49 protein-coding genes (1 of these 49 running past the window's edge) are annotated in these 56,531 nt (G+C 71.7%); 25 read left to right on the forward strand and 24 right to left on the reverse strand.

Annotated features, from left to right (window positions below; translation table 11 throughout):
* Positions 1-172: 172 nt before the first annotated feature.
* Positions 173-2,482, reverse strand: coding sequence for an ABC transporter family substrate-binding protein (locus ABZT74_RS22870; protein ID WP_356437843.1), 2,310 nt, complete (start codon positions 2,480-2,482; stop codon positions 173-175).
* Between the two features lie 422 nt (positions 2,483-2,904).
* Here ABZT74_RS22870 and ABZT74_RS22875 point away from each other — a divergent pair, with 422 nt between their 5' ends.
* Genes ABZT74_RS22875 through ABZT74_RS22890 form a run of 4 tightly spaced genes read left to right on the forward strand, consistent with a single transcriptional unit; the run spans position 2,905 to position 6,825 of the window.
* Complete coding sequence (locus tag ABZT74_RS22875) at positions 2,905-3,228, forward strand: hypothetical protein (protein WP_356166217.1); 324 nt, start codon at positions 2,905-2,907, stop codon at positions 3,226-3,228.
* A 46-nt stretch (positions 3,229-3,274) separates the two neighbouring features.
* Entirely contained in the window at positions 3,275-4,096 is an 822-nt protein-coding gene (locus ABZT74_RS22880) for a hypothetical protein (protein ID WP_355865157.1), read from the forward strand.
* An 18-nt stretch (positions 4,097-4,114) separates the two neighbouring features.
* Positions 4,115-6,058, forward strand: coding sequence for a fumarate reductase/succinate dehydrogenase flavoprotein subunit (locus ABZT74_RS22885; RefSeq protein WP_355865160.1), 1,944 nt, complete (start codon positions 4,115-4,117; stop codon positions 6,056-6,058).
* Positions 6,055-6,825, forward strand: a complete 771-nt coding sequence (locus tag ABZT74_RS22890; protein ID WP_355865163.1) for a succinate dehydrogenase/fumarate reductase iron-sulfur subunit — start codon at positions 6,055-6,057, stop codon at positions 6,823-6,825. The genes ABZT74_RS22885 and ABZT74_RS22890 overlap by 4 nt, the downstream gene beginning before the upstream one ends.
* A 122-nt stretch (positions 6,826-6,947) precedes the next feature.
* Here the strand turns inward: ABZT74_RS22890 and ABZT74_RS22895 are convergent, their stop codons facing one another.
* Both ABZT74_RS22895 and ABZT74_RS22900 read right to left on the reverse strand, forming a co-directional pair.
* A complete protein-coding gene (locus tag ABZT74_RS22895) occupies positions 6,948-7,268 on the reverse strand; it encodes a hypothetical protein (protein WP_356437635.1) in 321 nt (106 codons plus the stop codon).
* A 78-nt stretch (positions 7,269-7,346) separates the two neighbouring features.
* Entirely contained in the window at positions 7,347-8,564 is a 1,218-nt protein-coding gene (locus ABZT74_RS22900) for a hypothetical protein (RefSeq protein WP_356437638.1), read from the reverse strand.
* A 273-nt stretch (positions 8,565-8,837) separates the two neighbouring features.
* Here ABZT74_RS22900 and ABZT74_RS22905 point away from each other — a divergent pair, with 273 nt between their 5' ends.
* Positions 8,838-10,286 carry a hypothetical protein gene (locus ABZT74_RS22905; RefSeq protein WP_356437641.1) on the forward strand — a complete coding sequence of 483 codons (1,449 nt, stop codon included), beginning with the start codon at positions 8,838-8,840 and terminating at the stop codon, positions 10,284-10,286.
* Between the two features lie 48 nt (positions 10,287-10,334).
* Here ABZT74_RS22905 and ABZT74_RS22910 read toward each other — a convergent pair whose 3' ends face one another.
* From ABZT74_RS22910 to ABZT74_RS22935, 6 genes are all read right to left on the reverse strand, one after another.
* A complete protein-coding gene (locus ABZT74_RS22910; RefSeq protein ID WP_356166228.1) occupies positions 10,335-13,013 on the reverse strand; it encodes a SpoIIE family protein phosphatase in 2,679 nt (892 codons plus the stop codon).
* 561 nt (positions 13,014-13,574) lie between these two features.
* Positions 13,575-14,006, reverse strand: coding sequence for an ATP-binding protein (locus tag ABZT74_RS22915; protein ID WP_355865178.1), 432 nt, complete (start codon positions 14,004-14,006; stop codon positions 13,575-13,577).
* A 352-nt stretch (positions 14,007-14,358) separates the two neighbouring features.
* Positions 14,359-14,769: a (deoxy)nucleoside triphosphate pyrophosphohydrolase gene (locus tag ABZT74_RS22920; protein WP_356437644.1), complete on the reverse strand. Its 411-nt coding sequence runs from the start codon at positions 14,767-14,769 to the stop codon at positions 14,359-14,361.
* A 45-nt stretch (positions 14,770-14,814) separates the two neighbouring features.
* A complete protein-coding gene (locus ABZT74_RS22925) occupies positions 14,815-14,997 on the reverse strand; it encodes an SPOR domain-containing protein (RefSeq protein ID WP_355865185.1) in 183 nt (60 codons plus the stop codon).
* Positions 14,998-15,441: 444 nt separating this feature from the next.
* A complete protein-coding gene (locus tag ABZT74_RS22930; protein ID WP_355865188.1) occupies positions 15,442-16,194 on the reverse strand; it encodes a GntR family transcriptional regulator in 753 nt (250 codons plus the stop codon).
* A 148-nt stretch (positions 16,195-16,342) separates the two neighbouring features.
* Positions 16,343-17,644 carry a DUF4190 domain-containing protein gene (locus ABZT74_RS22935; protein WP_356437647.1) on the reverse strand — a complete coding sequence of 434 codons (1,302 nt, stop codon included), beginning with the start codon at positions 17,642-17,644 and terminating at the stop codon, positions 16,343-16,345.
* 248 nt (positions 17,645-17,892) lie between these two features.
* Between ABZT74_RS22935 and ABZT74_RS22940 the strand changes: the two genes are divergently transcribed.
* Positions 17,893-18,999, forward strand: a complete 1,107-nt coding sequence (locus tag ABZT74_RS22940) for a threonine synthase (protein ID WP_356437650.1) — start codon at positions 17,893-17,895, stop codon at positions 18,997-18,999.
* Between the two features lie 130 nt (positions 19,000-19,129).
* Here ABZT74_RS22940 and ABZT74_RS22945 read toward each other — a convergent pair whose 3' ends face one another.
* A complete protein-coding gene (locus ABZT74_RS22945) occupies positions 19,130-21,484 on the reverse strand; it encodes a DEAD/DEAH box helicase (RefSeq protein ID WP_356437653.1) in 2,355 nt (784 codons plus the stop codon).
* A 524-nt stretch (positions 21,485-22,008) separates the two neighbouring features.
* Between ABZT74_RS22945 and ABZT74_RS22950 the strand changes: the two genes are divergently transcribed.
* Entirely contained in the window at positions 22,009-22,269 is a 261-nt protein-coding gene (locus ABZT74_RS22950) for a hypothetical protein (protein ID WP_356437656.1), read from the forward strand.
* A 17-nt stretch (positions 22,270-22,286) separates the two neighbouring features.
* Here the strand turns inward: ABZT74_RS22950 and ABZT74_RS22955 are convergent, their stop codons facing one another.
* Both ABZT74_RS22955 and ABZT74_RS22960 read right to left on the reverse strand, forming a co-directional pair.
* Positions 22,287-23,234, reverse strand: a complete 948-nt coding sequence (locus tag ABZT74_RS22955) for a class I SAM-dependent methyltransferase (RefSeq protein ID WP_356437659.1) — start codon at positions 23,232-23,234, stop codon at positions 22,287-22,289.
* A 109-nt stretch (positions 23,235-23,343) separates the two neighbouring features.
* A complete protein-coding gene (locus ABZT74_RS22960; RefSeq protein ID WP_355865203.1) occupies positions 23,344-23,949 on the reverse strand; it encodes a helix-turn-helix transcriptional regulator in 606 nt (201 codons plus the stop codon).
* 275 nt (positions 23,950-24,224) lie between these two features.
* Here ABZT74_RS22960 and ABZT74_RS22965 point away from each other — a divergent pair, with 275 nt between their 5' ends.
* A complete protein-coding gene (locus ABZT74_RS22965; protein ID WP_356437846.1) occupies positions 24,225-25,781 on the forward strand; it encodes an MFS transporter in 1,557 nt (518 codons plus the stop codon).
* A 28-nt stretch (positions 25,782-25,809) separates the two neighbouring features.
* Here the strand turns inward: ABZT74_RS22965 and ABZT74_RS22970 are convergent, their stop codons facing one another.
* Positions 25,810-26,202 carry a hypothetical protein gene (locus tag ABZT74_RS22970; RefSeq protein WP_356437662.1) on the reverse strand — a complete coding sequence of 131 codons (393 nt, stop codon included), beginning with the start codon at positions 26,200-26,202 and terminating at the stop codon, positions 25,810-25,812.
* 488 nt (positions 26,203-26,690) lie between these two features.
* Between ABZT74_RS22970 and ABZT74_RS22975 the strand changes: the two genes are divergently transcribed.
* Positions 26,691-27,272 (forward strand): Uma2 family endonuclease, encoded by a 582-nt coding sequence (locus ABZT74_RS22975; protein ID WP_356437665.1) that lies wholly within the window; start codon positions 26,691-26,693, stop codon positions 27,270-27,272.
* A gap of 98 nt (positions 27,273-27,370) precedes the next feature.
* Here ABZT74_RS22975 and ychF read toward each other — a convergent pair whose 3' ends face one another.
* A complete protein-coding gene (ychF, locus tag ABZT74_RS22980; RefSeq protein ID WP_356166253.1) occupies positions 27,371-28,459 on the reverse strand; it encodes a redox-regulated ATPase YchF in 1,089 nt (362 codons plus the stop codon).
* A 197-nt stretch (positions 28,460-28,656) separates the two neighbouring features.
* Here ychF and ABZT74_RS22985 point away from each other — a divergent pair, with 197 nt between their 5' ends.
* Positions 28,657-29,271 carry a DUF6542 domain-containing protein gene (locus ABZT74_RS22985; RefSeq protein WP_356437668.1) on the forward strand — a complete coding sequence of 205 codons (615 nt, stop codon included), beginning with the start codon at positions 28,657-28,659 and terminating at the stop codon, positions 29,269-29,271.
* A 1-nt stretch (position 29,272) separates the two neighbouring features.
* Here the strand turns inward: ABZT74_RS22985 and ppgK are convergent, their stop codons facing one another.
* A complete protein-coding gene (ppgK, locus tag ABZT74_RS22990) occupies positions 29,273-30,022 on the reverse strand; it encodes a polyphosphate--glucose phosphotransferase (protein ID WP_356437671.1) in 750 nt (249 codons plus the stop codon).
* Between the two features lie 29 nt (positions 30,023-30,051).
* On the reverse strand, positions 30,052-31,065 hold the full coding sequence (locus ABZT74_RS22995; RefSeq protein WP_356166263.1) for a 4-hydroxy-3-methylbut-2-enyl diphosphate reductase: 1,014 nt from the start codon (positions 31,063-31,065) through the stop codon (positions 30,052-30,054).
* Between the two features lie 94 nt (positions 31,066-31,159).
* On the opposite strand from ABZT74_RS22995, the gene ABZT74_RS23000 reads away from it, so the two are divergent.
* The 4 genes from ABZT74_RS23000 to ABZT74_RS23015 all read left to right on the forward strand — a co-directional run bounded on the left by ABZT74_RS23000 (position 31,160) and on the right by ABZT74_RS23015 (position 34,944).
* Positions 31,160-32,557, forward strand: coding sequence for an APC family permease (locus ABZT74_RS23000; protein ID WP_356437675.1), 1,398 nt, complete (start codon positions 31,160-31,162; stop codon positions 32,555-32,557).
* Positions 32,558-32,701: 144 nt separating this feature from the next.
* Positions 32,702-33,910 (forward strand): exodeoxyribonuclease VII large subunit, encoded by a 1,209-nt coding sequence (gene xseA, locus ABZT74_RS23005; RefSeq protein WP_355865234.1) that lies wholly within the window; start codon positions 32,702-32,704, stop codon positions 33,908-33,910.
* A 9-nt stretch (positions 33,911-33,919) separates the two neighbouring features.
* Complete coding sequence (locus ABZT74_RS23010) at positions 33,920-34,177, forward strand: exodeoxyribonuclease VII small subunit (RefSeq protein WP_356166270.1); 258 nt, start codon at positions 33,920-33,922, stop codon at positions 34,175-34,177.
* A 176-nt stretch (positions 34,178-34,353) separates the two neighbouring features.
* Positions 34,354-34,944 (forward strand): malonic semialdehyde reductase, encoded by a 591-nt coding sequence (locus tag ABZT74_RS23015; protein WP_355865240.1) that lies wholly within the window; start codon positions 34,354-34,356, stop codon positions 34,942-34,944.
* Positions 34,945-35,070: 126 nt separating this feature from the next.
* Here ABZT74_RS23015 and ABZT74_RS23020 read toward each other — a convergent pair whose 3' ends face one another.
* A complete protein-coding gene (locus tag ABZT74_RS23020) occupies positions 35,071-35,589 on the reverse strand; it encodes a DUF4245 domain-containing protein (protein WP_356166272.1) in 519 nt (172 codons plus the stop codon).
* 126 nt (positions 35,590-35,715) lie between these two features.
* On the opposite strand from ABZT74_RS23020, the gene glpX reads away from it, so the two are divergent.
* Complete coding sequence (gene glpX, locus ABZT74_RS23025) at positions 35,716-36,747, forward strand: class II fructose-bisphosphatase (RefSeq protein WP_355865246.1); 1,032 nt, start codon at positions 35,716-35,718, stop codon at positions 36,745-36,747.
* A 152-nt stretch (positions 36,748-36,899) separates the two neighbouring features.
* Here glpX and ABZT74_RS23030 read toward each other — a convergent pair whose 3' ends face one another.
* On the reverse strand, positions 36,900-37,271 hold the full coding sequence (locus ABZT74_RS23030) for a WhiB family transcriptional regulator (protein WP_355865249.1): 372 nt from the start codon (positions 37,269-37,271) through the stop codon (positions 36,900-36,902).
* A 199-nt stretch (positions 37,272-37,470) separates the two neighbouring features.
* Complete coding sequence (locus ABZT74_RS23035; protein WP_356437678.1) at positions 37,471-38,199, reverse strand: DUF1707 domain-containing protein; 729 nt, start codon at positions 38,197-38,199, stop codon at positions 37,471-37,473.
* Between the two features lie 186 nt (positions 38,200-38,385).
* Here ABZT74_RS23035 and ABZT74_RS23040 point away from each other — a divergent pair, with 186 nt between their 5' ends.
* The 4 genes from ABZT74_RS23040 (at position 38,386) to ABZT74_RS23055 (ending at position 45,044) form a co-directional block, all read left to right on the forward strand.
* Positions 38,386-40,053: a fumarate hydratase gene (locus ABZT74_RS23040; protein WP_356166274.1), complete on the forward strand. Its 1,668-nt coding sequence runs from the start codon at positions 38,386-38,388 to the stop codon at positions 40,051-40,053.
* A 201-nt stretch (positions 40,054-40,254) separates the two neighbouring features.
* A complete protein-coding gene (locus ABZT74_RS23045) occupies positions 40,255-41,658 on the forward strand; it encodes a class II fumarate hydratase (protein WP_355865258.1) in 1,404 nt (467 codons plus the stop codon).
* 115 nt (positions 41,659-41,773) lie between these two features.
* A complete protein-coding gene (locus ABZT74_RS23050; RefSeq protein ID WP_355865261.1) occupies positions 41,774-42,466 on the forward strand; it encodes a DUF402 domain-containing protein in 693 nt (230 codons plus the stop codon).
* A 397-nt stretch (positions 42,467-42,863) separates the two neighbouring features.
* Positions 42,864-45,044 (forward strand): SpoIIE family protein phosphatase, encoded by a 2,181-nt coding sequence (locus ABZT74_RS23055; RefSeq protein ID WP_356437681.1) that lies wholly within the window; start codon positions 42,864-42,866, stop codon positions 45,042-45,044.
* A gap of 91 nt (positions 45,045-45,135) precedes the next feature.
* Here ABZT74_RS23055 and ABZT74_RS23060 read toward each other — a convergent pair whose 3' ends face one another.
* Positions 45,136-47,466: a transglycosylase domain-containing protein gene (locus tag ABZT74_RS23060; protein ID WP_356437684.1), complete on the reverse strand. Its 2,331-nt coding sequence runs from the start codon at positions 47,464-47,466 to the stop codon at positions 45,136-45,138.
* A gap of 327 nt (positions 47,467-47,793) precedes the next feature.
* Here ABZT74_RS23060 and ABZT74_RS23065 point away from each other — a divergent pair, with 327 nt between their 5' ends.
* From ABZT74_RS23065 to ABZT74_RS23085, 5 genes are all read left to right on the forward strand, one after another.
* Positions 47,794-48,690 (forward strand): SPFH domain-containing protein, encoded by an 897-nt coding sequence (locus ABZT74_RS23065; RefSeq protein WP_355865605.1) that lies wholly within the window; start codon positions 47,794-47,796, stop codon positions 48,688-48,690.
* On the forward strand, positions 48,687-48,935 hold the full coding sequence (locus ABZT74_RS23070; RefSeq protein ID WP_355865270.1) for a hypothetical protein: 249 nt from the start codon (positions 48,687-48,689) through the stop codon (positions 48,933-48,935). Before ABZT74_RS23065 ends, ABZT74_RS23070 begins: the two co-directional genes overlap by 4 nt.
* A gap of 260 nt (positions 48,936-49,195) precedes the next feature.
* Positions 49,196-49,723: a PadR family transcriptional regulator gene (locus ABZT74_RS23075; RefSeq protein ID WP_355865273.1), complete on the forward strand. Its 528-nt coding sequence runs from the start codon at positions 49,196-49,198 to the stop codon at positions 49,721-49,723.
* Positions 49,720-50,418, forward strand: a complete 699-nt coding sequence (locus ABZT74_RS23080; RefSeq protein WP_355865276.1) for an ABC transporter ATP-binding protein — start codon at positions 49,720-49,722, stop codon at positions 50,416-50,418. The genes ABZT74_RS23075 and ABZT74_RS23080 overlap by 4 nt, the downstream gene beginning before the upstream one ends.
* Positions 50,415-52,799, forward strand: coding sequence for an FtsX-like permease family protein (locus ABZT74_RS23085; RefSeq protein ID WP_356437687.1), 2,385 nt, complete (start codon positions 50,415-50,417; stop codon positions 52,797-52,799). Before ABZT74_RS23080 ends, ABZT74_RS23085 begins: the two co-directional genes overlap by 4 nt.
* A 59-nt stretch (positions 52,800-52,858) precedes the next feature.
* On the opposite strand, the gene ABZT74_RS23090 is transcribed toward ABZT74_RS23085, so the two are convergent.
* The 4 genes from ABZT74_RS23090 to ABZT74_RS23105 form a co-directional block, all read right to left on the reverse strand.
* The gene (locus ABZT74_RS23090) at positions 52,859-53,287 is read right to left on the reverse strand and encodes a hypothetical protein (protein WP_355865281.1); all 429 of its coding nucleotides are present in this window, start codon (positions 53,285-53,287) and stop codon (positions 52,859-52,861) included.
* Between the two features lie 4 nt (positions 53,288-53,291).
* Positions 53,292-53,744, reverse strand: a complete 453-nt coding sequence (locus ABZT74_RS23095) for a roadblock/LC7 domain-containing protein (protein WP_355865283.1) — start codon at positions 53,742-53,744, stop codon at positions 53,292-53,294.
* A 54-nt stretch (positions 53,745-53,798) separates the two neighbouring features.
* Positions 53,799-54,995 carry a MarR family transcriptional regulator gene (locus tag ABZT74_RS23100; RefSeq protein ID WP_356437690.1) on the reverse strand — a complete coding sequence of 399 codons (1,197 nt, stop codon included), beginning with the start codon at positions 54,993-54,995 and terminating at the stop codon, positions 53,799-53,801.
* A gap of 177 nt (positions 54,996-55,172) precedes the next feature.
* Positions 55,173-56,135 carry a LysR substrate-binding domain-containing protein gene (locus ABZT74_RS23105; protein ID WP_356166850.1) on the reverse strand — a complete coding sequence of 321 codons (963 nt, stop codon included), beginning with the start codon at positions 56,133-56,135 and terminating at the stop codon, positions 55,173-55,175.
* A 273-nt stretch (positions 56,136-56,408) separates the two neighbouring features.
* On the opposite strand from ABZT74_RS23105, the gene ABZT74_RS23110 reads away from it, so the two are divergent.
* A protein-coding gene (locus ABZT74_RS23110; RefSeq protein WP_355865290.1) for a peroxiredoxin crosses the window boundary here: on the forward strand, positions 56,409-56,531 show its beginning. The gene runs 432 nt beyond the window's last position; 123 of the gene's 555 nt are visible here — the first part of the coding sequence; the start codon lies at positions 56,409-56,411; its stop codon lies beyond the right edge, outside the window.

Genomic DNA, 56,531 nt, shown 5'->3' on the forward strand with positions numbered 1-56,531 from the left:
GTTTGGGGGGGGGGGGGGGGGCGGCCGGGGGGGGGGGGGGGGGGGCCGCCCCCCCCCCCCCCCCCCCCCCCCCGCGGGGGGGGGGGGCGGCGGCCCCCCCCCCCCCCGGCGCCCGGGGGGGCGGGCCCGCGCGGGCCCGCCACATGGCGGGCCCGCGCGGTTCATCCGCAGGTCATCCGGTCTTCGACGGGCTCGCCACGGGGTGGGCGCCCTTCTTCAGGAAGCCCATGTCCTCGTACACCGGGGTCTGGAAACCGAAGGCTCCGGCGTTGGCGAGACCGGTGCGGACGGCGGTCAGCTGGGGGCGCTGGTAGAGGGGGATGGAACCGGCCGCGGCCCAGATGCGGGCGTCGGCCTTGCGGACCAGGGAGCGTTCCTGGTCCTCGTCCAGCGTCGACAGCGCCTGGTCGAACAGCTGATCCACCTGGTCGGTGCCGACCCGCGTGTAGTTCTGCTCCACGCTCAGCGAGCCGTCGGCCGCCGGGACGGGCTTGGAGTAGATCGGGCGGGCGTCGGTGGCCGGGTAGGCGGACCCGGGCCAGGAGTACAGCGCCAGGTCGTACTGGCCCGAGGCGATGTGGTCCTTGAAGTAGCTCGCGTCGGACACCTTGGAGATGTCCGTGCGGATGCCGATGCGCTGGAGCATCTGCGCGATCCTGTCGGCGACGGCGCGCAGCGGCTCGGAGCCCTGTCCGGAGGGCAGGACGAAGCGGAGGGTCAGCGGCTTGCCGTCCTTGGCGAGCGCGCCCGACGCGGCGCCCGCGGGAGCGGCGGTGCCCTTCGGCGCGTACGCGCCCGGGGCCCCGCCCTGCTTGGCGTACTGCTTGCCGGCCTGCTGCTCGTCCGCCTGGATGCCGGACTGCGCGCTGGTCCGCTCGTGTGCGCCGGCGTGGTCCTTGGGATCCCTGCGCAGGTCCCGCTCGGCCTCGGACGGCTTGTTGTCCTCGCCGACGATGTACGTCCCGTCGTCGCCCGGGCTGTCGTCCGTGTCGGCCTTCTTGCCCTTGGACCCGGCGGCCTTCTCCGTCTTCTTCTGCTCGGTCACCGGTCCGCCGGGCACCCATCCGGCGTCGGCGAGGAGCGCCCGCGCCTCGGCGGTGTCCTGGTCGCCGAGCGCGCCGCTGTTGTCGGCGTACGCCGCCTGCCCGACGAGGGCGAGGTGGCTGCCGACCGGCTCGACGGGCAGGCCGAGCGGCTTCAGGACCACCTTGGCCAGTTCCTTGCGGTCCAGGGCACGGGCCACGGCACGGCGGACCCGCTCGTCGGCGAGGGGCCCCTCGGAACCGTTGAGGGCGAGCTGGGTGTAAGCGGGTTCGAGGGACTTGCGCACCACGAAGGCGCTCAGCGCGGCCTGCTGGTCGGCGGCCTTCGCCTTGCTCCCCGCGGCGCCGGCGGTGTCCTTCTCCTCGCCGTCGGCGGACTCGTCGCTCTCGCTCTTGCCGTCGTCCCGGGTCTCCTCGGCCTTCTCGCCCTTCTCAGCCTTCTCGCCCTTCTCGGGCTTGCTCTTTCCGGTCTTCTCCCCGGAGCTGTCCTTCTCGCTCTTGTCCTGCTCGGTCCCCGGCGCGTGGGTACCGGTGGGCGCGCCCTTCGGCGGGCCCGACCTGCCGTGGGCGGCGGTGATGCGCTCGGCGTCCACGGCGTCGATCTCGGCCATGTCGAGCTCGTCGGCGGCGAGCGCGGCGGCCCGCTTGTCCCGGGCCACGGCGACCAGGTCGATCTCGGAGAGCTTGGTGGGGCTGCCCCACCACCGCGGGTTGCGGGTGAGCTGGACCTCACCGCCCTTGACGTCGACCTTCTTCACCGCGAAGGGCCCGGCGGAGACCTTGAGCTTGCGGCGGGCTCCGTCGTTGAAGGAGTCCGCGGTGCCCATGACGCTCTTCGGGTACAGCGGCGAGAACAGTGACTTCCAGTCGGCGTAGGGCCGCGCGAAGGTGACGCGGACCTCCAGGTTGTTCTTGCCCCGCTCGATCTTCTCGATGCGGTCGTAGCCCGCGTTGCGGGCCGTCCAGTACGCGGAGTCCTTGCCGGACAGGGCACGCCACTGGGCGGCGAAGTCGGCGGCGCCGATCTCGCGCCCGTCGCTCCACACGGCCTGCTGGTCGAGCTTGTACAGCACCACCTGCTTGGGCTCGGTGGCGACGACCTTGGCCGACTCCAGGTAGTCGGGGTTGATCTGCGGCCGCCCGTTCGCGTCCAGGCGGTACATCGAGGGCAGGACGGCGCCGGCGACCCGGGAGGTGGCCGCGTCCGCGTCCGCCTGGAACGCGTTCAGCGTCTCCGGGACCGCGTCCACCGCCCAGCGCAGGGTGCCGCCGTCGGCGACCTGGTCTCGGGACGCGGGAGCGATGTCCTGCGCGGCCGCCGGCCTGTCCGCCTCGTCGTCCGCGCTGCACGCGGAGAGGGCGGGTACCGCGAGCACGCCCGCGGTGAGGAATGCGGCCGAGCGCATCACCGCGCGCAGTCCGACGCCGTCGTGGGACATCACTGCAACCTCCGGGGGACGCTCCGCTGTCTGGGTCACGTACTGCTTCTGATCACCATTGGGCTTATTTGGAGCTGATCAGATCTATGCGCCCACTGAAGGCGAGGGAGGGCGGCCGGAGGGGGCGACACGGCCGCAGGGGCGCGGAACCCCACCCGTGCGGCGCAATCCAGGGCCCGGCGCCACGGCTCCGGCCGGCGCGCGGGGTCCGCGGGACACCCGATGTGCCGGCGAGTGTCCCCGGCGCGGGGGCGTGCGGCCCGGGCGCGCGGGTCGGGGCGGCGGCGCTCACGGGGTGATCCGGGGCGTATGAGCCGCCAATCCGTGCACACGCCTTCACACGGGCCTGTGTGACGCGCAACACTCGCAGGCGCATGAACGTTGCCGCCTGGGGCCGCGGGGCCCGGAAGTGAGGGCAAGTCATGTCCGTGCACGACGACCTGACATCGGTCCAGCGCTGCCTCGACGACCTGCAGCGGTCGGTGCGACGCCTGGAGCAGCACATGGGCACCGGCCTGGAGATGCGCCGCGTCCGCGCCGACGCCGACCACCTGCGCGAGAGCCTCGCGCTGCTGCGCGAGGCGAGCTCGGGCCCCTCCGGGCTCCCGGCCGTGCCCGGACCGGCCGGACCCGCGCCCGGGCCGCGGCCCGACCTGGTACGGATCCCCGACACCCCGTACGACAGCTCGCTGTGGACCGACTCCGACGACGAGGGTCTCGGCTCGTCCCACGGTCCCACCCACTGAGCGCCCTCGAACCCGGCGCGCCCCCGAACCCGACCGGAGTGCGAAGTTGGCCACTGGTACGGAACCCCATCTGAACAGCGGCGGTGTACGCGCCGGTACGCGCGCCGCGATCGCCGCACCGCATCTGCGGACCGACCGCTGGTGGCTGGCGCCCGCCGTCACCGCGGCCGGGCTGCTGGCCTTCGTCGTGTACTCGACGTGGCGGGCCTTCGCGGACACGGACTACTACGCGGCGCCGTACGTCTCGCCGTTCTACTCGCCGTGTCTGGCCGAGCGGTGCAGGACCATGCACGCCGGGCCGAACGCGGACCTCTTCGGGAGCTGGTGGGGCATCTCACCCGCGATCATCATCCTGATCTTCCCGCTCGGCTTCCGGCTGACCTGCTACTACTACCGCAAGGCCTACTACCGGGGCTTCTGGGCCAGCCCGCCGGCCTGCGCGGTCGCCGAGCCGCACAAGAAGTACTCCGGCGAGACCCGCTTCCCGCTGATCCTGCAGAACATCCACCGGTACTTCTTCTACGCGGCCCTCGTCGTCGCCGGCATCCTCACGTACGACACCGTGCTGTCCTTCCGTGACGAGCACTACGCCTGGGGCCACATGGGGCTCGGCACACTGGTGTTCCTGCTCAACATCACGCTGATCTGGGCGTACACCCTGTCCTGCCACTCCTGCCGGCACATCGTCGGCGGGAAGCTGAAGCACTTCTCCAAGCATCCCGTGCGCTACCGGATGTGGCAGTGGGTCGGCAAGCTGAACGCCCGTCACATGCAGCTGGCCTGGGCCTCGTTGGTGAGTGTGGCGGTCGCCGACTTCTACGTGTACCTGGTCGCGTCCGGTGTCTTCGACGATCCGCGCTTCTTCTAGATTGGGTGGAGCCCCCTGATGTCCGTGGTCGACCGACAGGAGTGGGACGTCGTCGTGGTCGGTGCCGGTGGCGCCGGACTGCGAGCCGCCATCGAGGCCCGCGAACGCGGCGCCCGCACGGCGGTGATCTGCAAGTCGCTGTTCGGCAAGGCGCACACGGTGATGGCCGAGGGCGGTATCGCGGCCGCCATGGGCAACGTGAACTCCGGCGACAACTGGCAGGTCCACTTCCGCGACACCATGCGCGGCGGCAAGTTCCTCAACCAGTGGCGGATGGCCGAGCTGCACGCCCGCGAGGCACCCGACCGGGTCTGGGAGCTGGAGACCTGGGGCGCCCTCTTCGACCGCACGAAGGACGGGCGGATCTCGCAGCGCAACTTCGGTGGCCACGAGTACCCGCGCCTCGCGCACGTCGGCGACCGCACCGGGCTCGAACTGATCCGCACGCTCCAGCAGAAGATCGTGTCCCTCCAGCAGGAGGACAAGCGGGAGACCGGCGACTACGAGTCCCGCCTGAAGATCTACCAGGAGTGCACCGTCACGCGGATCCTGAAGGACGGGCAACGGGTGTCCGGGACCTTCTGCTACGAACGCGAGTCGGGCCGCTTCTTCGTCCTCGAAGCGCCCTCCGTGGTGATCGCCACCGGCGGCATCGGCAAGTCCTTCAAGGTGACGTCCAACTCGTGGGAGTACACCGGCGACGGGCACGCGCTCGCGCTGCTCGCCGGGGCACCGCTGCTCAACATGGAGTTCGTGCAGTTCCACCCGACCGGCATGGTCTGGCCGCCGTCCGTCAAGGGCATCCTCGTCACCGAGTCGGTCCGCGGCGACGGCGGGGTGCTGCGCAACTCCGACGGAAAACGCTTCATGTTCGACTACATCCCCGACGTCTTCAAGGAGAAGTACGCGCAGTCGGAGGAGGAGGGCGACCGCTGGTACGAGGACCCGGACCACAACCGGCGCCCACCGGAGCTGCTCCCCCGCGACGAGGTCGCCCGGGCCATCAACTCCGAGGTGAAGGAGGGTCGCGGATCGCCGCACGGCGGGGTCTTCCTCGACGTGTCGACCCGGATGCCCGCCGAGGTGATCCGGCGCCGACTGCCCTCCATGTACCACCAGTTCAAGGAACTGGCCGACGTCGACATCACCGCGGAGGCGATGGAGGTCGGGCCCACCTGCCACTACGTGATGGGCGGCATCGCGGTCGACTCCGACACGGCGGCGGCGCGCGGTGTCCCCGGCCTGTTCGCGGCCGGGGAGGTCGCCGGCGGGATGCACGGGTCCAACCGGCTCGGGGGCAACTCCCTCTCCGACCTCCTGGTGTTCGGGCGGCGGGCGGGACTGCACGCCGCCGAGTACGCGGCCGGGCACACCGGCGACCGGCCCCCCGTGGACGAGGTCCAGGTCGACACCGCCGCCGCGGAGGCGCTGCGGCCCTTCTCGGCGGAGGGCCCGGTACCCGGGGAGGACAGCGGACGTCCGCCGGAGAACCCGTACACCCTGCACCAGGAACTCCAGCAGACCATGAACGACCTGGTCGGCATCATCCGGCGCGAGGCCGAGATGGAGCAGGCGCTGGAGAAGCTCGCCGACCTGCGGGTCCGGGCACGCCGGGCCGGCGTCGAGGGGCACCGGCAGTTCAACCCCGGCTGGCACCTCGCCCTCGACCTGCGCAACATGCTGCTCGTCAGCGAATGCGTGGCCCGGGCGGCGCTGGAGCGCACGGAGTCCCGCGGCGGGCACACCCGTGAGGACCATCCGGCGATGGAACGTGTCTGGCGGCGGGCCAACCTGCTGTGCCGGCTCGCCGACCCCACCGGCGGCCTGGCCGCCACCGATCCCGTACGCGGCCAGATCGATCTCACCCGCGAGAACACCGAACCCATCCGCCCCGACCTGCTCGCCCTCTTCGAGAAGGAGGAGCTGGTCAAGTACCTCGCCGAAGAGGAGCTCTACGAGTGAGCAGCTATGAGGCCCGCTTCAAGGTGTGGCGCGGGGACGTGAAGGGCGGCGGCCTGAAGGACTTCGAGGTCGAGGTCAACGACGGCGAGGTGGTGCTCGACATCATCCACCGGCTCCAGGCGACGCAGGCCCCGGACCTCGCGGTGCGCTGGAACTGCAAGGCGGGCAAGTGCGGTTCGTGCTCGGCGGAGATCAACGGCCGGCCGCGGCTGCTGTGCATGACCCGTATGTCGGTGTTCTCCCGGGAGGAGACGATCACCGTCACCCCGCTGCGCGCGTTCCCCGTCGTACGGGACCTGGTGACCGACGTCGGCTTCAACTACGCCAAGGCGCGTGAGGTCCCGGCCTTCGTGCCGCCCGCGGATGTCGGGCCCGGGGAGTACCGGATGATGCAGGAGGACGTCGACCGCTCGCAGGAGTTCCGCAAGTGCATCGAGTGCTTCCTGTGCCAGGACACCTGCCATGTCGTCCGTGACCACGAGGAGAACAAGCCGGCGTTCGCGGGTCCCCGCTTCCTGATGCGGGTGGCCGAACTGGACATGCACCCGCTGGACGCGGCCGCGGACTCCGGACTGGACCGCAAACGCACGGCCCAGGACGAACACGGCCTCGGCTACTGCAACATCACCAAGTGCTGCACCGAGGTCTGCCCCGAGGGCATCAAGATCACGGACAACGCGCTGATCCCGCTGAAGGAACGCGCGGTCGACCGCAAGTACGACCCGTTGGTGTGGCTGGGCTCGAAGATCGGGCGACGGCGGGACTGAGGGACGGCGGACGCACTCGGAGCAGGAGCCGGTCGGGGCGGGGAATCGGTCGGGACGCAGGGCCGGTCGGGGCGGGGGCGTCTTCCCCCGCCTCTGACAGCCAGACGTCGCGTGATGTCATGTCAGTTCGCTTTGTCACTGGGCGACTTGGTGATGCGGCCCGGGTGCTGTCCGAGCATCTGGAGGGCCTGGCCCGCGAGGAACAGGGCCATGCCGGTCATCGCGTAGGGCGTCATATCGGCGTCGGGGCCGTGGAACGGACCCAGGAATATGAACAGGGACATGCCCACGGACCCGCTCAGCGCGCCCCAGCCCCACAGCCTCGGCCGGACGACCCGGCGGCGGAACCACGGCGGAACCCAGTACGTCGCGATCGCCGCGACCCCGAGCCCTGCGACGCCGGCGGCGACCAGCGCCGCCAGTCCCGCGAGGTATCCGTTCATCCGTCCCCCAGCCCCCGGTTCCCGCCCCGCCCCGGCCCGCGGGACGCCTCCGGATCATGGCACGCCGGGACGGGGACGTCACCGCTTTGCGAGCCAGTCCTCGCGGTAGGCCGTCCAGTCGGTCTCCGTGGCCGCGAAGTCGACGTAGAGGGCGACGCCGAAGTGTTCCCGGGTGCGGTCCGTGCGGGAGAGCCCGAGGCGGGTTCCGCGGACGGCCGCGGCGACCGTCTCGGCGTACGCGCTGTGGCCCATCTTGTTCTCGTGGAAGAACGGCAGTCCCATCAGGAGGTCGGTCGACTTCGGGGTGACCTCCAGCGCGAGAGCGGTCTGCTGGGCGACGTAGCCGCCGTACAGGCTCTGGAGCGGCATCGCGGTGTCGTACGACATGACGGCGATCTGGTCGACGCGGCGGGCGACCTGCCCGAAGTACGCCTGCGACCACCACTTGGGGTGTCCGCTGAGGGCGCCGGCCGCGGAATGCAGGCCCGGGAGCGGGTCTATCTGGTGGGAGGCGACGGAGAGTTGCACGTGCCGGGCGCGGGTGAGGGCGTGCAGGCGGTCCAGGAGCGCGAGGTAGTGGGCGTCGCCCGAGTGGAGCGGTTCCAGGTCGAAGTGGACGCCGTCGAACCCGGCGTCCAGGATGCGGCCGGCCGAGCGCACGACGGCGTCACGGGTGCCGGTCCGTTGCAGCCGCATGCCGTCCGGTGTCTCGGTCGCGAGTTCGTCGCCGAGCCAGGCCTGGACCCTGACGCCGGGCAGGCGCTCGTGCACGCCCGCGATCAGCCGCCCCGCCGACGGATACGCCGTCGCGGGGAGCGAGCCGTCGTGCTCCAGCGGCCCCGCGTGGACGTACAGGTCCCGTATGCCGGTGCCCCGCAGCCGCTCGGCCAGCGCGTCGAGGTCCGCGTCGCTCTTTCGGCCGTCCACCCAGGCGTGCCCGAGCCACAGCGCGTCCCGGTTCCGGGTCCGGGTGCCGTCGGCCGGGTCACCGGCGTAGTTCACCCGCAGGGCGATACCGGCGGCGAGGACGGGGACCAGCAGGAGCAGCACCAGGCCGAGCGCGACCCGCTTGGACGTCCGCAGCCGGGGGTGGCGCCAGGCGCCGACGAGCCGGCGGTACCGGGAGGTCCTGCCCGGGCGCGGACCGGCGTCCTGGCCGGGCAGCGAGGGCTGCGCCCCCTCGGAACGCGCCTCGGGTGCGGTGTGCGCGGCAGGGCCGGGCGGAGCCTCCTGAGACGCTGTCCCCCCGGCGCGTTCCCGCTGCCCGCCCGGACCGGTGTCCTGTCCCGTGTCCATCCCCCGCACCCCTCCCGTACGCCCCCGTATCCCTCGTACCTTAGGCGCCCCCACCTCGGTGGATACGGGTCGCGGACGTGGTCGGGCGGCCATACGCTCCCAAATGTGACGTCGTCCTCGAGTCGAAGCCGGTCGCCCCGGGCCCCGTCGCGCAGAGCCGTGCGGGTGGCGCACGCCGTGCTCGGGGGGCTGGTCGCGGTGGGGTGGCTGGTGCTGCCGCTGGTGCGTGGGGAAGGCGGCGGGAGGGGGGACGGCGTTGATAACGGGGCCACGGTGACCGTCGCGCGGAGCGAGGGCGTCACCGCTCTGGCGGCCGCCTCGTCCGAAGCCGTCGGGGCGACGACCGGGGATCTGGTGCCGCCGCTCGTCGCGGCCGGTGCGGCGGGAGCGCTGGCGGCCTACACGTACGGGCGGCGCAGACGACGCGCCACGACACGGACGACACCCGGCGGCAGCGGGAACCGGCTCATACCCCTGCCGGAACTGGATCTCCAGGCAAGGCAGTTGCTCGTCGACGTCGACAACTGCGTACGCGCCTCCGCCGAAGAGCTAAGTTTCGCGGCCGTCCAGGCACCGGCCGACGCCATGGCGCCCTACAGGGAGGCGCTGACCCGCGCGGAGGGCGAACTCCGGGCCGCCTTCCGGTTGCGGCGGCGGCTCGACGACACGGACACCGCACCGGACGGCGACGACCGCCGGGAGTCGCTGGAGGAGATCGTCGCCCGCTGCCAGGACGCGGGGCGGCGGCTGGACGCGGCGGCACCGGGATTCGACCAACTCCGGGCGCTGGAGCGGGAGACGCCGGCGGCCGTGGAAGGTGCCGAGACCCGCTTCAGGGAGCTCGCCGCACGGACCCCGGCCACCGAGGCCGTGCTCGCGGGTCTGCACGAGCGGTACGCGCCCACGGCCTCGTACCCGGTCGCCGGTGACGTCGAACAGGCCAAGGACCGGCTGGTGTTCGCCACCCTCCGGCTCAACCAGGCCCGTCAGTACGCCGACCGGGGCGAGGACACGAAGGCGGCCGCCTCTCTGCGCGCGACCGAGGCGGCCGTGGCGCAGACGGGTGACCTGCTGGACGGCGTGGACCGGCGCTCGGCCGAACTGGCCACGACGGCGGCCCGGTTGCCCGCGGCGCTCGCGGCGGCGGAGACCGCTCTCGGCACGGTCCACGGCCGCCCGCCGACCGACCGGAGTGCCGAACCCTTCCCCGTCGGCGGCGACGCACGGCTGACCCGGGCCGAGGCGCTCCTGGCGGGCGTACGCCGGGAGATGGCATCCGGGCCCTACGATCCGCCGGACGCGCTGCGCCGGGTGGTGGAGGCGGGCGCGCTGCTCTCCGAGGCGGGCGAGGAAGAGGTTCCCGGCCTGCGCGACCACGCGCTGCTGTCCGCCCGCGGCGCGCTCACATCGGCCGCGGGCTTCATCGGCACGCACCGAGGAGCCGTCGGCAGCACGGCCCGTACGTGGCTGGCCGAGGCGGAACGCCTGCTCGGGCCGGGCTCCTCCACCCTGGCGGAGACACGGCGGGCCGACGCGCTCGCCCAGGAGGCACGGCGGCTCGCCGAACAAGACGTACGGGCGTACGGCACGCCCTCGGGCGGCGACGCGGGCGCAGGGACGGGCGGCGCGGTGCTCGGCGGGATTCTCCTCGGCGACGGCGGGGGCCCGGTGAGCTACGGCGGCCCGCGCACCCGGGGCCGCCGGCCGACGTCCCCCGCCTGACCGGGCCGCCCGCACCGGCGGCGGCCGGCCACGGGACGGGCGTCGGTCTCAGAACAGGCTCAGGAGCGCCTCGGCCGGGTCGGTGAGGGCCGTCTCCCCGTCCGGCAGCGGGAGTTCGAACCAGACCGTCTTCCCGCGCGGGGTCCGGCGGGAACCCCACGCCGCGGAGAGGAGGCCGACCAGCTGGAGGCCGCGCCCTCCCTCGTCGGTGTCGCGGGCGCGACGGCGGCGTGGCTGGACGAGTCCCGCGTCCCAGACCTCGCAGACGAGGGTGCGGTCGAGCAGCAGCCGCAGTCTGATCTCGCCCTCGCCGTACCGCAGGGCGTTCGTGACCAGCTCGCTGACCAGCAACTCCGTCGTGTCGACGAGTGGTTCCAGGCCCCAGGCGACGAGCTGGGCGCGCGCGAACTCGCGGGCGCGGCCCACACTGCGCGGCTCGCGCGGCAGGGTCCAGTCACCGACGGAGTCGGCGGGCAGTCCCTGGACGCGTGCCATCAGCAGGGCGATGTCGTCCTCGCCGTGGTGGGTGTCGAGGGTGTTGAGGACGTGGTCGCAGACGTCCTCCAGCGGACTGGTGGGGTCGGTGAGCGCACCGACGAACGCCTGCAGTCCCTCGTCGAGCGGGTGGTCGCGTGATTCGACCAGTCCATCCGTGTAGAGCGCCAGCAGCGCGCCTTCGGGCAGTTCGACCTCCACCTCCTCGAAGGGCTCGCCGCCCACCCCGAGGGGCATGCCGGGCGGCACGTCGAGCATCAGCGCGCTCTCGCCGGGCTCGACGAGCACCGGCGGGAGGTGGCCCGCGTTGGCGAAGGTGCACCGGCGGGTCACGGAGTCGTAGACCGCGTACACACAGGTGGCGAGGTACACCTCGGAGAGGTCGGCGTCGCGGGGCTGGCGGGCCGTGCGGGTCGCCTGCTGGACACCGCCGGGGGTGCCGAGCCCTCGGGCGATCTCGTCCAGCGCCGAGAGGACCTCGGCCGGTTCGAGGTCGAGTAGCGCCAAAGTGCGTACCGCCGTACGGAGTTCACCCATCGCCACCGCGGCGCGCAGACCGCGGCCCATCACGTCGCCGACCACGAGGGCCGTGCGGTGGCCGGGGAGTTCGATGACGTCGAACCAGTCGCCGCCCACCTCGGTCGCCGCGTTGCCCGGCAGATAGCGGCACGCGATGTCGAGACCGGAGGCCTCCGGGTCGCCCGGGGGCAGCAGGGACCGCTGCAGTATGAGGGCGCGTTCGTGCTCCCGGCGGTACAGGCGCGCGTTGTCGATACAGACGGCCGCGCGGGCGGCCAGTTCCACGGCGAGGGAGCGGTCGCGTTCGCCGAACGGCTCGCTGCCCTTGGTCCGGGAGAACTGGGCGAGTCCCACGACCGTGTCGTGGGCGACCATCGGGACGGCGAGCGTCGACTGGATGAGGCCGCCGTCGTCCGCCGGGATGTACCGCGGCTTGGCGGTGCGCAGGGCGTCGGCGCAGGGCGAGTTGAAGGGGTAGTGGTGGACGGCGCCCACGGCGACGGGTGCCTGGCCGCCGGCGAAGGGCGCGTCCGAGACCGCGCTGGCGAACGCGACCCGGCGCAGTTCCGCACTGCCGTCCACGAGGCCCGGCGGGGCCTCGTCACCGGCCAGCAGCCCCTGGTAGAGATCGACCGTGGCGAGGTCGCAGAAGCCGGGGACCACGACGTCGAGGAGTTCGCGCGCGGTGGTCTCCAGGTCGAGGGAGTTGCCTATGCGGGCCCCTGCCTCGTTCAGGAGGGCGAGATTGCGCCGCGCGGCGGCCGCTTCCCTCGCTGCCGCGCGACGGGAGGTGATGTCGATTCCGAGCCAGGCGATACCGATCGGACGGCCGCTTCCGCTGTGTACGCGGTAGAGGTTGACGGACCAGTGGCGGCGTTCCTCGGAGCCGGGGACGTAGCCCGTGACGTGCATGTCCGTGATGGAGTCGCCGGTTTCGAGGACGCGGCGCAGGACGGCCGTGACGCGCTCGGCCTCCGGGTGCGGGAGATAGTCGTGGACGCCCTTGCCGTGGTGGTCGTCGACGTCGCCGCCGAAGATCGAGGAGAACCGCTCGTTGGCCCGCCGGACCCGCAGGTCCGTGTCGATCAGCAGGAACCCGAACGGAGATTGACCGAAAATCGCCTGCGAGGCGGCGAGGTCGGTCTCGATGCTGCGGAGAGTACGGACGTCCACGACGATGCACACCGCGGCCCGCTCGCCGTCCTCGGTCGTGGTCGGCATCACGTAGACCTCGGCGAGGCCCTCCACGGGCTCGGCCGTGCTCTCGGCGGCGGGCACCGTGAAGGGCACCACGCCGGTCCACTCGCGGCCGTCCAGGATCTCCGCCATCTTGCGCTGACCGAACTCGCGCCGGTCGGCGGCGACGAACGCCTCGATGGGGTCCATGCCGATGGCCCGCTCCGCGGGAATCCCGAAGATCTGTTCGGCGCGCAGGCTCCACTGGTCGACCAGCCCGTCGGCGCCGATCGAGAAGGACGCGACCTTGATGTAGTCGTAGATCGAGCCGGGTGGGCTGGTCTGCCAGATCGCGTCGCCCGGGGCCTCGCCGGCCGCCTCACCGACCGGACCGGCCGCCGCGCCGTCCGCCCCTTCGCCCGAGGTGTCGCCCGCGTCGGCGCGGGGGGCCGTGCGCGCGGAATCGCTCGCCGCATCAGCCCTCGCGCCGCCCGACGGGTCCTCCGACTCCGTGGCCTTCGCTGGTATCTCGCTCACGCGAACCGTCCCCTCCAGCTCACCGCGTCCGGCACCGGTCACCGGGGGCGGCTGCCCGCAGTATCCAGCACTACGGCGCCGCACAACACGGTGTTCACGATCACAGCACGGTCCCGATGGTTTTTGGACCGGCCGCGACATACTCCCAGTCTTCTAACCAGGTGGCGCCCCGTCGAATCAAAGAATCCGACACCCGCCAGTGGCCTGAACCAGTCGAGCGCCGAGCGCACGCCCCGTCCCCCGGTCGCACGACCCGGCGCAGCGGGTCGATCCCGGCCCCGGGCGGCCGCGTCGGGACCGGACGGGTATCTCTCGCGAGCCCGGTCGAAACCCCGCCCAGGGACTCTGCGGACACGGTCCGCTTCGATAGGGTTCGGAATATTCTGGGGCGGTTGGGGCCGATCGGGGAGGGCCGCTTCGGTCCGATCCGGGACGGGCGCGCGATCCAGGACCGTCACGCAGTGCGGGGCGGTGAGGCGGTTCCGGGCAATGAGGCGGTTCCGGCGTGATGGCGGGGATCCCGGCGGACCGGCCGCCCCGGCGGGTTCGCCTCGCCTCACCTCACTCCGGCACGGCCAGTTCGAACCAGACGGTCTTGCCGTCGTCCCCGGGCCAGGTGCCCCAGCTTCTGCACGAGCCGGCCACCAGCTGGAGCCCCCGGCCGCTCTCGTCCTCGGCGGCGGCGGACCGTTCGCGCGGCGGGTCCGGCAGGGGGTCGGAGACCTCGACGCGGAGGGCGCGCTGCCCGTCCACGGGTCGCACCAGACGGACGCCGATCGGGCCCGTCGCATGGCGCAGGGAATTCGTCACCAGCTCGCTGACCAGCAGCACGGCGATGTCACCGACGGAGTCCAGCTCCCACGCGCGCAGCTGTCCCCGGACGGCGGCGCGGGCGGTGCGGACGGCACCCGGCTCCGCCGGAAAGGTCCACTCGGCGCAGTCGCCTTCGGTGTCGATCAAGTCGATCACTTCCCAGACCAGGAACTCACCCATGTCCGGTTTCTTGGGATTAGTGGTCACATACCCGATATCGACGCCGGTTTACCGTGTCAGGCCACCCGCTGTGGGGCGAACGGCGTACGCGCCACGCACGGGGCCCGCCACACCCTCGGGCCGGACCGCACTCCCCGCGCGGGCGGAACCCGCTCCGGCCCGCAGGGCACCTCCGCGTTTCACGGGCGCGGTCCCTCCACCCCTTCGAGGGGCCCGCCGGCCCGCCGGGCGACACCCCGTCACCGTCCGCCGGGCGGAGACACGACAGCGGTCCCGTCACCCTCGCTGGGCACACGGCCACGGGCGCGGTCACGTCACCCTCCCCGGCGTGGAAGCACGGCAGTACGTCCTCTCACCCTCGCTCGGCGCGGAGCCACGGCAGTGCGTCCTTGACCGCCGGTACGTCCTGGTCCAGCCAGTCCACGTCCCAGATCTCCTCGGGGGTGAGCCAGCGCAGTTCGTCGTGGTCCTCCAGCGGACGGGGGGCGGCGGAGCCGGGCAGCAGCTCGGCGACCCACACCACGAGGACGTAGCCCGGCTTCAGCGGCCACTCGCCGGGGACGCGCTCCAGCGGTTCCGTTTCGACGCCGAGTTCCTCGCGCAGCTCGCGTACGAGGGCCAGCTCGGGGGTCTCCCCCGGCTCGACCTTGCCGCCCGGCAGTTCCCAGCGCCCGGCGAGTTCGGGGGGCGCGCTGCGGCGGGCGGCGAGAAGGCGCCCTTCGTGCACCAGGGCGCCACCGACCACCACGATCCGTTCCGTCATGCGCCGGAGCCTACGGGAGCGGAGAGGGGGTGCTGACGCGGCGGATCACCGGGTGCCGTTCGGCCCGATCCGCTCGACCCAGTACAGCTGTTTGTGGCCGCGGGCGTCGAGGCTGTCCGCGGTCTTCTGCGCTTCTGCGCGGGTCGCGTACCTGCCGACGCGGTAGCGATTGCCGTTGTCGTCCTGCCGTATGACGAGCCAGGGAAGAGTGATCGTGCCGTCGTTCATCCAGCTCCTCCGCTTCCCGCCCCGGGCCCCCGTCCTGCCCCGCCCTCTGACGAAACCGCACTCCGCATATGCCCGAGCCTACGCCTAACCTTCACGCAGCGAATACGGCTTTTCACAAAGAGGTACGCAACCAGCCAGGAGGGGGCGCCGTCCCGGGGGGCGCACGCCGCCGAACACGCCGTCGCCCGCCCCCCACGCGCCCGCGAACAGGGCGAAGGCCTTTCCGCACCCGGCAGTTGAGAACGGCCAGATTCCAACCGGCCGCGCCACCAGTCCACTTGGGACCGGCGGCGGTCACGCGGACGCCTGATCACCCGACGGCTGGGTCAGGACATCCCGGGCATCACCGGGTGCCGGGTGTCCCTGGCCCCGGGTGCCGGTGTCCCGATCGGAACCTCCGGCTCACTTCACCGGCCGGTGGGGACAACCCGGTTCACGGGCGGGTCACTTCACCGGCAGGTGGTACGCGATGCGGTACCGGTCCGCCGGGACCACCACGTCCGCCGTCTCGACCGGGCGGCCCGAGGCGAAGAAGGTCCGCTGGATGACGACGACGACATGGCCGGGAACACCGCCCAGCGCGAGGAGTTCCTCGGCGAGGCCGGGGCGGGCCCCGACCTCCTCGGTGACGTTGTCCACGATCACGTCGATGGCGGCCATGCGCTCGACGACCCCCATGCCGCCGAGCGGGCCCTCCTCGGGGAGCATCACCGGTGTGCGCCCGGTGACGGCGAGCGGTTCCCAGGAGGTGGAGAGCATCATCGCCTCGCCGCCGTCCCGGTAGACGTAGTTCGTGCACATCACGCGGTCGCCGGGCCGGATGGCGAGGCGCTCGGCGATCGCGCCGCTCGCCTCGACCTGCCGGCTGTGGGACTCCCAGGTGCCGCGCGCGGCCATGTCGGCCTGCTCCTGGCGGAACGGGGTCGCACCGCTGTCCGCCCGGTATCCCGACCGGGCCACCCGGCGCGGCACCGGGCGTTCGCGCACATAGGTGCCGGAGCCGGAACGGCCCTCCACGAGCCCCTCCGCCATTAGGACCTTCCGCGCCTCCAGGGCGACCGTGTCCGACACCCCGTACTCCTCGCGGATCCTGGCCTGCGAGGGAAGGCGGGTGTGCGGTGGCAGTGAACCGTCGACGATCTTCTTACGGAGATCCCCCGCGACGCGCAGGTAGGCCGGCTGTTCACCGAAAGTCACTTAGCCGCTCCCATCAGGTTGTACAGACAGCAACAGCGTGGCAACCGTGGGTTGTCCCATGCAAGCAAAGGCCAAAGAATCACTCGATGTGATGACGTGAGCCCCCCAAGGGCTTTACGCAGGCACTTTCTCCCCGCTATAGGCGTCGTCACACCTCCATTCCGCTGCCGCCTTCACCATCGTCATCACCGGCGCCCGGGCCGCCGCCCGCCGGCGGGGTGGTGGCGAGACCCAGAGCCTCGCGGGTGGTGACCGTCCCCTTGGGTTCGATGAGCTTCAGGCCCTTCTCGTAGTGGGCGTAGAAGGTGTCCGCGTCGCGCGCCCCGGCTGCCTTCTCCCACTCCTTCTGCGACCGGTCGAGGTTCTTCAGCAGGGCCTCCACCTCATCGCTCGCGACCGGGTCGAAGGTGTGGCGGCGCAGTTGCCCGGTCTGCTCGACGATCGCGTCCGAGACCCTGTTCGCCCACTTCTTGTGGCCCGGCAGGTCGTCCTCGACGTACTCCTCGTCGGGTGCCGAGTCCATCGCCGTGTTGAGGAGGCGTGCCGCGCTCAGGTAGGCGAACTGGTCGCCGTCGAGCGTCGTCACGTCCTTGCGCAGCGAGCCGGTCAGGCTGCCCTGTCCGTCGGTGTTCCCGAACATGCAGGTGATCTCGCGGTCCCCGACCCGCCAGCTCTGCGAGGTCGGTGTGAAGTGGTAGACGTCGACGTCGTCCGGGACGGCCCAGACGTCCATCGCGTACGCGTCCATGAGCGCGTAGCACTTGTCGTCGGCCTGGTCGGTGACCGCGGAGTCGCCGGGGAAGGAGTCGCCGGCCACGGTGACCGAGGCGAACACCTCCGCGTCGTGCTTCCCGGCGCAGGGCACCTTGTCGACGTCGTAGGCGAGGCCCTCCAGAGTGTCGCCGGGCGCGTCGAAGCACTCGCCCTTCTCCAGCGAGAAGGTGCTTCCGGCCGCCCCTTCGCTGAAGCCCTTCCAGAAGTCGTCCGCTCCCCCGGTGGCGAACATGAGCGCGACCAGCAGGGCGCCGATCGACGACATCACGATGCCGCCGACCGCCATGCCCTTGCCGCGCTCCCCGCGCTTCCTGATCTGGACGAGCGCCACGATCCCGAGCACCAGCCCGACGCCGGGCAGGAAGCAGAGGATGCCGAGGACGAGCGCGGCGATCGCGAGCCCGTTGACGGGCGCTGGCCGGTTGTACGGGGAGTAGCCCTGGCCCCAGGTCTGGTACGGAGTCCCGTAGGGGGACTGCTGGTACGGGCCTTGCTGGTACGGGCCCTGATAGACACCTTGCTGGTACGGGCCCTGCTGGTACGGGTCCTGGGGGTGCGGGACCTGCGGATGCGGGGGCGGAAAGGGCCCGGGCGCCCCCGGAGCGCCCGACGGTGTCCCTTGCGGCGGGTACTGACCCTCTGGTTGCTGCGGCCCGGGCGGCGGGGGTATGGCCACGAGTTCCCTTGCTCCTAGTCCACGCGCGGTGGAACCTGCGTACGGCTGCCGGATGGCTGCGCGCATCGTAAGGGGGGCGCGGGTCGGGGGTGTGACGGAGGGCGGAAGTACGGACGGGGAGAGGTCGGGGGTGCCGATCGGGGAGCCCGGCCGGGGGTGCGGGGCCGGCAGGGGGCGGGGGCGTAACACGCCTACCGCCGACCGACGGTGACGCGCCATCACCCGTCGACCCGATCTAACCTGCGCGTATGACTGCACTGCCGGACTGCTTCTGCCCGACGGACGGCACCCGTGTCCCCTCCGGTTCGCTCGCCTGGTGCTGCCCGGTGTGCCGCGGGCCGCTCGATCTGGACTTCGCCCCGACCCCGGCCTCGCTCTCGTCGCTGACCGGCCGGGTGAACTCGCTGTGGCGGTATGCGGAGTGCCTGCCGCTGGCCTCCCCCACCGTGAGCCTCGGCGAGGGCCGCACCCCGCTGGTCTCCCTGCGCGAGGGAGTCTCCGCGAAGCTCGACTTCCTGATGCCGACGTTGTCGTTCAAGGACCGTGGGGCGGTGCTGCTCGCCGAGCTGGCGCTGCGGCTGGGACCCCGTCAGGTGCTCGCGGACAGCAGCGGCAACGCGGGCACGGCGGTCGCCGCGTACTGCGCCCGGGCCGGCCTGCCCTGCACCGTGTTCGTGCCCGAGGGCACCTCCCCGAAGAAGCTGGAGCAGATCGAGGCGCACGGGGCGCGGCTGCGGGTGGTCGAGGGCGACCGCGAGGCGACCGCGCGGGCGGCACGCGAGGCGGCCGACGAGGAGGGCGTGTTCTACGCCTCGCACGTCTTCAACCCGTACTTCCTGCACGGCACGAAGACGTACGTCCACGAACTCTGGGAGGACCTCGGCGGACGGCTGCCGGAGGTCATCGTGGTGCCGGTGGGCAACGGCACGCTGCTGCTCGGCGCCGCCCTCGCCGTCGCCGAACTGCACGGGGCGGGGCTGATCGACCGCAGGCCCGCCCTGTACGCCGTCCAGTCGGCGGCCGTGGCCCCGCTCGCCCACGCCTGGTCCGAGGGCGCCGAGGATCTGGTCGGCGTCACCGCGACGGCGCCCACGTTCGCCGAGGGCATCGCGATCCCGAACCCGCCCAGGGCCCGCCAGATCCTGCGTGCGGTCCGCGCCTCCGGGGGCGCCTTCCTGACCGTGACGGAGGACCAGATCAGGCACGCCCAGTCGGACCTGGCGGGCCGCGGCCTGTACGTGGAGTCGACCGGGGTGGCCTGCTGGGCTGCGGTGCGGGAGGGCGCGCTCGCCGGGCGCGAGGCGGTGGTCCCGCTGTGCGGCGCGGGAGTGAAGACGGGGATGGCGCGGGAGTGAGGGCGGGGTGTCGCGGGAGTGAGCGCGGGGGTGGGGAGCGTACGGGGGTGAGGCGGGGGCCGGGAACGTAGGGGGGGTGAGGGCCGGGGGTGATGTTTGCCTGGCGCTGAAGGCAGAGCCCCCGGTGGGTTCAGCCCTCGGCTTCGGCTTCGGCCCCGGGTTCGCCCTCAGCCTCGGGTTCGGGTTCGGGTTCGGGTTCGGGTTCGGGTTCGGCGCCTGGTTCGGCCTCGGTCGCGAGTCTCAGCTGCTCCTCCTCGACGATCCGGCGGGCCAGGCCGCCGTCCGAGACGTCGACAGCGTCCGGCGTCGCCTCCGCCATGTCGCTGCGGCGGGCGTAGGCGTCGAAGAGCAGGGACTTGTTCCGCAGGATGCTCAGCAGCCGTTCGTCCACGCTGTCCGCGACGAGCAGCCGGTGGACCTGGACGGGACGGACCTGCCCCATGCGGTGGGCGCGGGCCACGGCCTGGTGCTCCAGGGTCGGCTTGACCTGTGGCTCGCACAGGATGACCACGGAGGCCGCCTGGAGATTGAGGCCGATGCCGCCGGCCTCGATCTGGCAGAGCAGCACCGCGTGCCCGTCCGCCTCGGTGAACGCGTCGACCAGGCGCTGCCGGTCGGCCGCGGGCACGCTGCCCGATATCGGCCCGAACAGCCTGCTCCCCGGCGTCTCCTGGTCCAGGGACCGCAGCGCCTGCTGGACGGTGGCGAGCACGTCACGGAAGTACGAGAACACCACCACCTTGAGATCGTTCGCGGCGGCTTCCGCGGCCAGTTCGCGCAACCGCTGGAGCTTCGCGGACTTCTCGGGGTCGGCGTAGGCGGCCCGGCGCATCGCCATGAAGTTCCCCGCCGCGACGGCCCTGCGGTAGGCCCTCCGGTCGGCCGGGCCGAACTCCTCCCACTCGTCGACCTGGACGAGTGCGGGCAGTTCGGTCAGCACATCACGCTGGTTGCGCCGCAGATAGGCGGGGGCCACGGCCGTACGGAAGGTGTGCGGGCCCGCGGCGGCGCTGCTGTTGTGGATCGCCGGGAGCAGGTCGGGGCGCAGGTGGCGGACGAGGCTGCGGAACTCCTCGACGCGGTTCTCCATGGGCGTACCGGTGAGGAAGAGCACGCGGTCGCAGCGCGCGGTCCAGGCCGCGACCGCCTTGGTGCGACGGGCCTCCGGGTTCTTCACGTAGTGGGCCTCGTCGACGACGAGCATGCCGGGTGGTGCCCCGCCGACGGCCGCGGGCCCGGTGCCGTCCGGCACCGGCAGGGTGCGCAGCACGTCGTACGTGGTGACCGCGACGCCCCCGCGCTCGCGCCACTCGGTGTACGCGTCCTGCCGGTGGGCTCCGTGAACGGGGAAGGCGCGCAGGGTGCTGCGGGTGCCGATCTCCCGGGTCCAGTTGATCAGGACGCTGGCCGGGCAGACGACGAGGAAGTGGGTGTGCCCCTCGGCGGCGAGGTGGGCGAGCGCTGCGATCGCCTGGACGGTCTTGCCGAGGCCCATCTCGTCGCCGAGCACGACGCGGCGCTGGGCGAGGGCGAACCGGGCGCCGAAGGACTGGTAGCCGCGCAGCGAGACCCTGCGGTGGGTGTCGTCCAGGCGCTGCGCGTGCACCCGCTCGGCGACCTCGGACGGCAGGAACCCCTCTGCCGCCTCGACATCGGCGGCGCCCGCGGGGTGGTCGGCGATCTCGGCGAGCTGGCTGTAGTACTCCGGGGAGCGCAGCTCGAAGTCGACCCAGGCCTCGATCTCGGAGGCCGGTTCGCGCAGCAGGTCGGTGGAGGCCTGCGCGAGCAGCAGGCGTACGTCTCTGGCGGCGGCGTCGGCGGTGAGGTCGCGCAGGGCGACGATCGCGGCGAACGCGCTCTGCCGGCGGCGCCTTCCGGTGACGGCGAGCCGCAGCCAGCCGGCGGCGGGGGCCGCTTCGGGGAGCAGGGCGCCGATCCGCTCGTCGAGCCGCCGGGCGGCGTCCACGGCCCGCCGCAGTTCGGGCCCGGCCTCGACGAGCCGGCGCAGCGCGACGACGAGGGCGGTGGTCCGGGGCTCGGGGCGGTCCACGTCGATCCGGACGGAGACGGTCTCCTCGACGGCGCGGGCGATCTGCCGGGCCGCGGCGAGCGCCTGGTCGGCGGTCTGCGCGCCGACGCCCGGGATCTGCCGCAGTTCGTAGCGGCTCGCCTCGTACACGGCGCGCACCGAGGCGAGTCCGGCCGCCTCGACGGCCGCGAGCCGCAGCCGGCCCTCGGTGACGTCCTTCAGCCGGGAGACGGGGATGGACTCCAGCTCCCGGGCGACGAGTTCGTCCCTGAGCGGGGTGAGGGCGGCGCGGACCGCTTCGACGGCGCGGGTGTGGTCGGCGAGCACCGTGCGCGCGGCCTCGTGCAGCCGCGCGGCCTCCGCGAGCAGTTCCCGCGCCTGCCGCCCGACGGGCGGTTGGGCGACGGGCACCTGCCCGTCCGCGCCCCGCCCGTTCGCCGCCTCCGTACCCGCCATGACACCCCTCACGTGCCGCCCGATGCGCGCATCCTTCCACGCACCGCTGACACCGGACCCGGCCGAGCCACCGTGCCCCGCCGGCCCACCCACGGCGGTGGGACGGGCGAAGCCGTGCCCTCCGTCTGCCCGCCGCCCGAGCCGGGACACCGGCTTCGCCGCCGGACCCGGAATCGGGCCCCGAACTCCTCGCCGCACCACCACACCCGACCGACCCTGAGCTGACGGCGGAGCGGCGAGGGGCGGACGGCCGGAAGACGTCTTCGGCCGTGGTCGTCTTTTTCTCGCCAGGTCCGAACCAATGGAAGATCCGGTTCCGTCCTGTTCTGCTCCGGTTCGGGTGTCAACTCGCCCCGTTTCGGGCACATTTCAGGAATGGCTGCATCATGCAGGCGTCTCCGTGGGCGGCCGGGGCATCCTGATCGCACCCCCACGCATCACCCCTCGCACGCCAACCCCCCACTCCTGTCCGGCACCACCCGCACGACCGCCTCGACGGTCGGCCCGACTGCCAGGAGTTCACGGTGAGCGCCCCCTCCGCCTCCACGATCGCCCGTGGCCTCGGCCGCCTCCTGTGCCTCCATCTCGCCCTCGCCATGGCCTCCGCGGCCGCCTTCACCCTCCTCGGCGCGCACACCCACCGCACGGCGCTCTACGCACTGTGGGCGGCCCTGCCCCTCACCGGCGTCGCGTGGGCGTTCGCGCGGGCCGGCGAGAAGCGGCGGTCGCGGCGCGAGCGGGACGCCAGCACCGCCGACCCCACCGACTGGACGTCCGCCGCCTGAGCCCCGCCGACCGGGGTTCAGGCTCCTCGGCGTGCGGCCCAGACCGTGCGCTCGGTGCGTACCTCCAGGTCGTCGCGGCGCAGGACGCTGTGCGGACTGTCGGTGTCGAGCAACCGGTCCAGCGCGGCGAGGTCCTCGGCCGGGAGCCCCTCCTCGACCGTGCCGCGCAGACGCCGCAGACTCCCCAGGGCGTAGGCGCCGACCGCCGCGTCACGGGAGCCCTCGATGTTCACGGTGAGGGCGCGTTCGGCTTCGACGGCGAATCCGGCGGCTACGAGCTTCGGACCCCAGTCGGCGCCACGGTGGGGTACGTGCTCGACGTGGTACCGCTCGCTCGCGGCGTGGCAGCGTTCCTCCAGACCGGGCCGCTCCTCGGGCGCGTTCTCGGGCAGGAAGCGGGGGAAGCCGGCCAGTTCCAGGACCGCGAACAGCCCGCCGGGCGCGAGGGCGTCGTGGACCGCTCGCAGCGCCCGGTCCGGGTCGGCCATGTGGTGCATCGAGGCCGACGCCCACACCAGGTCCGGCGCACCGAGCTCGGGCCAGACGGCGGCGTCGAGGTCGGCCTGCACGGTACGGACCCGGTCGCCCACTCCCCGGGCGCACGCCTTCTCGCGCAGCCGCTGGAGGTGGGCGGCAGAGGAGTCGACGGCGGTCACGTACGCCTCGGGGAACCGGTCGAGAAGGGCGAAGGTGCCCGCCCCCGTCCCGCAGCCCAGATCCACGATCCGGCGCGGGGGTGTTCCGGTCGGCAGCCACCGCGTGACGTCGGCGAGGTGCTCGGCGAGGACTTCCGCGTCGAGGTCGAGGATCTCCGCCTGCCCCTCGACGGAGTCGCCGGAGCCCGAGTGGGCGTGAGCGTGGGAGTGCGTGTGACCGCCGTGGGGGCGATGGCCGGCGTGGCTGCCGGGGCCACCAAGGCCGTCTTGTCGTCCGGACGAGTGGGGGTGCGGGTGCGCGTGAGCCATGCCCTCACGCTAGAGGGGCCATGCGCACATGGCACGAATCCTTGCCGTTTCCGCAACAAGATGACCGATCCGGAGGCCGCACACGCAAGGCGACCCGAAGTGCCGTCCCTCAGGCGCGGGGGCTGCCCCCGGAGCTGTCGTCGGCGTCGGGACGCTGGTGGCCGCGACGGGCGTCACGGTCGAAGATCCCGAGGATCTCGCAGGGGCCTCCCTCGGCCCCGATGGCGTGCGGCAGCATCGTGGGGAACTCCGCGGCCTGGTTGGTCTCCACGCGCAAGCGCCGGTGACCCAGCATCAGGATGGCCGTGCCGGACAGGACGACGAGCCATTCCCGGCCGGGATGCGCACGCATGCGGGCGGGGTTGTCCGGCGGCGGCTCGGTCATGCGCTGCCGGACGACGCTCATGCCCGGGTCACCTTTGACGGGCCAGCGCATCAGGCCGTGGGCGGCGTCGATCATCGGGCTGACGACCACGTCGTCGGAGGCCGTCTCGACCAGCTGGTCCAGGGTGGTGTCGAGCGCGCGGGCGAGCGTGACGAGGCTGTCCAGCGCCAGGCGCCGCTGACCGTTCTCGATGCGGCTGAGCGTGGACTGACTGAGCCGGGCACGTGAGGCCAACTCCTCCAGCGACCAGCCCTGCGCCACCCGCAGAGCCCGGATCCGCTTGCGCACGAGGCTGTCCAGCTCGCCATCATTTTGCGTCATACGCAACATCGTATGCCTCTGATGCAAACCCCGGTTAGCGTCGCCGACGAATCCCCTGAACGGCCGCCGGCCCGGGGCCCGCACGCCCACGTCGGCCCCCGAGCCCGCACTCCCCCCATTCCACGTCTCAAGAGGAACCCGAGGCACCTATGCAGAACGAGAAGGGCCTGAGGCCGAATCGGCCCGCTCGGCCGGGCACGGCAGCCGCCGGAGAAAACGGCACCCCGCACCCCCCGGACGCCCGCCGGCTCCGTACGGTCCTGGTCGCCGTCTGCGTGGCCCTGATGGCCGTCATCGCCTCCGTGTCCGGGCTGAACGTCGCCCAGTCCGACCTGGCCGTCGCGTTCGGCGCCTCGCAGACGACGATCCTGTGGATCATCAACATCTACACGCTGGCCCTGGCCGCGCTGCTGCTGCCGCTCGGCGCGATCGGCGACCGGCTGGGCCGCAAGCCCGTGCTGATCACCGGTCTGGCGGTCTTCGGCATCGCGAGCGCGACAGCGGGCCTGGCCCCGTCGGCGGGGGTCATGCTCGCCGCACGCCTGCTCAGCGGCGTGGGCGCGGCGATGATCATGCCTGTCACCCTCGCCGTGATCACCTCCACGTTCCCGGAGGAGGAGCGCGGCAGGGCGATCGGCGTGTGGACGGGTGTCGCCGGGGGCGGCGGCATCCTCGGCATGTTCCTCTCCGCGGCGCTCGTGGACGTGGCGAGCTGGCGGTGGCTGTTCGTCCTGCCGGTCGCACTCGTCGTCGTGGCGCTCGTCATGGCCGTACGGTCGGTCCCCAACTCCCGTGAAGGCGCCGCGCGTTCCTTCGACACGGTCGGCGCGCTCACCTCGGTCGTGGCCGTGGTGGGGCTCATCTTCACGCTTCAGGAGGGTCCGCAGCGGGGCTGGACCACCCCCGCCACGCTGACCGGCCTGGTCGTGGGCCTCGTCTCCGCCGCCGCGTTCGTGACGTGGGAACTGCGCCGCCGGGACGCCGCGCTGCTGGACGTGCGCCTCTTCCGCGAGCGCGGCCTGGCCGGCGGCTCGATCACCCTGCTGGTGGTGTTCGGCGTGCAGGCGGGGATCTTCGTGGTCCTCTTCCCGTTCCTGCAGAGCGTGTTGGGCTGGTCGGGCCTGTTGTCGACGCTCGCGCTGATGCCGATGGCGGTCCTGATGATGGCGGCCTCGGGTCTCGCGCCCCGGCTGGCCACGCGGGTCGGGGCCCGCTCGACCATGGCCACGGGTGTCGCCCTGGCGGGCGGCGGCCTCGCCCTCATGGCGGTCATGGTCTCCGTCGACGGCGGCTACCTCTCCGTCCTGCCCGGCATGCTCGCCATGGGCACCGGCATGGGCCTGTCGATGACGCCGTCCACCGAGGTGATCACGGGCGCGCTTCCCAGCGGCCGGCAGGGCGTGGCCTCGGCGCTCAACGACGTCACCCGCGAGTTCGGCACCGCGCTCGGTGTCGCCCTGCTCGGAGCGCTGCTGTCGGCCGGCTACCGCGACGCCGTCCAGGACCGGCTCGGCGGCTTCTCCGACGACGCGGCCGACGCGGCCCGCGAGGGCGTCGCCACCGCCGTCCGTGCCGCCGACGGCGCCAGCCCCGACGGCCCGGCCCTCGCGCACGCCGCACAGCAGTCCTTCGTCGACGGCTGGCAACAGGCCATGTGGGCGGGCGTCGCGGTCATGGCGGCCCTGTTCCTCTACGTGGTGACGCGGGGCCCGAAGAAGGAGCAGTCTCCTACGCGGCCGAACGCGACGGACGCCCCCACGGACGTCGAGGCGCCCGCGACCCCGGACGCCGGCCTCGCCGGCCCCATGGCCACGCAGCCGGGAGCCCGCACCGCCCGGTGACGCGGCACAGGTTGGACCCGACGGCCGTTCACGGGTGCCCCGCCCCTGTCGCCGCCTGCCCACGATTCTCGCGCAGGGAGGCGACGCGGCCCCTCAGCCATGACACCAGGTTCTCCACGCCCTGATCCACCACGGCTCGCACGTACTCGTTTCGCTCCCCGACGAGACCGACCCCGTACCACTGGTCGCAGATGAGCTGCCTCACGTGTCGCTCGGGGAGCTCCAGCACTGCGGCGATGCCGGCGATGTACTTCGGCTCGGGCGGAGGGGGCATCTCGCCGATGGCCACCTCGTTCCACCATGCCGAGGCCAAGGTTCCCTCCTTGCCCCCCAGCTCCCGAGTCTTCGCCTCCATCCGGCCGTAGGTCATTCCTTCACCGATACGCCGGAGTACTTCCCTGCTGAACACGCTTTCGGTCATGACCGTCATCGTGTACGGAGATCGGCGTCCTGTGGCGAGCTGGGGGCTTCTCCGATCGCAGCTCAAGGATTCTGCTATGCATCCCTCGACGAGCTGACGGGCCGTCTGACCGGGAGCCGGACGAGGACGAACTGGGCATCGCAGCAGGGGCGCTGGCGGCCGGTGAAGAAACGCTCGCCTGGTCGGATGCGCACGGCCGGGAAACGAAGCGTGTGTCCTTCACGTGCCAGGAGACCGGGCTCTCGGAGGAGTTCGTCGGCCGGAAGCGCGGCATCACCTCGGTGGGGGTTTCCGCGGGGGCACGAAGCGAAACCCCCACCAGCCCGCCCACGTGCCGGTCGACCACTCGCCCGACTCACCGCTCCCGATGTTGATGAGCGTGGCGCAGGCGCGGGCGGACGGCCCGCGGGTGGGTGACGAGGGCGGCTCTCGTCCCGGCCGTCGTGGACCTCGTGGCCCGGACCTCGCAGAGTCGCTACGGTTGAGCCATGACCGCACTGCCCGACTGGATGCGCCCGCCCCGCGCGGAAGGCTGGTTCGCGGAGGACCTGGACCGCCTCCCTGAAGCGCCACGCCACACCGAGCTGATCGACGGAGCCCTCGTATTCATGATGTCCCCGCAGCGGTGGTGGCACGGTCATCTCGTCACGATGCTCACCGTGGCTCTCATGGAGCAGGCGCCGACCGACGTAAGGGTCGGACGGGAGATGACCATCAAACTCGATCAACGCAATCGGCCCGAGCCGGATCTGCTGGTGACGACGGCCGACTTCGACGGTGACCGCACCTGGTTCGCACCGGATGAAGTACGACTCGCTGTCGAGGTGGTCTCCCCCGAGTCCGCACACCGGGACCGCACAGTAAAGCTTCACAAATACGCAGAGGCCGGCATCCCGCACTACTGGCGCATCGAGGACGAGGACGGAGCACCCGTCGTCCACGTCTACGAACTCGACGAGCCAACCGCTACCTATGTACCCGTCGGCATCTTCAGAGGCTCGCTCGACCGTCCGGTGCCCTTCCAGATCGACCTCGACCTGGAGAAGCTCGCTCCACCCCGCCGCGGCTGAGTCAGTACGGACATGCGGAAGGGGTCGGACTCGCCGGAGTCCGACCCCTTCTGACCTGCACGTTTGACCAAACCATCTCACATGCAGTAACGAAACGACTACACGTTGAACCGGAACTCCACCACGTCGCCGTCCTGCATCACATACTCCTTGCCCTCCATGCGGGCCTTGCCCTTGGAGCGGGCCTCGGCGACCGAGCCCGTCTCGACCAGGTCCGAGAAGGAGATGACCTCGGCCTTGATGAAGCCCTTCTGGAAGTCGGTGTGGATGACTCCGGCGGCCTCGGGGGCGGTGGCGCCCTTCTTGATGGTCCAGGCGCGGGATTCCTTGGGGCCGGCCGTCAGGTAGGTCTGCAGGCCGAGGGTGTTGAAGCCGACGCGGGCCAGCGTGGCGAGGCCGGGCTCCTCGGCGCCCACCGACTCCAGGAGCTCCATGGCGTCCTCCTCGTCGAGCTCGGCGAGGTCCTGCTCCAGCTTGGCGTTGAGGAAGATCGCCTCGCCCGGGGCGACCAGGGCGCGCTGCGCGGCCTTGAAGTCCTCGTCGACCAGCTCGTCCTCGTCCACGTTGAAGACGTACAGGAACGGCTTGGTGGTGAGCAGGTGCAGGTCGTGCAGCAGCTCCTCCTTGCCGGAACCCTGGACGATGCCCGCGGAGAAGAGGGTGTCGCCCTTCTCCAGGATCTCCTGCGCCGCCTCGATCGCCGCGACCTTGGGCAGGACGTCCTTCTTGATGCGCGACTCCTTCTGGAGGCGCGGCAGGACCTTCTCGATCGTCTGGAGGTCGGCGAGGATCAGCTCGGTGTTGATCGTCTCGATGTCGTCCTTGGGCGAGACCTTGCCGTCGACGTGCACGACGTTCTCGTCCTTGAAGGCGCGGATGACCTGGCAGATCGCGTCCGACTCGCGGATGTTCGCGAGGAACTTGTTGCCCAGGCCCTCGCCCTCGCTGGCACCGCGCACGATGCCGGCGATGTCGACGAAGTCGACGGTCGCCGGAAGGATCCGCTGCGAGGAGAAGATCTCGGCCAACTTGGTCAACCGGGGGTCGGGGACGCCGACCACGCCGACGTTCGGCTCGATCGTGGCGAACGGGTAGTTGGCCGCGAGCACGTCGTTCTTGGTCAGGGCGTTGAACAGGGTCGACTTGCCGACATTGGGCAGACCGACGATTCCGATCGTGAGCGACACGTTGCGACTTCCCGTACGAGAGGATGGGCGAAGGGCCCTCGGAGAGCGCGGGCCGATCCACCAGTCTACGGCGTGCCCCGGGGCCTCCCGGCGAGGTATCGAACGCATGGCCAAGGTCTTTCCATCGCCTCGCCTTCGGCCGTACTCCGGCGTGTCCGAAGAGCGGTTCCACACATAAAACGACCTAAGTTGGTCCGGTGGAGCAACACAGGACGCGTCCCCCTCAGTACAGGCCGCGACGCGGCACGCCCGTTCCGGCACAGGCCGGGAGGGCCACGGCCGACGGTGTCCGGCGGAACGCACCGGCGGCGCGGAGGCCCGCCGCGGCGGGTGCGCGGACGGCAGGGCGGCTGCCCAACCCCCGGCTCACCGGGCTCGGCAGCGGACTGTTCTGCGGTGCCGCGATGTTCGCCCTGGCCTGCCTGGACCAGCTCCTCTTCGGCGGGTCCCAGACGGTCTACGGGGTGCTGTTCCTGCCCGTGTGCGTGCTGACCGCGCTGTGGGTACGGCCCGGCGACCTGGTGACCGCCCCCGTGGTCGTACCGATCGCCTTCACGTTCGGACTGCTGCCGGTGGCCGGGGACAGCGACGGCGGGATCAGCGACCGCTTCATGAGCCTGGTCACCGCGCTCGCCCTCCAGGCCGGCTGGCTCTACGGCGGCACGCTGATCGCCGGCGTCGTCGTGATCGTCCGCCGGATCCGGCTCATGGCCCGCCGCGCCGCCCGACGCAGGGCACAGGCGGCGCAGACGGGACCGGCGGGGCAGCCGGCTCCGCCACGCGGACCGCAGGTCGGCCGGCAGGCCCGCTGAGCTACCGCGTGAGCTTCGCCGCCCGCATGGCGGCGCCCACGATCCCCGCGTTGTTCTGGAGCTGGGCCGGGACGATCTCCGCGGTGATGCCCTCGATCAGCGGCAGGAACTTGTCGGCCTTGCGGCTGACGCCGCCGCCGATGATGAACAGCTCCGGGGAGAACAGCATCTCGACGTGCGCCAGGTACTTGGTGACGCGGCGCGCCCAGTGCTCCCAGGTCAGTTCGTGGTCGTCCTTGGCCTTGGTGGAGGCCTTCTTCTCGGCGTCGTGGCCGTTCAGCTCCAGGTGACCCAGCTCGGTGTTCGGGATCAGCTCGCCGTCGATGAACAGGGCGCTGCCGATGCCGGTGCCGAAGGTGAGCAGGAGGACCGTGCCGCCACGGCCCTTGCCGGCGCCGAACTGCATCTCCGCGACGCCCGCCGCATCCGCGTCGTTCAGCACGGTCACCGGCAGGCCGCCGATCCGCTCGCCGAGCAGGGCGCCCGCGTCGGTGTCGATCCAGGACTTGTCGACATTGGCGGCCGTACGGATCGTGGAGCCGCCGGTGACCACCCCGGGGAACGTGATGCCCACCGGGCCCGACCAGCCGAAGTGGTCGATGACGTCCTTGACGCCGTCGGCCACCGCGTCGGGCGTCGCCGGATGCGGGGTGAGCACCTTGAAGCGCTCCTCCGCGAGGTCTCCGCGGTCAAGGTCCACGGGGGCACCCTTGATCCCGGATCCGCCAATGTCCACACCGAAGATCTGCATGGCCCTACGTTACGTCGTAGGACTGACGGTCACTTCCCGGGCGTACCACCGGTGCGCTCGGCCACCAGGGCGGCCGCCTCGGCGCGCAGGTCGCGGCGCAGTTCCTTGGGCAGCGAGAAGGTGATGGACTCCTCGGCGGCCTTGACGATCTCCACGTCCTCGAAGCCGAGCCCGGTGAGCCGCTCGAGGACCTGCTCGACGAGGACGTCGGGGACGGAGGCGCCCGAGGTGACGCCGACCGTGGTCACGCCCTCCAGCCAGGCGTCGTCGATCTCGTCGGCGAAGTCCACCAGGTAGGCCTCGCGGGCACCGGCGAGCTTGGCGACCTCGACGAGCCGCACCGAGTTGGAGGAGTTGCGCGAGCCGACCACGATCACCAGGTCGGCCTCGGCGCCCATCTGCTTCACGGCGAGCTGACGGTTCTGCGTGGCGTAGCAGATGTCGTCGCTCGGCGGGGAGATGAGCAGCGGGAACTTCTCCTTGAGGGCGTCGACCGTCTCCATGGTCTCGTCGACCGACAGGGTGGTCTGGGAGAGCCAGACGACCTTGGAGGGGTCGCGGACCTCGACCTTGGCGACGTCCTCGGGGCCGTCGACGAGGGTGATGTGGTCGGGGGCCTCGCCGGAGGTGCCGATGACCTCCTCGTGGCCCTCGTGGCCGATGAGGAGGATGTCGAAGTCGTCGTCGGCGAAGCGGACGGCTTCCTTGTGGACCTTGGTGACCAGGGGGCAGGTCGCGTCGATGGTGGCGAGCTTGCCGGCGGCGGCCTCGTCGTGCACGGCGGGGGCGACGCCGTGCGCCGAGAACATGACGATGGAGCCCTCGGGGACCTCCGCCGTCTGCTCGACGAAGATCGCGCCCTTCTTCTCCAGCGTCTGCACGACGTACTTGTTGTGGACGATCTCGTGGCGGACATAGATCGGGGCCCCGTACTGCTCCAGGGCCTTCTCGACGGCGATCACGGCACGGTCCACGCCCGCGCAGTAGCCCCGGGGGGCGGCGAGCAGGACACGGCGGCCAGTCGAAGCAGTCATGGGACCCATCGTAAGGCCGCACCCGGCGGGTCAAAGATCGCCTCCTTGGAGAGACTGGGGAAGCCGGGAGGGGTGGGGCCCTGCACGACCCTCGGGAGGCACGATGTCCGACACGCGGACCACCGACGGCGCCGGAGCCGCGGAGCACGAACTGCGGCGCAGCCTCGGCTTCCGCGACCTGGTCGTCTACGGACTGCTGTTCATCGCCCCGATGGCTCCGGTCGGGGTCTTCGGGACGCTGGACGCGAAGTCGCACGGGGCGGTCGCGCTGGTCTACGTCGTCGCGACGGTCGCGATGGCGTTCACCGCTTTCAGCTACGCCCAGATGGTGCGTGTGGTCCCCCAGGCGGGCTCGGTGTTCGCCTACGCGCGCGCGGGCCTGGGAAGGGAGGCGGGGTTCATCGCCGGGTGGATGGTGATGCTGGACTATCTGCTGATCCCGGCGGTGGCCTACCTGTTCTCCGGCATCGCGATGAACTCCCTGGTGCCGGACGTCTCGCGATGGGTGTGGACGGCCCTCGCCGTCGTGATCACGACGTTCCTGAACCTGTGGGGGGTGCGCACGGCGGCCCGGGTCGGCTTCCTGGTGCTCGCGCTGGAGATCGTGGTGCTTCTCGTCTTCGTCGTGTCGGCCGTCGTGATGCTCGGGCGCGACGGCGCCCACCGCGACTGGCTGTCCCCGCTGGCGGGTGACGGCACGCAGGGCGCGTTCGCCCTGTCGGCGGTCATCGGGGGCGTGTCGGTGGCCGTCCTGTCGTTCCTCGGCTTCGACGCGATCGCCAGTTTCGCGGAGGAGGTGACGGGCGGGTCGGAGAAGGTGGCCCGGGCGGTCCTGTTCTGCCTGGCGCTGGCGGGCGTGCTGTTCGTGGCGCAGACGTATCTGGTGGCGCTGCTGGAGCCGCTGTCGTCCGCTCAGCTCGCCGCGGACCCCGGCAAGCAGGGTTCGGCCTTCTACGACGCCGTGGACGCCTCCGTCGGCTCGTGGCTGCACAACCTGGTGGCGGTCAGCAAGGCGATCGGAGCGGCCTTCGCGGCGCTCGCGGGGCAGGCGGCGGCCGGGCGGCTGCTCTACGCCATGGCCCGTGACCGGCGGCTGCCGCGCGCGCTGGCCCGGACGGATTCCGGGGTGCCTCGGACGGCCCTGCTGTGCGCGGCGGTGATCACGCTGGTCGCGGCGGTGTGGGCGGCGCGGCGCGACGACGGCCTCGACAAGCTGGTCTCGGTGGTCGACATCGGCGCGCTGACCGCGTTCACGCTGCTGCACGCGTCGGTGGTGGGCTGGTTCGCGGTACGCCGCAGGAGCGGGCCCCCCGTCTGGTGGCGGCACGTCGTCCTCCCCGTCCTCGGCGCGGCGATCACCGTCGCCGTGATCGTGGAGGCCTCGGGAACGGCCCAGGTGGTGGGCGCGATCTGGCTGGCGGTCGGCCTGACGGTCCTGTTCGCCCAGCACGGCCGGGCGGGCCGGGACGCGGACGTCGACGCGGGGAACGGAGCGGGCTGAGGGCGGGACTCGCGGGCCGTCGACCCGGTCCGGGCGGCCACCTGAGGGGCACCGACACGCCCGGCCCCCGTCGCCCGTGAGGTGCGGAACCGGGCGGGCGCCGGAGGTGCGGGGATGTCGGTGGTGGCCACTACGCTCGGGCGCATGGCTCTCAACACGTCCGCGGACGCTCCGCTGCCCGTCGGCGAGGTGTCACGGCTCATCGGGGGATGGATCGACCGGCTCGGCGCGGTCTGGGTCGAGGGGCAGATCACCCAGCTGTCGCGGCGCCCCGGCGCGGGTGTCGTCTTCCTGACGCTGCGCGACCCGTCGTTCGACATCTCGGTGAGCGTGACCTGCTACCGCCAGGTGTTCGACGCGGTCGCCGACGTGGTGAGCGAGGGCGCCCGCGTGGTGGTCCAGGCGAAGCCCGAGTGGTACGCGCCGCGGGGGCAGTTGTCCCTGCGGGCGACCGAGATCAAGCCGGTCGGCGTGGGCGAGTTGCTCGCCCGCTTGGAGCAGTTGAAGAAGTCGCTGGCGGCCGAGGGGCTGTTCGCGGCCGACCGCAAGAAGCCGCTGCCGTTCCTGCCGCAGCTCATCGGGCTGGTCTGCGGGCGCGCGTCGGCGGCCGAGCGGGACGTGCTGGAGAACGCCCGGCACCGCTGGCCCGCCGTCCGCTTCGAGGTGCGCAACGTCGCCGTGCAGGGCGTCCACGCCGTGCCGCAGGTCGTGCAGGCCGTGAAGGACCTGGACGCGCGCGACGACGTCGACGTGATCGTCGTGGCGCGCGGCGGCGGCAGTGTGGAGGACCTGCTGCCGTTCTCCGACGAGCAGCTCGTCCGTGCCGTGGCGGCCTGCCGTACGCCGGTGGTGTCGGCCATCGGGCACGAGCCGGACAACCCGTTGCTGGACCACGTGGCCGACGTGCGGGCGTCCACCCCGACCGACGCCGCCAAGAAGGTCGTGCCGGACGTGGGCGAGGAGTACGAGCGGGTGCGGTTCCTGCGGGACCGGGCCCGCCGCAGCGTGCGGTCGTTCATCGACCGCGAGGAGCGCGGCCTCGCGAACGCGCTGGCCAGGCCGTCGATAGAGGATCCGCACCGGATGATCGACGAGCGTGCGGACCAGGTGGCGGCGCTGCTCGACCGCGGCCGGCGCACGCTGGGGCATCTCCTGGACCGCGCGGACTCGGAGCTGACGCACACGCACGCGCGCGTGGTGGCCCTCTCCCCCGCGGCGACCCTCCGGCGCGGGTACGCGGTGCTGCAGAAGGCCGACGGGCACGTGGTCCGCGACCCGGCGGAGGTCACGGCGGAGGAGACCCTGCGGGCGCGGGTCGCCGAGGGTGAATTCACGGTTCGAGTCGATGCATAGGGTGGGCGCATGACCAGCAAGGTGGACGAGGCGCTCGGGTACGAGCAGGCACGGGACGAGCTGATCGAGGTCGTACGCCGCCTGGAGGCGGGCGGCACGACCCTGGAGGAGTCCCTGGCGCTCTGGGAGCGCGGCGAGGAGCTGGCCAAGGTCTGCCGGCGCTGGCTGGAGGGCGCGCGGGCCCGGCTGGACGCGGCCCTGGCCGAGGAGGAGTCCCCGGAGGGCGAGGACGCGGGGAGCGAGTCCGGGGGCGCGGGCTCCCGGTAGGCACGTGATCGTCGACGGCGGGGCGGCTCCCGGCGGGTGCCGCCCCGCCGTCGTGCTCCTGTGAAGCGGATCACCCCGCCATGCCTTTGGTTGAAGTTTCAACCTACTCGCCGTACTGTCGGTTCTGCCAACAGATCCCCCACGGATCCACCGCACGCACCGAGAAGGTTTCTTTCATGTCTCTCGTCCTTGACCCCACCGCCCAGGACCTGCTGTTCCGCGAGGCCCGCACCGCGAACACCTTCACCGACGAGCCGGTGACCGACGCGCAGGTCCAGGCGATCTACGACCTGGTCAAGTTCGGCCCCACCGCCTTCAACCAGTCGCCGCTGCGGATCACGCTGGTCCGCTCCCCCGAGGCCCGCGAGCGCCTCGTGCAGCACCTCGCCGAGGGCAACCGGGCGAAGACCGCCGCCGCCCCGCTGGTCGCGATCCTCTCCGCGGACAACGAGTTCCACGAGGAGCTGCCGGCCCTGCTGCCGCACTTCCCCGCCGCCAAGGACATGTTCTTCTCCGAGCGCCCGGCCCGAGAGAGCGCCGCCCTGCTGAACGCCGCCCTCCAGGCCGCGTACTTCATCATCGGCGTCCGTGCCGCGGGCCTCGCCGCCGGCCCGATGACCGGTGCCGACTTCGCCGGTATCCAGAAGGAGTTCCTGGACGACGACCACACCCCGCTGATGGTCGTCAACATCGGCAAGCCGGGCGAGGACGCCTGGTTCCCGCGCTCCCCGCGTCTGAGCCTCGACGAGGTCATCACGACCGTCTGACGGACCACGCCGCCGGCCGAACCCGGCAGCACCCGTACGAGAAAGGCCCCCGGCACACCGCCGGGGGCCCTTCTCGTACGTACGCGCGCGTGGCCGGGACGGGAGGCCGTGCGGCCCCCGTGAGGGCTAGGACGTCTTGAGCGACTGGGCCATCTTCGTCAGCGCGCCGAAGGACGCGGTGCCGGTCACCACGGTCGTGGAGCCGTCGCCCTTGAGGACGAGGGCGTCGTAGTGGTCGCCCTCGTAGCGCTGCCACGTCCGGTCGCCGATGCGCTGGGTCACCTTGGTCGCCCGCGCGCCCTGACTGGCCGAGTCGATGAACACGGGCGCACGCTGAGTGGACTGCTCGACCGCCACGTACTGACCGTCGGGGTCCTGGAAGCCGAGGTGCCAGACATCGAACTCGCTGCCGTCGTACCGCACCGAGGTCGGCTTCCACGCCGTCGGCAGCCCGTCGGGGGCCGCGACGGGATAGCTCGCCGCACGGCGCGCGGTCAGCAGCTCGACCCGGTAGTCGACCCGCTTGAGATCGGGCGCGGAGTCGTCGTGCGGGATGAAGATGTAGATGACGCCTGCCATGAGCCCGATGAGGCCCAGGGAGAGAATCATGCCCCGGACCGACTGCTTGCCTTTCGTACCTGCCACGCCCCTATCGTCGCAGGTGCCCTGGCCTGCTCATCCGTGGGCCCCCCTGCTCATTTTGTCAGCCTGGCGATAGAGTCGGGGGCACACCCTCATCCGGCCGTCGTCGTATCAGAAAGGTGCGTCTCGATGACCGAGCATCATCTGCCGTCCGAACTCGAAGTACCGTCGGAAGCCCCCGACCGCAACCTCGCCCTCGAACTCGTCCGCGTCACCGAGGCCGCCGCGATGGCCGCGGGCCGCTGGGTCGGCCGGGGCGACAAGAACGGCGCCGACGGCGCCGCCGTCCGCGCCATGCGGACCCTCGTCTCCACCGTCTCGATGAACGGCGTCGTCGTCATCGGTGAAGGGGAGAAGGACGAGGCCCCGATGCTCTTCAACGGAGAGCGCGTGGGCGACGGGTCCGGCCCCGAGTGCGACATCGCCGTCGACCCGATCGACGGGACGACGCTCACCGCCAAGGGCATGACCAACGCGATCGCCGTCCTGGCCGCCGCCGACCGCGGCACCATGTTCGACCCGTCCGCGGTCTTCTACATGGACAAGCTCGTCACCGGCCCGGAGGCCGCCGACTTCGTCGACATCAACGCCCCCGTGTCGGTCAACATCCGCCGCGTCGCGAAGGCCAAGCGCGTCACCCCCGAGGACGTCACCGTCGTCATCCTCGACCGGCCCCGCCACGACGGGATCATCAAGGAGATCCGGGAGACCGGCGCGCGCATCAAGTTGATCTCCGACGGCGACGTCGCGGGCTCGATCCTGGCGCTGCGCGAGGGCACCGGCATCGACCTGCTGCTCGGCATCGGCGGCACCCCCGAGGGCATCATCTCGGCCTGTGCGGTCAAGTGCCTCGGCGGCACCATCCAGGGCAAGCTGTGGCCCAAGGACGACGAGGAGCGGCAGCGGGCGGTCGACGCCGGGCACGACCTCGACCGCGTCCTCGGCACGAGCGACCTGGTCTCCGGCGAGAACGTCTTCTTCGTCGCCACCGGCATCACCGACGGCGAGCTGCTGCGCGGGGTGCGCTACCGCCCCGAGACCGCGACGACCGAGTCGATCGTGATGCGGTCCAAGTCCGGGACGGTCCGCCAGATCACCTCGGAGCACCGGCTGAGCAAGCTGCGTGCGTACAGCGCGATCGACTTCGACCGCGCCAAGTAGGACCACCGGCCGGCGGCACCGGCCGGGCGCCAGAAGGCGCGGAAGGGGCGCCCCTTGTGCGGAGGGGCGCCCCTTTTCCGTGCGTGGTCCCGGTGGGAGGGCCGTGCGGGATTCCCGTACGCGGCCGTCCCGGGCCGTCCCGCGCCGAACGGTCAGCCGGCCGCCGCTATCGGCCCGCGCGCCGTCTTCTGGAGCTCCACGTCGCGACGCCGGCGCCGGGCGAGCACGACCCGGCGCTCGGCGGCCGTCAGGCCGCCCCAGACGCCGTACGGCTCGGGTTGCAGGAGCGCGTGTTCGCGGCACTCGACCATCACCGGACAGCGGGCGCAGACACGCTTGGCGGCCTCCTCACGGGAGAGGCGGGCCGCGGTGGGCTCCTTGGAAGGGGCGAAGAACAGGCCGGCCTCGTCGCGGCGGCACACCGCCTCCGTGTGCCATGGCGCTTCCTGATCCCTGTCCCGCACTGGCGCCCGCTGGGCCGGAACGGCAGCTACCTGCAGGGACTGATGCGGCGGTTGCAGCACGGTCTACTCCTGACGACGGCTTCGCGAGCGTGCCGGGCACCGCGGGAAGTTCCACAGCGCCCTCCAAGAGACGATGCAGCAAGGCCTACCCGCTGTGCGCGCGCCTATGCACTGCGTTCCCAAGCCCGGGCGTTCTCCCGCGTGATCGATCGTCCATCACTGGACCAATTCCCGCGCGCCGTCCGCGCGTTCACGAGCGTCAACGGTCCAGGTGCTTGCGCAAACCCCGGTCCACACGGTCGGCGACCCGGTCGTTCAGCCGGCTCGTGACCCGGTCGAGGATGTCCGCGACGAGCTTGCCGCGCTTGGGCCGCGCCTCCACGTTGCCGAGGACGGCGAGGCCGTCGACGTACACCACGGGGGCGTCCGGGTCGCCCGAATCCATCGTGTGCACCTCGAAGTTGCCCAGCACGCCACCGCCGTTGCCGCGCAGCGACACGTTCTCCGGGACGCGGATGTCGATGTTGCCGAACACGGAGACCGTCTTGATCACGACCTGCTGGTACTCGAAGATCGCCTCGCTCAGGTCGATGTCGACGCTGCCGAACACCGCGTACGCGTGGATGCGGCGGCCCGCGCGCCAGCGGCCCTTGCGGACGGCCGCGCTGAACACCGCCACCACGCTCTCGTCGGCCTCGGCCGGGATCGCGCCCGCCGTCGGGCGGTTGGGCGCCGAGGCGTACGCGGCGGTCGCGCGGCCGGTGTGCGCGGCGGGCAGGTCCCGGACGAAGCGGTCGAGCTCACCCACCGTCTTGGTGGCCAGCACCCCCTCCACGCGCTCGGAGTGCTCCTCCGGCGTGAGGCGGCCCTCCGCGAGGGCGTCGCGCAGGATGTCGGTGATCCGGTCGCGGTCGGCGTCGGAGGCGCGCAGCTCGACCGGGGTCGCAGGCGGGGCCGGGGTCGCGTCGGAGCTCTTCTGAAGGTCCACGACAGCAGCGTACCCAAACGCGATAGATCGCGAATACCCCTTCCGCGCCCCCTGTGGAGAACCGGATGTCCGTCCGGTGTCCGAACTGAGCCTTACCTCACAGGCTCGGTACCCGCGCCAGGTCCTACGCTGGTGGACGCTGCCAATGGAGGCACGCCGCTGTCTGTCGAGTGAGGAATGGGCGAGATGCCTGAGTTCGCGTACACCGATCTGCTCCCCCAGGGAGAGGACACCACCCCCTACCGGCTGGTGACCTCCGAGGGTGTCTCCACCTTCGAGGCCGACGGGCGGACGTTCCTCAAGGTGGAGCCGGAGGCGCTGCGCAAGCTCGCCGAGGAGGCCATCCACGACATCCAGCACTACCTGCGGCCCGCGCACCTCGCCCAGCTGCGCCGCATCATCGACGACCCCGAGGCGTCGGGCAACGACAAGTTCGTCGCACTCGACCTGCTGAAGAACGCGAACATCGCGGCCGCGGGCGTCCTGCCGATGTGCCAGGACACGGGCACCGCGATCGTCATGGGCAAGCGCGGGCAGAACGTGCTCACCGAGGGCGGCGACGAGGCGGCGCTCTCGCGCGGCATCTACGAGGCGTACAAGAACCTGAACCTGCGCTACTCGCAGATGGCCCCGCTGACCATGTGGGACGAGAAGAACACCGGCTCGAACCTGCCGGCGCAGATCGAGCTGTACGCGACCGACGGCGGCGCCTACAAGTTCCTGTTCATGGCCAAGGGCGGCGGCTCCGCCAACAAGTCGTTCCTCTACCAGGAGACGAAGGCGGTCCTCAACGAGGGCTCCATGATGAAGTTCCTGGAGGAGAAGATCCGCTCCCTCGGGACGGCCGCCTGCCCGCCGTACCACCTGGCGATCGTCGTCGGCGGCACCAGCGCCGAGTACGCCCTGAAGACCGCCAAGTACGCCTCCGCGCACTACCTGGACGAGATCCCCGCCGAGGGCTCCGAGCTGGGCCACGGCTTCCGGGACAAGGACCTGGAGCAGAAGGTCTTCGAGCTGACGCAGCGGATCGGCATCGGCGCGCAGTTCGGCGGCAAGTACTTCTGCCACGACGTGCGCGTGGTGCGGCTGCCCCGGCACGGCGCGTCCTGCCCGGTCGCGATCGCCGTCTCCTGCTCGGCCGACCGCCAGGCCGTCGCGAAGATCACCGCCGAGGGCGTCTTCCTGGAGCAGCTGGAGACCGACCCCGCGCGCTTCCTGCCGGACACGACCGACGAGCACCTCGACGAGGCCGGCGACGTCGTGAAGATCGACCTGAACCAGCCGATGGACGACATCCTCGCCGCGCTGACGCAGCACCCCGTCAAGACCCGGCTCTCGCTCACCGGCCCGCTCGTCGTGGCGCGCGACATCGCGCACGCCAAGATCAAGGAGCGGCTGGACGCGGGCGAGGAGATGCCGCAGTACCTGAAGGACCACCCGGTGTACTACGCGGGCCCGGCCAAGACGCCCGAGGGATACGCGTCCGGCTCGTTCGGCCCGACGACGGCCGGCCGCATGGACTCCTACGTCGAGCAGTTCCAGGCGGCGGGCGGCTCCAAGGTGATGCTGGCCAAGGGCAACCGCAGCAAGCAGGTCACCGACGCCTGCGACACGCACGGCGGCTTCTACCTCGGCTCGATCGGCGGCCCGGCCGCCCGTCTCGCCCAGGACTGCATCAAGAAGGTCGAGGTCGTCGAGTACGAGGAACTCGGCATGGAGGCGGTCTGGCGCATCGAGGTCGAGGACTTCCCGGCGTTCGTCGTCGTCGACGACAAGGGCAACGACTTCTTCCAGGACCCCGCGCCCGCGCCCACGTTCACGTCCATCCCGGTGCGGGGCCCCGGCCTCGCGTAGGGCGACGCGCCCGGCGTCACGGAGGACGCCCCGCACGACCCCGCCCCGGGACTTCCCGGGAGCCGTACGAACGGCCGCCGAGCAGGCGGCCGTTCGTCGTGTCCGAGGCAGGCGCGGGGACCGGGGTTCCGGGTGACCGCGCGTGCCCGGGCGGGAACACCCGTCGCCTCCTGGATGCTGTCCCTCATGGAGGTGTCACCAATGGCAGATGGCCAGGGCGAAGGCGCGTACCGGATCGAGCACGACTCCATGGGTGAGGTGCGGGTGCCCGTGGACGCGAAATGGCGGGCGCAGACCCAGCGCGCGGTGGAGAACTTCCCGATCTCGGGGCAGCACCTCGAACGCGCGCACATCGAGGCCCTCGCACGGATCAAGGCGGCCGCCGCGAAGGTGAACGGCGAGCTGGGCGTGATCGACAAGGACGTCGCCGAGGCGATCCAGGAGGCTGCGGCGGAGGTCGTCGAGGGGCGCTGGGACACACAGTTCCCGGTGGACGTGTTCCAGACGGGGTCCGGGACGTCCTCCAACATGAACACCAACGAGGTCATCGCCACGCTCGCGACCGAGCGGCTGGGCCGGGACGTGCACCCGAACGACCATGTGAACGCCTCCCAGTCGAGCAACGACGTGTTCCCGTCCTCGATCCACATCGCCGCGACCGCCGCGGTGACCCGCGACCTGGTGCCCGCGCTGGAGCACCTCGCCGCCGCCCTCGGCCGCAAGGCGGAGGAGTTCGCCGACGTGGTGAAGTCGGGGCGCACCCACCTGATGGACGCCACACCCGTGACGCTGGGCCAGGAGTTCGGCGGCTACGCGGCGCAGGTGCGGTACGGGGTCGAGCGGCTGCGGGCCTCGCTGCCGCGGCTGGCGGAACTGCCGCTGGGCGGAACCGCCGTGGGCACCGGCATCAACACGCCGCCCGGGTTCTCCGCCGCGGTGATCGCGGAGGTGGCCGGGGCGACCGGGCTGCCGCTGACGGAGGCCCGCGACCACTTCGAGGCGCAGGGGGCGCGCGACGGGATCGTGGAGACGAGCGGGCAGCTGCGGACCATCGCCGTCGGCCTGACAAAGATCGCGAACGATCTGCGGTGGATGGCGTCGGGGCCGCGCACCGGCCTCTCCGAGATCAGCCTGCCGGATCTCCAGCCGGGGTCGTCGATCATGCCGGGCAAGGTGAACCCGGTGATCCCCGAGGCGGTGCTGATGGTCGCCGCGCAGGTGACGGGCAACGACGCGGCGGTCGCCGTCGCGGGCGCGGCCGGGAACTTCGAGCTGAACGTCATGCTGCCGGTGATCGGCAAGAACGTCCTGGAGTCGGTACGGCTCCTCGCGAACGTCTCGCGGCTGCTCGCCGACCGCACGGTGGACGGGATCGTCGCACACCGCGAACGGGCCCGGGAGTACGCGGAGTCCTCGCCGTCCGTGGTGACGCCGCTGAACAAGTACATCGGGTACGAGGAGGCCGCGAAGGTGGCGAAGAAGGCGCTGGCGGACCGGAGGACCATCCGCGAGGTGGTGCTGGAGTCGGGCTACGTGGAGCGCGGGGACCTGACGGAGCAGCAACTCGACGAGGCGCTGGATGTCCTGCGGATGACGCGTCCGTAACGGCCCGCCGCCGGGGAGAAACACCTGATGACGCCTCCGTAACAGGTCCCCGGCGACGACGGGAACCATGACGCGTCCCGCAGCGTCGCATGCCTGGGGCACCTAATATCTGTTCATGGCAGACGGTGGAGCGGTGAGACGAGCGGAAACGGGCGGGCCGGCGGCGTTCTGGGAGCCCGGGCACCAGATCCTGTGGCGGTACCGGGAGAACGGCGGTGAGGGCGTCCACATCTGCCGTCCCGTGACCGTCGTTCGGGACGACGCCGAGCTGCTCGCGGTGTGGATGGCGCCGGGCACCGAGTGCGTGAAGCCGGTGCTCGCCGACGGGTCGCCGGTGCACGGGGAGCCGCTGGCTTCGCGCTACACCAAGCCGCGGACGGTGCGGCGCGACCGGTGGTTCGGGACCGGGGTGCTGAAGCTGGCGCGGCCCGGCGATCCCTGGTCGGTGTGGCTTTTCTGGGAACCGGGCTGGCGTTTCAAGAACTGGTACGTGAACCTGGAGGCTCCGCTGGCGCGTTGGGCGGGCGGCGTGGACTCCGAGGACCACTTCCTCGACATCTCGGTCCATCCGGACCGGAGTTGGCACTGGCTGGACGAGGACGAGTTCGCGATGGCGCAGCGGGCCGGTCTGATGGATGCTCAACTGGCCGCGCGGGTACGGGAGGCGGGGTGGTCGGCGGTGGAGGTGATCCGCGCGTGGGGGGCACCGTTCTCGGACGGATGGCAGCTCTGGAGGCCCGATCCGGCCTGGCCGGTTCCCGCCCTGCCGGATGACTGGGACCGTACGCCCGCGCACGTGTCCTCATGAGACCCTTGATGCGCCCCCGTGGTACAACCGTAGGATCGTCTTCCGCAAGGGCGCACGGCAGCAACAACTCCCGCATGATGAGCCGGGCTTGACCACATGTCACCGAGGGGCGGCAGGACGTGAGCGAGGGGCACGAGGGGTACGGCGGCGTGACCGGCCGAGGTCCGGACGCCCAGCGCGGTGGCGTTATGACGGTCGTGAGGGCGGGGGCTCCGGTCCCGATGCCCCTGTCGGCGTGGCCCGTTTCCGGCCGCCGGCGGGCCGCTTCGGGCCCTGCGCCGGCTGTCCTCGCCACCGGTTCCGCACCTGACGACACGCAGAATCCGTTCCCGGGGCACACATTCCGGGTATCGGGGCTGCGGGACGAACTGCGCGCACGGCGCGCAGCCCCGGACGGATGGACTCGACACGCGTGACGGAGCACCCCACCTCGCACGAGCGCCGGCAGAGCGCCGCCGGCCGGCCGGCCGCCCCCGCGGACCCTCGCGGGGCGCTCCTGCGTACCTCGGACCAGCCGTCCCCGCAGCCGGGGTCGGGCGCCTTACCCGTTCAGGCGCGCGCGGGTGACGTGTCGCGCGGCACCGCCACGCCCTGCGGCAAGCAGGGTGCGGCCGGCGGGCAGGCGCCCGCCGGCGCCGGCCTGTCCGCTTCCTCCTCCGGCACGGGCTCCGGTACGGACGTGCCGTCGCCCGCGGCGCCCGGTGCGGGCGCGGAGCACTCCCAGCCCTCGGCCGCCGAGCCGGATCCGCACCGGCCCCGGCCCGCGCCGGAGAGCATCCCGGTGCAGCCGGACGCGGATCAGGACCGTTCCGCGCGTACCCAGCGCGGCAAGGAGCGCCGTACCGGGCAGAGCCTGCCGCAGGGCGGCCCGATGCCGATGCGGCGGGACGGGGACCGGCTGCGCTTCGTGGGCGCCGCGACCCGGCGGATCGCCCGGGGCATCGACCTCGACGAGATCGTGATGGGGCTGTGCCGGGCGACCGTGCCGACCTTCTCTGACGCGATCCTCGTCTATCTGCGGGATCCGCTGCCGGTCGGCGACGAGCGGCCGACGGGACCGCTGGTGCTGCGGCTGCGTAGGACCGACCGGATTCCCGAGGAGCGGGACACCGAGGGCGGCTTCCTGCCCCTGGCGCGTCCCGAGCCCGATGAGCTGTCGGCGATGACGGCCGAGCTGTGCGAGGTGCGCCAGGGCGGCGCCTTGGCCGAGGTGCTGCGCGGGGTGCGGCCGGTGTTCGCCGACGCCCCCGCCGCGCGCGCCGCGCTGCCGGAGCTGCTCGGCGACGACATGGCGGTCCCGAGCGGGCAGCGCGCGATCCTCGCGCCGCTGCGCGGCCGGCGCCGGGTGATCGGCGCGGCCCTGTTCCTGCGGCGGCCGGAGCGGGTCGCGTTCGAGGCGGACGATCTGCTGGTCGCCGCCCAGCTGGCGACGCACAGCGCCCTGGGGATCGACAAGGCGGTGCTGTACGGCCGCGAGGCGTACATCGCCGACGAGCTGCAGCGCACGATGCTGCCGGAGACGCTGCCGCGGCCCACGGGCGTGCGGCTGGCGTCCCGTTATCTGCCGGCCGCGGAGACCGCGCGGGTCGGCGGGGACTGGTACGACGCGATTCCGCTGCCGGGCAGCCGGGTCGCGCTGGTCGTGGGTGACGTCATGGGTCACTCGATGACGTCGGCGGCGATCATGGGCCAGCTGCGGACGACGGCACAGACCCTCGCGGGGCTCGATCTGCCGCCGCAGGAGGTGCTGCACCACCTGGACGAGCAGGCGCAGCGGCTCGGCACCGACCGCATGGCGACCTGCCTGTACGCCGTGTACGACCCGGTGTCGCACCGGATCACCATCGCCAACGCGGGCCATCCGCCGCCGGTGCTGCTGCACCTGGGCGGGCGGGCCGAGGTGCTGCGGGTGCCGCCGGGTGCCCCGATCGGGGTCGGCGGGGTCGACTTCGAGGCCGTGGAACTGGACGCGCCCGCAGGGGCGACGCTGCTGCTGTACACCGACGGGCTGGTGGAGTCGCGGCTGCGGGACGTCTGGACGGGGATAGAGCAGCTGCGCGAGAAGCTCGCCGCCACGGCCGCGCTGACCGGGCCGGATCATCCGCCGCCGCTGGAGGCGCTCTGCGACGAGGTGCTCGACATGCTCGGCCCGGGCGACCGGGACGACGACATCGCGCTGCTCGCCGCACGCTTCGACGGGATCGCGCCGAGCGATGTCGCGTACTGGTTCCTGGAGCCGGAGGACGCGGCTCCCGGCCGGGCCCGGCGACTGGCCCGCCGGGCGCTCGCCCGGTGGGGCATGGAGGACATGACCGACTCGGTGGAGCTGCTGGTCAGCGAGGTCGTGACGAACGCGGTGCGCTACGCGTCGCGGCCCGTGACGCTGCGGCTGCTGCGGACGGACGTGCTGCGCTGCGAGGTCGGCGACGACGTGCCCCAGCTGCCGCGGCTGCGGCAGGCGCGGGCCACGGACGAGGGCGGCCGGGGGCTGTACCTGGTGAACAAGCTGGCCCGGCGGTGGGGTGCGACCCGGCTGAGCACGGGGAAGGTCGTCTGGTTCGAGTTGAGCCGGGGCTGACGGAGCCGGCCGCGGTGACGGAGGCGGAGACGCGGAAGAGGGGCACCCGGAGATCCGGGTGCCCCTCTCGCGTGCCGTGTGCTGTGCGCGGCTACTGTCCCTGGCTCTGGTCGTCCTGGCCGAACGGGTTGTCCGGGAGCTGACCGCTCGGGGTCTGCGACGGCGTGGACGGCGGCGGTGACGACGGCGGGGTCGTCGACGGCTTGTCCGAGGGCGTCGGCGGACTGCTGCTGGAGGGCGGCTCCGACGACGGTTCCTGGGTCGACGGCGTCGACGACGGCGTGTCGGACGGCGACTGGCTGATGGTCGGCGTGTCCGTCGGCTCGACCGCCGCACCCGAAGTGGTGTTCAGGTCGAACTTGCTGACCTTGCCGTCCATCGCGCCGAAGGTGTACGCCGCCCATATCTGGGCCGGGAAGCCACCGCCGTTGACGCGGCCGCCCTCGGCGAAGAGGCCGGTGGCGCCCTTCATGGAGACCTGGTGGTGGTTCTTCGCGTCCTCACCGAACAGGCCGACCGAGGTGACGAGGTTCGGCGTGTAGCCGGTGAACCAGGCCGACTTGTTGTTGTCGGAGGTACCGGTCTTGCCGGCGACCTGCTGGCCGTCACGGGACGGGTTGTCCCGCACCGAGACACGGGCCGTACCGTCGTCGACCACGCCGGTCAGCACCGAGGTGACCGTGTCCGCGGCCTCTTCGCTGATGACCTGCTCGCCGATGGGGTCGGGGATGTCGACCGTGAGGTCCTTGTGCTCGGCCGAGGCGAGGATCGACGGGGTGACCTTCTTGCCGTGGTTGTCGAGCGTCGCGTACACGCCCGCCATCTCCAGCGGGCTGGCACCCATGGAGCCGAGGGTCTGGGCGGGCACCGCCTGGAGTCCCTTGGTGTTCATGCCGAGCTTGCCGGCGACCTTCAGGACCTCGTCCATGCCGACGTCGACGCCCATCTGGGCGAAGACGGCGTTGATGGACTTGTTCATCGCGGTCTGCACGGTGACGTCGCCGTAGCTGTGCTCGTCCTCGTTCGGCGGCGCGAAGGCGATGTCGCTGCCCACGACGGGACGGCGGTTGGTGCCGTCGTAGACCGTGTTCGCCATGATCGGCCTGCCGGAGCGGGTCTTGGCCTCCTCGGCGAGGGCCGCGGCGAAGATCAGCGGCTTGAACGTCGAGGCCGCCTGGTAGTCCCGGCGGGTCGCGTTGTTGATGTAGTGCTTGAAGTAGTCCTGGCCGCCGTACATCGCGAGGACCTTGCCGGTCTTCGGGTCGACCGACGCGGCGCCGGCCTGGAGGTTGGCGTCGACCTTGCGCTTCTTCGGGTCGAGCTTGCCGGTGAGCTGCTTCTTCACCGTCTGCTCGAGCAGGGCCTGCTTCTTCTTGTCGATGTTGAGCTTGATCGTCCAGCCGCCCGCGTCGACCAGGGCCTTGGCGTCGTCGAGGTCGTCCGCCTTGCCCTGGGCGACGAGCTGCTGGGCCAGCTCGTTCTGCGCCTCGGTCACCAGGTAGCCGGTCTGCCCCTGCATGCCCGCCGCGCCCTGGGGGTCCAGGGGCTTGGGGAACTTCATGCCCTGCCGCTTGCCCGAGTCGAGCCAGCCCTGCTCGACCATGTTGTCGAGGGTGTAGTTCCAGCGGGCCTGCACCAGCCGCTTGCCGGTGTCCGTGGCGACCGCCCAGTCGTACTGGCTGGGCGCCTGGAGCAGCGAGGCGAGGTACGCGCCCTGCGCGACGCTGAGCTTGCTGGCGTCGACGCGGTAGTAGGCCTGCGCGGCGGCCTGGATGCCGTACGCGTTGCGCCCGTAGTAGCTGGTGTTGATGTAGCCCGCGAGGATGTCGTCCTTGGACTTCTTGCGGTCCACCTTCAGCGAGATGACCATTTCCTTCAGCTTGCGCGAAACGGTCTGGTCCTGGCTGAGGTAGTAGTTCTTGACGTACTGCTGGGTGATCGTCGAACCACCCTGCTTGCCCTTGCCGGAAAGCGTGTTGAGCAGGCCGCGGGCCGTGCCCTTCAGGTCGACGCCGGAGTCCTTGTAGAAGGACTTGTTCTCGGCGGCGACGAACGTCTTCTGGACGCCCTTGGGCACCTTGGACAGGTCGACGATCTCGCGGTTGACCTTGCCGGTGCGCGCGAGGGTCTTGCCGTCGCCGTACTCGTAGACGTTGCTCTGCAGTCGCGCGGCCGCGTTGCCCTCGGGCACGGAGACGACCATGTAGAGCACGATGAAGGCGCCCATGCCGAGCAGGCAGACGCCGAGGAACGTGCCGAGGATCGTCTTCCAGTTCACGAACCTGCGTATGCCGGTGCGGCGGGGCTTCCCGCCCGCCTTCGCGCCGGTATCGGGGCCCGCCGACTCGTGTCCGGACGAGCGCTTGGGCGCCGCGCGGCGGCCCTGCGCCTGCCGCGCTCGTCTCTCTTCCGCTCGTCCCATGGGTCGATCCGCTCCGCTTCACTCTCGTGTGGCACACACGTTCGTCGCTCAGGTCAGCTCAGCAAGCTAACACCGCGCGCTATGACAAAGGGCCGCCGATCCGGCCTTTTCCGGACGTGACAATCAGCACGCCCTCCGCAGGGGCCCCAACAAAACCGACGACCGGGAGGCGCGGAAGGTTGCGATGCGCGGTAAAGTGATATCACTTAGCTAGACCAAAGCTATGCCGTACGAGACGGGGGACCCACCATGTCGTCACACGCTTCCCACGCGTCCTCGCCCACCCCGGGGGCACCGGACCCCGCGACCCCGGCCGACCTCCCCGAGATGCCCGCGCCGCATGTGCGGGAGTTCACCGCGCACAGCATCGGCGGGGGGCTCGCGCTGCTCCTCGGCCTGCTCGGCCTGCTTCTCGGCGCCGCCCTGTGCGCCGTCGGCGGCGGGGTCGTCCGGTCCGGCGGGGCGCAGGCGGCGCTGATCATCCTGGGCGTCGCGGTCGCCGTCGCCGCGTTCTTCGCGATGTGCGGGCTGAACACCGTCGCGCCGGGCGAGGCCCGCGTGGTCCAGCTCTTCGGGCGCTACCGCGGCACGATCCGCCAGGACGGACTGCGCTGGGTGAACCCGCTCACGTCCCGGACCAAGATCTCGACCCGCGTCCGCAACCACGAGACGGCCGTCCTCAAGGTCAACGACGCCTACGGCAACCCGATCGAGCTCGCGGCGGTCGTCGTCTGGAACGTGCAGGACACCGCCCAGGCCACCTTCGAGGTCGACGACTTCCTGGAGTTCGTCTCCACGCAGACCGAGGCGGCGGTCCGGCACATCGCCATCGAGTACCCCTACGACGCCCACGACGAGGACGGCCTCTCGCTGCGCGGCAACGCCGAGGAGATCACCGAGAAGCTCGCCGTCGAACTGCACGCGCGCGTGGCCGCCGCCGGCGTGCGGATCATCGAGTCGCGCTTCACGCATCTCGCGTACGCTCCCGAGATTGCCTCCGCGATGCTCCAGCGCCAGCAGGCCGGAGCGGTCGTCGCGGCGCGGCGGCAAATCGTGGACGGCGCGGTCGGCATGGTCGAGGCGGCGATCGCCCGGATCACCGAGCGCGACATCGTGGAGCTGGACTCCGAGCGGAAGGCGGCGATGGTGTCGAACCTGATGGTGGTGCTGTGCGGTGACCGCGCGGCGCAGCCCGTCCTGAACACGGGATCCCTCTACCAGTGACGTCTCCCACGGAGGGAACTCCGCCGCGTCGGCCGCAGCAGCAGCGCAAGCAGGTACTGCTGCGGCTCGATCCGCTGGTGTACGAGGCGCTGGCCCGCTGGGCCGGCGACGAACTGCGGTCCGCCAACGCGCAGATCGAGTTCCTGCTGCGCCGGGCCCTCGGCGAGGCCGGGCGCCTGCCCGGCGGCGCGGGTCCGATCCCACGCCGGGGGCGGCCGCCGGTCTCCGGGGAGCCGGAGAGCTGAAAGGTCCTCGGCCCGCCAGGGACATGGCGGGCCGAGGACATGGCGGACCGGAGACATGGCGGCCCGGGGTTCACCTCCACCCCGGGTGCCGCGCGAGCCGAGAGCCCCGCTGTCCGGGCGCCGCGGCCTGATTCGAAACCGTGACAATCGCTCCTGACCAGGGAGCCTCTGCCCGGCCACACCCCGCGGTCGGCCCAGCGTCAGGGACTGTGCACAGCGGGTATACACGGCATGTATACGCACTGTGTAGAGTGCTCCGCATGTCCATCGGTCACACCCTCCTGGGGCTCCTGGAGTCCGGCCCGCGCCACGGTTACGACCTGAAGCGGGCCTTCGACGAGAAGTTCGGTCACGACCGGCCGCTGCACTACGGCCAGGTCTACTCGACGATGTCGCGGCTGCTGAAGAACGGCCTCGTCGAGGTCGACGGCATAGAGGCGGGCGGCGGTCCCGAGCGCAAGCGGTACGCCATCACCGACGCCGGGATCACCGACGTCCAGCGCTGGCTCGCCACGCCGGAGAAGCCCGAGCCGTACCTCCAGTCGACCCTCTACACGAAGATCGTCCTCGCCCTGCTGACGCACCGCGACGCGAGCGAGATCCTCGACACCCAGCGCTCGGAGCACCTGCGCATGATGCGCATGCTGACCGAACGCAAGCGCAAGGGCGACCTGGCCGACCAGTTGATCTGCGACCACGCGCTCTTCCACCTCGAAGCCGATCTGCGCTGGCTGGAACTGACCGCCGCGCGCCTCGACAAGCTCGCCGAGGCGGTGACGACCCGATGACCTCCGCCACCCCTCCCCCCGGCTCCCTGCTGACCGCCTCGGAGCTGCGCAAGGCCTACGGCCCGACCACCGCTCTGGACGGGGCCGAGTTCTCCATCCACCCCGGCGAGGTCGTCGCCGTGATGGGTCCCTCCGGATCCGGCAAGTCGACCCTGCTGCACTGCCTCGCCGGCATCGTCCCCCCGGACTCGGGCTCGATCACGTACAACGGCCGCGAGATGGCGACGATGAACGACGCCCAGCGCAGTGCGCTGCGGCGCTCCGAGTTCGGCTTCGTCTTCCAGTTCGGCCAGCTCGTCCCGGAGCTGACCTGTGTCGAGAACGTCGCGCTGCCGCTGCGGCTGAACGGCACCGGCCGCAAGGAGGCCGAGCGCGCCGCCCTGACGTGGATGGAGCGCCTGGAGGTCGACGACGTCAAGGGCAAGCGGCCCGGTGAGGTCTCCGGCGGCCAGGGACAGCGCGTCGCCGTGGCCCGTTCGCTGGTCACCAGCCCGCGGGTACTGTTCGCCGACGAGCCGACCGGCGCGCTCGACTCCCTCAACGGCGAGCGCGTGATGCAGCTGCTGACCGACGCCGCCCGCTCGACCAACGCCGCCGTCGTCCTCGTCACGCACGAGGCACGCGTGGCCGCCTACTCCGACCGCGAGATCGTCGTACGCGACGGGAAGTCACGGGACATGGAGCGGATCGTATGAGTGACCGCCCGTCCCCCGCCGCCGCCCCGACCGGGGCGGCGCGCACCGCCCCGAGGCTTCCGCAGTGGTCCCGCGACCTCGGGATGGGCGCCAGGTTCGCGCTGACCGGCGGCCGTGAGGCCTGGGTGCGCGTGCTGCTCACGGCCGTCGGGGTCGGCCTCGGAGTGGCGCTGCTGCTGCTCACGACGGCGATCCCGAGCGCCCTGTCCACCCGGCACGGCCGGGAGAGCGACCGCAACGACATGACCTTCAGCTCGACGGTCATGAAGAAGTCGGACCGCACCCTCCTCGTCGGCAACACCGACACCACGTACCGGTCCGCCGACGTACGCGGCCGGCTCCTCCAGCGCGAGGGGGCCCGTGCCCCGCTGCCCCCGGGCCTGCGGACGTTCCCCCACATCGGCGAGATGGCCGTCTCGCCCGCCCTCGACCGGCTGCTGAAGTCCGCCGACGGAGCGCTGCTGCGTGAGCGCCTGCCGTATCGCGTCACCGGGACGATCGCCGACTCCGGGCTGATCGGACCGCACGAACTCGCCTACTACGCGGGCAGCGAGAGCCTGTCCGTGGCGGGCAGGCCGGACCTGCGGGTCACCCGCATCGACGCGTTCGGATCGAAGGACCGCTCCGAGTCGCTGGACCCCGTCCTGCTGCTGCTCGTCCTGATCGTCTTCGTCGTGCTCCTCATGCCCGTCGGGGTGTTCATCGCCGCGGCCGTGCGGTTCGGCGGCGAGCGGCGCGACCGCAGACTGGCGGCGCTGCGGCTGGTCGGCGCGGACGGGCGGATGACCCGCCGGGTCGCGGCTGGCGAGGCCATGGCCGGGGCCCTGTTCGGCCTCGTGCTCGGCGCCGGGTTCTTCCTGCTCGGCCGCCGACTCGCCGGACTGATCGACCTGTTCGAGATCAGCGTCTTCCCGAGCGACCTCAATCCCACACCGGCGCTGGTCGCCCTGGTCGCGGTCTGCGTCCCGGCGGCGGCCGTCGGCGTGACCCTCTTCGCGCTGCGCGGGGTCGTCATCGAGCCGCTGGGCGTGGTGCGCACCGCACGGCCCCCGAAGCGCCGCCTGTGGTGGCGGCTGCTGCTGCCGCTCGGCGGACTGGCCCTGCTCTACCCGATGATCGGGCAGGGACGGAGCAACGGGAACTTCAACGAGTCCATGGTGATCGGTGGCGTCATCCTGCTGCTGGTCGGCGTGACGGCACTGCTGCCCTGGGTCGTCGAGGCGGTCGTCTCCCGGCTGAACTCGGGCGGGGTCGCCTGGCAACTGGCGATCCGCCGACTCCAGTTGAGCAGCGGCACCGCGGCCCGCATGGTCAACGGCATCGCCGTGGCGGTGGCCGGCGCGATCGCCCTGCAGATGCTGTTCGCCGGTGTGGAGGGCGACTACACGAAGCCCTCGCAGCGGGACCTGTCACGCGCCCAGATGTCGGTCACCGTGCCGGGCGGCGTGCCGCTCGACGAGGCCGCGGGAAAGCTCGCGCGGACCGAGGGCGTCCGCAAGATCATCCCGCTGTCCTTCTCCTACGCGGGCGAACGCGCCAAGGACCCGCGGCTCTCGGGATCCGTGACCGTCGGCACCTGTGCGGCCCTGCGTGAGGTGGCCGAGCTGCCCTCCTGCAAGGACGGCGACGTCTTCGCGGTCCAGGACGCCCAGTACGACAGGGACACCCCGAAGCTGGCGCGGCCGGGCCGCACGATCTACATCGACCCGAGCTTCAACGGCGGCGTCGCGCACAAGGCCCCGTTCACCCTGCCGGGCCGCGTCCTCGAGGCGGAGGGCCGCGACGGCCCGGCCGGCTACGACCGCGGGGGCATCCTGATCACCCGGGGCGCGTTGCCCGCCGGCGCCGCGGCGGCCGTGAACGGGGAGGTCTACCTCACGCTGGACATGTCGGTGCCCGACGTCCGCGACCACGTGCGGAACACCGCCGCGTCGATCGGCCCGCTCGCGGAGGCGATGACCTGGACGGCCAGCGAGCAGTCGCGGCGCTTCACGTCGATCCGCACCGGACTGTTCGTCGGCGCGACCTGTGTCCTCTTCCTGATCGGCGCGAGCCTGCTGGTCTCGCAGCTGGAACAGCTGCGGGAGCGCAGGAAGCTGCTGTCCTCGCTGGTCGCCTTCGGAACCCGGCGCCGCACACTGAGCCTGTCGGTGCTGTGGCAGACCGCGATCCCGGTCGCTCTCGGCCTCGCCCTCGCGTCGGTGGTGGGACTCACCCTCGGCACGGTGCTGCTGAAGATGACGAACACGCCGGTGCGCGTGGACTGGCCGAGCATGCTGGCGATGACGGGGATCGGCGCGGGCGTGGTCCTGCTGGTGACGCTGCTCAGCATGCCGCCGCTGATCCGCCTGATGCGGCCGGACGGTCTGCGCACGGAGTAGGCCGCGTCCCTCGCACGTGCGGGTGGTCCTCCCGGTCGGGAGGGCCACCCGCACGTGGTTCAGATGCTGTACTCCCGCACCACGCGGCGGACCTGGGCGAAGAGCATGCCCACGTTCACCGCCTTGCGGCAGACGACCACGGCGACCACGTCCTGCTGCTCGTTCATGCGCACGAACAGATGCGTGAGGTTGTCGCTGTTGACGAGGATCTCCTGGAAGAAGTGCTGGTCGCTCTCGACCCCGCGGCGTTCCTTGAAGACGTCCTCGATCATCTGGACGGTGCGCCCCTGGAACAGGTCGAGGGTCGCACCCGCGAGCAGGTCCAGCACCTCCGGCGGGTGGTTGTCGACGGTCTCGTAGGAGAGCAGCATGCCCGTCGACATGTCGACGGCACCCGAGGCGAGGCAGTCCGGGGCGTCGGTGCGCAGTGCTTTGACCAGGCCCATGATCTGGTCGGAGAATCCCGGTCGCATTTGCTTGGTGGCCATCTCGTCATACCCCTTCGGTCGCGGTCTCGGTCACGGCTCCGGCGAACGGGCCGGAGGTGTACGGGGTCCCGGCGGCCGGCTCCGGGTCGTCGCCCGCGAGGATCGATCCGATGCGTCCGAGGACCGGGCGGGTCTGCTCGTGGAGCCGTTCGAGGTCGATGCCCTCGTCGCCGAGGACGATCATCAGTGCGGTGTCGCCGACCGCGTAGAAGGCGGCGCAGCCCTGACTGCCGTAGGTCACGGTCTGCCGGAAGGTGCCCCGGGCGGTCGCGGCGGTCGCGCGGCGCGCGATGCCGAGTCCGGCGGCGGCGATCGCGGCGAGGCTCTCGGCCTCGATGGTGTCGGCGGTGTCCGCCGCGATGAGCATTCCGTCGGCGGCGGCCACCGCCGTGTCGGTGATTCCGGTCACCCGTTCCCGGAGGCCTCTCATCTCGTTGGCCAGTGCCTCGTGATTCATGAGCTGAACTCCCTGGTATCGGGGTGCGTTTGGTCAGGAAAAGGCGGTGCGGGGTCAGGTGCCGGAATCCGGCGTCCAGATCCGGTGCCGCAGACGGAAGAACCCTTTCCAGTTCACCGCGGCCCTCTCGGGCGCGAGCGTTTCGGTGATTCCGCTCGCTCCGGGTTCGCGGCGGGGCAGGGAGGGGGCGTCCGGACCGGGGAGTACGAGGGCGGCCGACCGAAGCGCCGGGGAGGGGCCCACGGCATCGGGGTGGTCGGGCCCTTCACCGTCCGGGACGTCCGCGGGGCTGCCGTCACCGGACCCTTCGGAGGCATCCGTACGGGCGGTGCGGTCGCCCTCGGTGACGGCCGCCCCCGTGCCCTCCCCCGCAGAGGACGGGTCGGCGGCCTCCGCTGCGGAGTCCGTGTCGTCCGCTCCGGCGGTCAGCGCCGCGGCCAGTGCGGAGAGCAGCTCCGGATCGGGGCCCGGCACAGTGGATGGCGAACGCTTCCTGAGGGACTCGGTGGGCGGGATGCGTACGGTGACCGGGGAGGCGGACGCGGGCGCCTCGGGCAGTACCAGCAGGCCCTCGCCGAGCAGGCGGGCCATCCCGACCGTGGCGGTGTAGACACCGAGTCCGGTCACGAAGGCGATGTCACGGGCGGTCCGCCGGCCGTCCGCATGAAGAAACAATTCCCTTTGCTGTACCGGCAGTTGGTCCCGTAACTCGTCCGCCACGACGCCCTGTACGGGACGTTCACGGTCCGGCCGAACGGGCCGGGGCAGCGATGCGACAGCCGCCAGCTTGCGCGCCGCTTCCTGAAGCAGCCGCCCCGGCATCTCCCCCCGGTCGACGGGCGCGTAAGGCTCGAAGGCGGCGTCCAGCGGGTCGCACGCCTCGACGTCCCCGGCGACGACGGCGAACGCCGCGTCCTGCATGGCCATCATGCAGACCACCCGGAGCTGTGCGGCGCCCGCGTAACCGTGTGCGATCAGCCCGGCCTGCGGCCACCGGGTGCCGCCGGCCTCCCGGAGCAGTTCGGCCCACTGCTCGCCACTGACCCGGCCGGAGCGCAGCAGACGCGCCTCGGGGCCCGGAGCGCCCGGGCTCTCGACGGCGACGACGCAGCCGTCGTGCAGGTGGAAGACGCCCCCGGGCCTTCCGGACACCCGCAGTTTTCCCGTCGCGCGCGCCTGTCGGCATTCGCTCAGCGCGCTCGACAGCAGGTCGAATCCGACCCGGCCGAGGGAATCCCGAATGCCCGACATCGCTCCCCTGGACCTTCCGGCATTTCGCACAGACGCCTGACGCGTCACACTGAGGGGGTATGTGTATCAGCCGGGGCGCACGCATTCGCGGGAGTCGCACTACCTGACGGAAGTTGAGAATTCCCGCCTTTCGAAAGCCTTCATCGGTCGCTCAAATGACCGCCTGTGCGCGGCAGTTCAGTCCCGTGGGCCCAACACCCGGACGGGCAGCGGGCGCAGCGCGTCACGCAGGGCCGCCGCCAGTTCCTCGTACTCGGTGCCACGGGCCGCGCCCGAGCGCATGGCGAGCGCGATGCGCCGGGTGGGGGCCGGATCCGCGAAGTATCCGGTGAGGAGCTGGTTGCTGCGGGTCGTCTCCACCTTGACGGCGGTGCGCGGCAGCAGGGTCACGCCGAGTCCGCCGGCGACCAGTTGGACGAGGGTGGACAGTCCCGCGGCGGTGGTGGTGACGGGGGCGTCGGCGCGCCCGGCCTCGCGGCAGATGTCCAGCGCCTGGTCGCGCAGGCAGTGCCCCTCGTCGAGCAGCAGCAGACGCAGTTCGCGCAGCGCCTCGCGCGGGATGCCCTCCCGGCCGCCGAGCCAGTGGTCGAGCGGGGTCACCAGCACGAAGTCCTCGTCGAACAGCGGGAGTTCGGTGACGCCGGGCACTCCGAGCGGCACGGCGAGGAGCAGCAGGTCGAGCCGTCCTACCGCGAGCCCCTCCAGCAGGCTGGCCGTCTGCTCCTCGTGCACCTGGAGGTCGAGGTCGGGGTACCGCTCGTGGACGAGCCGCAGGACGGTGGGCAGGAGGTAGGGGGCGACGGTCGGGATGACGCCGAGGCGCAGGGCTCCGGTGAACGGCGCGCGGACGGCCTCCGCCTCCTCCATCAGCGCGCCGACCTCCTCCAGCACCGCCTTGGCCCGTACGGCGAGACGCTCACCGGCGGGCGACAGCAGCACCTTGCGGGTCGTACGCTCCAGCAGGGTCACGCCGAGGGTGTCCTCCAGGGCGGAGACGGCCCCGGACAGCGCGGGCTGGCTCATGCCGATCGCGGCGGCGGCGTCGCGGAAGTGCAGATGCTCGGCGACGGCGGCGAAGGCGCGGAGCTGGGCGAGGCTGGGCTGACGGCGCCCGTTGCCCTTGGCCCCGGGGCGGCCGATGTTCGCGCCCCGCCCGAGGGGGATCGACCGGCCGGCGGGGACGCTCCTGCCCACGGCTGTCGTGCCGCCCACGGGGTCGGCCTCGTGGCTGGAGCTCGTCACGGCCGCACCTCTCTCCGGATCGCTTCACCGACGGTCACTGATAGACGCAACCGATCAACCCGACCGAGTGTAGCTATTTCCCGAATCAATGCAGCCTGTGCCAACATCACGTTCGTCCAACCCAAGGGAAACGCCCCCAAAAGGGACGGCTCCCCGTTGCAAGGAGAATGCGTGCTCACTGTTGGTGACAAGTTCCCCCAGTTCGACCTGACCGCCTGCGTCTCGCTGGAGAAGGGCGCGGAGTTCGAGCAGATCGACCACAAGACCTACGAAGGCAAGTGGAAGATCGTCTTC

This window comes from Streptomyces sp. NPDC005302 (assembly GCF_040607345.1).
Taxonomy (GTDB): Bacteria; Actinomycetota; Actinomycetes; order Streptomycetales; family Streptomycetaceae; genus Streptomyces.

Coding starts and splice junctions, on each gene's coding strand:
- ABZT74_RS23080 (WP_355865276.1), top strand. CDS start 49,720: ATGACCTCCGCCACCCCTCCCCCCGGCTCCCTGCTGACCGCCTCGGAG.
- ABZT74_RS23100 (WP_356437690.1), bottom strand. CDS start 54,995: ATGTCGGGCATTCGGGATTCCCTCGGCCGGGTCGGATTCGACCTGCTG.
- ABZT74_RS23090 (WP_355865281.1), bottom strand. CDS start 53,287: ATGGCCACCAAGCAAATGCGACCGGGATTCTCCGACCAGATCATGGGC.
- ABZT74_RS22875 (WP_356166217.1), top strand. CDS start 2,905: ATGTCCGTGCACGACGACCTGACATCGGTCCAGCGCTGCCTCGACGAC.
- ABZT74_RS23010 (WP_356166270.1), top strand. CDS start 33,920: ATGACCAGCAAGGTGGACGAGGCGCTCGGGTACGAGCAGGCACGGGAC.
- ABZT74_RS22940 (WP_356437650.1), top strand. CDS start 17,893: ATGACTGCACTGCCGGACTGCTTCTGCCCGACGGACGGCACCCGTGTC.
- ABZT74_RS23045 (WP_355865258.1), top strand. CDS start 40,255: ATGGCAGATGGCCAGGGCGAAGGCGCGTACCGGATCGAGCACGACTCC.
- ABZT74_RS23075 (WP_355865273.1), top strand. CDS start 49,196: ATGTCCATCGGTCACACCCTCCTGGGGCTCCTGGAGTCCGGCCCGCGC.
- ABZT74_RS22970 (WP_356437662.1), bottom strand. CDS start 26,202: ATGACCGAAAGCGTGTTCAGCAGGGAAGTACTCCGGCGTATCGGTGAA.
- ABZT74_RS23060 (WP_356437684.1), bottom strand. CDS start 47,466: ATGGGACGAGCGGAAGAGAGACGAGCGCGGCAGGCGCAGGGCCGCCGC.
- ABZT74_RS22995 (WP_356166263.1), bottom strand. CDS start 31,065: ATGGGTCCCATGACTGCTTCGACTGGCCGCCGTGTCCTGCTCGCCGCC.
- ABZT74_RS22895 (WP_356437635.1), bottom strand. CDS start 7,268: ATGAACGGATACCTCGCGGGACTGGCGGCGCTGGTCGCCGCCGGCGTC.
- ABZT74_RS22900 (WP_356437638.1), bottom strand. CDS start 8,564: ATGGACACGGGACAGGACACCGGTCCGGGCGGGCAGCGGGAACGCGCC.
- ABZT74_RS23000 (WP_356437675.1), top strand. CDS start 31,160: ATGTCCGACACGCGGACCACCGACGGCGCCGGAGCCGCGGAGCACGAA.
- ABZT74_RS22925 (WP_355865185.1), bottom strand. CDS start 14,997: ATGAACGACGGCACGATCACTCTTCCCTGGCTCGTCATACGGCAGGAC.
- ppgK (WP_356437671.1), bottom strand. CDS start 30,022: ATGCAGATCTTCGGTGTGGACATTGGCGGATCCGGGATCAAGGGTGCC.
- ABZT74_RS23015 (WP_355865240.1), top strand. CDS start 34,354: ATGTCTCTCGTCCTTGACCCCACCGCCCAGGACCTGCTGTTCCGCGAG.
- ABZT74_RS23065 (WP_355865605.1), top strand. CDS start 47,794: ATGCCCGCGCCGCATGTGCGGGAGTTCACCGCGCACAGCATCGGCGGG.
- ABZT74_RS23040 (WP_356166274.1), top strand. CDS start 38,386: ATGCCTGAGTTCGCGTACACCGATCTGCTCCCCCAGGGAGAGGACACC.
- ABZT74_RS22965 (WP_356437846.1), top strand. CDS start 24,225: ATGGCCGTCATCGCCTCCGTGTCCGGGCTGAACGTCGCCCAGTCCGAC.
- ABZT74_RS23085 (WP_356437687.1), top strand. CDS start 50,415: ATGAGTGACCGCCCGTCCCCCGCCGCCGCCCCGACCGGGGCGGCGCGC.
- ABZT74_RS22955 (WP_356437659.1), bottom strand. CDS start 23,234: ATGGCTCACGCGCACCCGCACCCCCACTCGTCCGGACGACAAGACGGC.
- ABZT74_RS22915 (WP_355865178.1), bottom strand. CDS start 14,006: ATGGGTGAGTTCCTGGTCTGGGAAGTGATCGACTTGATCGACACCGAA.
- ABZT74_RS23050 (WP_355865261.1), top strand. CDS start 41,774: ATGGCAGACGGTGGAGCGGTGAGACGAGCGGAAACGGGCGGGCCGGCG.
- ABZT74_RS22945 (WP_356437653.1), bottom strand. CDS start 21,484: ATGGCGGGTACGGAGGCGGCGAACGGGCGGGGCGCGGACGGGCAGGTG.
- xseA (WP_355865234.1), top strand. CDS start 32,702: ATGGCTCTCAACACGTCCGCGGACGCTCCGCTGCCCGTCGGCGAGGTG.
- ABZT74_RS22870 (WP_356437843.1), bottom strand. CDS start 2,482: ATGTCCCACGACGGCGTCGGACTGCGCGCGGTGATGCGCTCGGCCGCA.
- ABZT74_RS22960 (WP_355865203.1), bottom strand. CDS start 23,949: ATGTTGCGTATGACGCAAAATGATGGCGAGCTGGACAGCCTCGTGCGC.
- ABZT74_RS23095 (WP_355865283.1), bottom strand. CDS start 53,744: ATGAATCACGAGGCACTGGCCAACGAGATGAGAGGCCTCCGGGAACGG.
- ABZT74_RS23055 (WP_356437681.1), top strand. CDS start 42,864: ATGGACTCGACACGCGTGACGGAGCACCCCACCTCGCACGAGCGCCGG.
- ABZT74_RS22885 (WP_355865160.1), top strand. CDS start 4,115: ATGTCCGTGGTCGACCGACAGGAGTGGGACGTCGTCGTGGTCGGTGCC.
- ABZT74_RS22975 (WP_356437665.1), top strand. CDS start 26,691: ATGACCGCACTGCCCGACTGGATGCGCCCGCCCCGCGCGGAAGGCTGG.
- ABZT74_RS22920 (WP_356437644.1), bottom strand. CDS start 14,769: ATGACGGAACGGATCGTGGTGGTCGGTGGCGCCCTGGTGCACGAAGGG.
- glpX (WP_355865246.1), top strand. CDS start 35,716: ATGACCGAGCATCATCTGCCGTCCGAACTCGAAGTACCGTCGGAAGCC.